This window comes from Pseudooceanicola sp., assembly GCF_029213205.1.
GTDB lineage: Bacteria > Pseudomonadota > Alphaproteobacteria > Rhodobacterales > Rhodobacteraceae > Pseudooceanicola.
The window spans coordinates 160,505-216,700 of the sequence record NZ_JARGNH010000002.1 but is presented as its reverse complement, the minus strand read 5'-3'; the positions used below and the strand labels follow the sequence as shown (position 1 = coordinate 216,700).

55 protein-coding genes (1 of these 55 running past the window's edge) are annotated in these 56,196 nt (G+C 63.0%); 25 read left to right on the top strand and 30 right to left on the bottom strand.

The window, feature by feature from the left end; all coding sequences use genetic code 11:
* On the bottom strand, positions 1–679 hold the start of the coding sequence (locus tag P1U48_RS03500) for an AMP-binding protein (protein WP_301067253.1). Its footprint begins 953 nt before the window's first position; 679 of the gene's 1,632 nt are visible here — the first part of the coding sequence; the start codon lies at positions 677–679; its stop codon lies beyond the left edge, outside the window.
* Between the two features lie 104 nt (positions 680–783).
* Here P1U48_RS03500 and P1U48_RS03495 point away from each other — a divergent pair, with 104 nt between their 5' ends.
* Together P1U48_RS03495 and P1U48_RS03490 are read left to right on the top strand one after the other, a co-directional pair.
* Positions 784–1,428 carry a sulfotransferase family 2 domain-containing protein gene (locus P1U48_RS03495; RefSeq protein ID WP_301067251.1) on the top strand — a complete coding sequence of 215 codons (645 nt, stop codon included), beginning with the start codon at positions 784–786 and terminating at the stop codon, positions 1,426–1,428.
* 179 nt (positions 1,429–1,607) lie between these two features.
* Positions 1,608–2,309 carry a Hint domain-containing protein gene (locus P1U48_RS03490; RefSeq protein ID WP_301067249.1) on the top strand — a complete coding sequence of 234 codons (702 nt, stop codon included), beginning with the start codon at positions 1,608–1,610 and terminating at the stop codon, positions 2,307–2,309.
* Positions 2,310–2,470: 161 nt separating this feature from the next.
* On the opposite strand, the gene P1U48_RS03485 is transcribed toward P1U48_RS03490, so the two are convergent.
* From P1U48_RS03485 to P1U48_RS03450, 8 genes are all read right to left on the bottom strand, one after another.
* On the bottom strand, positions 2,471–2,758 hold the full coding sequence (locus P1U48_RS03485) for a hypothetical protein (protein WP_301067246.1): 288 nt from the start codon (positions 2,756–2,758) through the stop codon (positions 2,471–2,473).
* A gap of 282 nt (positions 2,759–3,040) precedes the next feature.
* Positions 3,041–5,224, bottom strand: coding sequence for a 3-hydroxyacyl-CoA dehydrogenase NAD-binding domain-containing protein (locus P1U48_RS03480; RefSeq protein WP_301067244.1), 2,184 nt, complete (start codon positions 5,222–5,224; stop codon positions 3,041–3,043).
* 96 nt (positions 5,225–5,320) lie between these two features.
* Positions 5,321–6,532, bottom strand: a complete 1,212-nt coding sequence (locus tag P1U48_RS03475) for an acetyl-CoA C-acetyltransferase (RefSeq protein WP_301067241.1) — start codon at positions 6,530–6,532, stop codon at positions 5,321–5,323.
* 14 nt (positions 6,533–6,546) lie between these two features.
* Positions 6,547–7,185 (bottom strand): glutathione S-transferase, encoded by a 639-nt coding sequence (locus tag P1U48_RS03470; protein WP_301067239.1) that lies wholly within the window; start codon positions 7,183–7,185, stop codon positions 6,547–6,549.
* A 315-nt stretch (positions 7,186–7,500) separates the two neighbouring features.
* Positions 7,501–7,713: a hypothetical protein gene (locus P1U48_RS03465; protein WP_301067237.1), complete on the bottom strand. Its 213-nt coding sequence runs from the start codon at positions 7,711–7,713 to the stop codon at positions 7,501–7,503.
* Between the two features lie 119 nt (positions 7,714–7,832).
* On the bottom strand, positions 7,833–9,611 hold the full coding sequence (locus tag P1U48_RS03460; protein ID WP_301067235.1) for an acyl-CoA dehydrogenase C-terminal domain-containing protein: 1,779 nt from the start codon (positions 9,609–9,611) through the stop codon (positions 7,833–7,835).
* A 54-nt stretch (positions 9,612–9,665) separates the two neighbouring features.
* Positions 9,666–10,070 (bottom strand): MerR family DNA-binding transcriptional regulator, encoded by a 405-nt coding sequence (locus P1U48_RS03455; protein WP_301067232.1) that lies wholly within the window; start codon positions 10,068–10,070, stop codon positions 9,666–9,668.
* 236 nt (positions 10,071–10,306) lie between these two features.
* Entirely contained in the window at positions 10,307–10,687 is a 381-nt protein-coding gene (locus P1U48_RS03450) for a MerR family DNA-binding transcriptional regulator (protein ID WP_301067230.1), read from the bottom strand.
* A gap of 142 nt (positions 10,688–10,829) precedes the next feature.
* Here P1U48_RS03450 and P1U48_RS03445 point away from each other — a divergent pair, with 142 nt between their 5' ends.
* From P1U48_RS03445 to P1U48_RS03405, 9 genes are all read left to right on the top strand, one after another.
* A complete protein-coding gene (locus tag P1U48_RS03445; protein ID WP_301067228.1) occupies positions 10,830–11,261 on the top strand; it encodes a PaaI family thioesterase in 432 nt (143 codons plus the stop codon).
* Positions 11,258–11,788, top strand: a complete 531-nt coding sequence (locus P1U48_RS03440; protein ID WP_301067225.1) for a PaaI family thioesterase — start codon at positions 11,258–11,260, stop codon at positions 11,786–11,788. Before P1U48_RS03445 ends, P1U48_RS03440 begins: the two co-directional genes overlap by 4 nt.
* Positions 11,785–13,140 carry an MATE family efflux transporter gene (locus P1U48_RS03435; RefSeq protein ID WP_301067223.1) on the top strand — a complete coding sequence of 452 codons (1,356 nt, stop codon included), beginning with the start codon at positions 11,785–11,787 and terminating at the stop codon, positions 13,138–13,140. The genes P1U48_RS03440 and P1U48_RS03435 overlap by 4 nt, the downstream gene beginning before the upstream one ends.
* Before the next feature lie 858 nt (positions 13,141–13,998).
* Entirely contained in the window at positions 13,999–15,069 is a 1,071-nt protein-coding gene (locus P1U48_RS03430; RefSeq protein ID WP_301067221.1) for a Hint domain-containing protein, read from the top strand.
* 202 nt (positions 15,070–15,271) lie between these two features.
* Positions 15,272–15,892 carry a 30S ribosomal protein S4 gene (gene rpsD / locus P1U48_RS03425; RefSeq protein WP_301067219.1) on the top strand — a complete coding sequence of 207 codons (621 nt, stop codon included), beginning with the start codon at positions 15,272–15,274 and terminating at the stop codon, positions 15,890–15,892.
* Between the two features lie 106 nt (positions 15,893–15,998).
* Positions 15,999–17,417, top strand: coding sequence for a saccharopine dehydrogenase NADP-binding domain-containing protein (locus tag P1U48_RS03420; RefSeq protein ID WP_301067217.1), 1,419 nt, complete (start codon positions 15,999–16,001; stop codon positions 17,415–17,417).
* 244 nt (positions 17,418–17,661) lie between these two features.
* Positions 17,662–18,747 (top strand): histidinol-phosphate transaminase, encoded by a 1,086-nt coding sequence (gene hisC / locus P1U48_RS03415; RefSeq protein ID WP_301067214.1) that lies wholly within the window; start codon positions 17,662–17,664, stop codon positions 18,745–18,747.
* Positions 18,747–19,667, top strand: coding sequence for a prephenate/arogenate dehydrogenase family protein (locus tag P1U48_RS03410; RefSeq protein WP_301067212.1), 921 nt, complete (start codon positions 18,747–18,749; stop codon positions 19,665–19,667). The genes hisC and P1U48_RS03410 overlap by 1 nt, the downstream gene beginning before the upstream one ends.
* Positions 19,664–20,590, top strand: coding sequence for an extensin family protein (locus P1U48_RS03405; protein WP_301067209.1), 927 nt, complete (start codon positions 19,664–19,666; stop codon positions 20,588–20,590). Before P1U48_RS03410 ends, P1U48_RS03405 begins: the two co-directional genes overlap by 4 nt.
* A 12-nt stretch (positions 20,591–20,602) precedes the next feature.
* On the opposite strand, the gene P1U48_RS03400 is transcribed toward P1U48_RS03405, so the two are convergent.
* The gene (locus P1U48_RS03400) at positions 20,603–21,598 is read right to left on the bottom strand and encodes a DUF2125 domain-containing protein (RefSeq protein WP_301067207.1); all 996 of its coding nucleotides are present in this window, start codon (positions 21,596–21,598) and stop codon (positions 20,603–20,605) included.
* 124 nt (positions 21,599–21,722) lie between these two features.
* Between P1U48_RS03400 and P1U48_RS03395 the strand changes: the two genes are divergently transcribed.
* Genes P1U48_RS03395 through P1U48_RS03385 form a run of 3 tightly spaced genes read left to right on the top strand, consistent with a single transcriptional unit; the run spans position 21,723 to position 26,464 of the window.
* Entirely contained in the window at positions 21,723–22,265 is a 543-nt protein-coding gene (locus tag P1U48_RS03395) for a gamma-glutamylcyclotransferase (protein ID WP_301067205.1), read from the top strand.
* 53 nt (positions 22,266–22,318) lie between these two features.
* Entirely contained in the window at positions 22,319–23,563 is a 1,245-nt protein-coding gene (locus P1U48_RS03390) for a biopolymer transporter ExbB (protein WP_301067203.1), read from the top strand.
* A gap of 3 nt (positions 23,564–23,566) precedes the next feature.
* Positions 23,567–26,464, top strand: a complete 2,898-nt coding sequence (locus P1U48_RS03385) for a peptidoglycan -binding protein (protein WP_301067200.1) — start codon at positions 23,567–23,569, stop codon at positions 26,462–26,464.
* An 18-nt stretch (positions 26,465–26,482) separates the two neighbouring features.
* Here P1U48_RS03385 and P1U48_RS03380 read toward each other — a convergent pair whose 3' ends face one another.
* The 3 genes from P1U48_RS03380 to gloB all read right to left on the bottom strand — a co-directional run bounded on the left by P1U48_RS03380 (position 26,483) and on the right by gloB (position 30,711).
* Positions 26,483–27,385 (bottom strand): M23 family metallopeptidase, encoded by a 903-nt coding sequence (locus tag P1U48_RS03380; RefSeq protein WP_366142860.1) that lies wholly within the window; start codon positions 27,383–27,385, stop codon positions 26,483–26,485.
* 68 nt (positions 27,386–27,453) lie between these two features.
* Positions 27,454–29,784 carry an ATP-dependent Clp protease ATP-binding subunit ClpA gene (gene clpA, locus P1U48_RS03375; protein WP_301067196.1) on the bottom strand — a complete coding sequence of 777 codons (2,331 nt, stop codon included), beginning with the start codon at positions 29,782–29,784 and terminating at the stop codon, positions 27,454–27,456.
* A 165-nt stretch (positions 29,785–29,949) separates the two neighbouring features.
* Positions 29,950–30,711: a hydroxyacylglutathione hydrolase gene (gloB, locus tag P1U48_RS03370; protein WP_301067194.1), complete on the bottom strand. Its 762-nt coding sequence runs from the start codon at positions 30,709–30,711 to the stop codon at positions 29,950–29,952.
* Positions 30,712–30,770: 59 nt separating this feature from the next.
* Here gloB and P1U48_RS03365 point away from each other — a divergent pair, with 59 nt between their 5' ends.
* A complete protein-coding gene (locus tag P1U48_RS03365; RefSeq protein WP_301067193.1) occupies positions 30,771–31,529 on the top strand; it encodes a methyltransferase domain-containing protein in 759 nt (252 codons plus the stop codon).
* Positions 31,530–31,575: 46 nt separating this feature from the next.
* Here the strand turns inward: P1U48_RS03365 and P1U48_RS03360 are convergent, their stop codons facing one another.
* Positions 31,576–31,731: a hypothetical protein gene (locus P1U48_RS03360; RefSeq protein WP_301067191.1), complete on the bottom strand. Its 156-nt coding sequence runs from the start codon at positions 31,729–31,731 to the stop codon at positions 31,576–31,578.
* Between the two features lie 417 nt (positions 31,732–32,148).
* Here P1U48_RS03360 and P1U48_RS03355 point away from each other — a divergent pair, with 417 nt between their 5' ends.
* From P1U48_RS03355 to P1U48_RS03335, 5 genes are read left to right on the top strand one after another with little or no spacing between them, the layout of a single operon-like run.
* Complete coding sequence (locus P1U48_RS03355) at positions 32,149–32,709, top strand: F0F1 ATP synthase subunit delta (RefSeq protein ID WP_301067303.1); 561 nt, start codon at positions 32,149–32,151, stop codon at positions 32,707–32,709.
* The gene (atpA, locus tag P1U48_RS03350) at positions 32,709–34,247 is read left to right on the top strand and encodes a F0F1 ATP synthase subunit alpha (RefSeq protein ID WP_301067189.1); all 1,539 of its coding nucleotides are present in this window, start codon (positions 32,709–32,711) and stop codon (positions 34,245–34,247) included. The genes P1U48_RS03355 and atpA overlap by 1 nt, the downstream gene beginning before the upstream one ends.
* 12 nt (positions 34,248–34,259) lie before the next feature.
* Positions 34,260–35,135: a F0F1 ATP synthase subunit gamma gene (locus tag P1U48_RS03345; protein ID WP_301067187.1), complete on the top strand. Its 876-nt coding sequence runs from the start codon at positions 34,260–34,262 to the stop codon at positions 35,133–35,135.
* Between the two features lie 19 nt (positions 35,136–35,154).
* Positions 35,155–36,579: a F0F1 ATP synthase subunit beta gene (gene atpD / locus P1U48_RS03340; RefSeq protein ID WP_301067184.1), complete on the top strand. Its 1,425-nt coding sequence runs from the start codon at positions 35,155–35,157 to the stop codon at positions 36,577–36,579.
* 11 nt (positions 36,580–36,590) lie between these two features.
* A complete protein-coding gene (locus P1U48_RS03335; protein ID WP_301067182.1) occupies positions 36,591–37,010 on the top strand; it encodes a F0F1 ATP synthase subunit epsilon in 420 nt (139 codons plus the stop codon).
* 455 nt (positions 37,011–37,465) lie between these two features.
* On the opposite strand, the gene P1U48_RS03330 is transcribed toward P1U48_RS03335, so the two are convergent.
* The 6 genes from P1U48_RS03330 to P1U48_RS03305 all read right to left on the bottom strand — a co-directional run bounded on the left by P1U48_RS03330 (position 37,466) and on the right by P1U48_RS03305 (position 44,161).
* Positions 37,466–38,776, bottom strand: a complete 1,311-nt coding sequence (locus tag P1U48_RS03330) for a TRAP transporter large permease (RefSeq protein ID WP_301067180.1) — start codon at positions 38,774–38,776, stop codon at positions 37,466–37,468.
* A 63-nt stretch (positions 38,777–38,839) separates the two neighbouring features.
* Entirely contained in the window at positions 38,840–39,460 is a 621-nt protein-coding gene (locus P1U48_RS03325; protein ID WP_301067178.1) for a TRAP transporter small permease subunit, read from the bottom strand.
* A 72-nt stretch (positions 39,461–39,532) separates the two neighbouring features.
* Positions 39,533–40,627, bottom strand: a complete 1,095-nt coding sequence (locus tag P1U48_RS03320) for a C4-dicarboxylate TRAP transporter substrate-binding protein (RefSeq protein ID WP_301067175.1) — start codon at positions 40,625–40,627, stop codon at positions 39,533–39,535.
* Positions 40,628–41,101: 474 nt separating this feature from the next.
* A complete protein-coding gene (locus P1U48_RS03315; protein WP_301067173.1) occupies positions 41,102–41,263 on the bottom strand; it encodes a hypothetical protein in 162 nt (53 codons plus the stop codon).
* A 242-nt stretch (positions 41,264–41,505) separates the two neighbouring features.
* Positions 41,506–42,723, bottom strand: a complete 1,218-nt coding sequence (locus tag P1U48_RS03310; RefSeq protein ID WP_301067172.1) for a C4-dicarboxylate TRAP transporter substrate-binding protein — start codon at positions 42,721–42,723, stop codon at positions 41,506–41,508.
* Positions 42,724–43,117: 394 nt separating this feature from the next.
* Entirely contained in the window at positions 43,118–44,161 is a 1,044-nt protein-coding gene (locus tag P1U48_RS03305; protein ID WP_301067169.1) for a C4-dicarboxylate TRAP transporter substrate-binding protein, read from the bottom strand.
* Positions 44,162–44,481: 320 nt separating this feature from the next.
* On the opposite strand from P1U48_RS03305, the gene P1U48_RS03300 reads away from it, so the two are divergent.
* A complete protein-coding gene (locus P1U48_RS03300; protein WP_301067167.1) occupies positions 44,482–44,832 on the top strand; it encodes an H-type lectin domain-containing protein in 351 nt (116 codons plus the stop codon).
* Here the strand turns inward: P1U48_RS03300 and P1U48_RS03295 are convergent.
* A complete protein-coding gene (locus tag P1U48_RS03295) occupies positions 44,826–45,026 on the bottom strand; it encodes a hypothetical protein (protein ID WP_301067165.1) in 201 nt (66 codons plus the stop codon). The genes P1U48_RS03300 and P1U48_RS03295 overlap by 7 nt on opposite strands.
* 44 nt (positions 45,027–45,070) lie before the next feature.
* Complete coding sequence (locus tag P1U48_RS03290) at positions 45,071–46,087, bottom strand: ribose-phosphate pyrophosphokinase (RefSeq protein ID WP_301067162.1); 1,017 nt, start codon at positions 46,085–46,087, stop codon at positions 45,071–45,073.
* A 96-nt stretch (positions 46,088–46,183) separates the two neighbouring features.
* On the opposite strand from P1U48_RS03290, the gene P1U48_RS03285 reads away from it, so the two are divergent.
* Both P1U48_RS03285 and P1U48_RS03280 read left to right on the top strand, forming a co-directional pair.
* Positions 46,184–46,783, top strand: a complete 600-nt coding sequence (locus P1U48_RS03285) for a 2-hydroxychromene-2-carboxylate isomerase (RefSeq protein ID WP_301067160.1) — start codon at positions 46,184–46,186, stop codon at positions 46,781–46,783.
* Positions 46,783–47,622 (top strand): alpha/beta hydrolase, encoded by an 840-nt coding sequence (locus tag P1U48_RS03280; protein WP_301067159.1) that lies wholly within the window; start codon positions 46,783–46,785, stop codon positions 47,620–47,622. The genes P1U48_RS03285 and P1U48_RS03280 overlap by 1 nt, the downstream gene beginning before the upstream one ends.
* Positions 47,623–47,752: 130 nt before the next feature.
* On the opposite strand, the gene P1U48_RS03275 is transcribed toward P1U48_RS03280, so the two are convergent.
* The 7 genes from P1U48_RS03275 to P1U48_RS03245 form a co-directional block, all read right to left on the bottom strand.
* Complete coding sequence (locus P1U48_RS03275; protein ID WP_301067157.1) at positions 47,753–48,802, bottom strand: beta-eliminating lyase-related protein; 1,050 nt, start codon at positions 48,800–48,802, stop codon at positions 47,753–47,755.
* On the bottom strand, positions 48,802–49,278 hold the full coding sequence (locus P1U48_RS03270; RefSeq protein WP_301067154.1) for a YcgN family cysteine cluster protein: 477 nt from the start codon (positions 49,276–49,278) through the stop codon (positions 48,802–48,804). Before P1U48_RS03270 ends, P1U48_RS03275 begins: the two co-directional genes overlap by 1 nt.
* Complete coding sequence (locus P1U48_RS03265) at positions 49,275–50,213, bottom strand: bifunctional riboflavin kinase/FAD synthetase (RefSeq protein ID WP_301067152.1); 939 nt, start codon at positions 50,211–50,213, stop codon at positions 49,275–49,277. Before P1U48_RS03265 ends, P1U48_RS03270 begins: the two co-directional genes overlap by 4 nt.
* Before the next feature lie 98 nt (positions 50,214–50,311).
* Positions 50,312–50,755 (bottom strand): MaoC family dehydratase, encoded by a 444-nt coding sequence (locus tag P1U48_RS03260; protein WP_301067150.1) that lies wholly within the window; start codon positions 50,753–50,755, stop codon positions 50,312–50,314.
* A gap of 106 nt (positions 50,756–50,861) precedes the next feature.
* Positions 50,862–51,734: a TIGR01459 family HAD-type hydrolase gene (locus P1U48_RS03255; RefSeq protein ID WP_301067148.1), complete on the bottom strand. Its 873-nt coding sequence runs from the start codon at positions 51,732–51,734 to the stop codon at positions 50,862–50,864.
* A gap of 30 nt (positions 51,735–51,764) precedes the next feature.
* Positions 51,765–52,142 (bottom strand): VOC family protein, encoded by a 378-nt coding sequence (locus tag P1U48_RS03250; protein ID WP_301067146.1) that lies wholly within the window; start codon positions 52,140–52,142, stop codon positions 51,765–51,767.
* A 31-nt stretch (positions 52,143–52,173) separates the two neighbouring features.
* Positions 52,174–53,370 (bottom strand): MFS transporter, encoded by a 1,197-nt coding sequence (locus P1U48_RS03245; RefSeq protein ID WP_301067143.1) that lies wholly within the window; start codon positions 53,368–53,370, stop codon positions 52,174–52,176.
* Positions 53,371–53,494: 124 nt separating this feature from the next.
* Here P1U48_RS03245 and P1U48_RS03240 point away from each other — a divergent pair, with 124 nt between their 5' ends.
* Positions 53,495–54,295, top strand: coding sequence for an SDR family oxidoreductase (locus tag P1U48_RS03240; protein WP_301067141.1), 801 nt, complete (start codon positions 53,495–53,497; stop codon positions 54,293–54,295).
* 103 nt (positions 54,296–54,398) lie between these two features.
* On the opposite strand, the gene P1U48_RS03235 is transcribed toward P1U48_RS03240, so the two are convergent.
* Positions 54,399–55,319 (bottom strand): manganese-dependent inorganic pyrophosphatase, encoded by a 921-nt coding sequence (locus P1U48_RS03235; protein WP_301067138.1) that lies wholly within the window; start codon positions 55,317–55,319, stop codon positions 54,399–54,401.
* Positions 55,320–55,457: 138 nt separating this feature from the next.
* Here P1U48_RS03235 and P1U48_RS03230 point away from each other — a divergent pair, with 138 nt between their 5' ends.
* A complete protein-coding gene (locus P1U48_RS03230; protein WP_301067137.1) occupies positions 55,458–56,153 on the top strand; it encodes a DUF2161 family putative PD-(D/E)XK-type phosphodiesterase in 696 nt (231 codons plus the stop codon).
* Positions 56,154–56,196: the final 43 nt, after the last annotated feature.

Here is a 56,196-nt window from a genome sequence, read left to right as displayed (position 1 = left end):
GGGGATAGAGCACCATTCGCCAGCTCAGGATCTGGCCCATCGCGTTCAGATGTGCGCCGCGGTGGTGATAGACCACCCCCTTGGGACGCCCGGTGGTGCCCGAGGTGTAGTTCAGCGCGATGCTTTCCCATTCATCCTGCGGCATGATCCAGTCAAACGCCGGATTGCCGCGCGCCAAAAGGTCCTCATACGTCATGTAATGGCCGCTGGCATGGACACCGCCATGATCGTCGGGCACTTCGATAACCACCGGTGCCGGGCCCTGCATCCGATCGATCGCTTCGGCCAGGGTCGGCAGGAATTGCGGATCGACCAGCACCACCTTGGCGCCGCCGTGATCCAGGATATAGGCGACGGTATCCGCATCCAGCCGCACGTTGATCGCGTTCAGCACCGCGCCGCAGGCGGGCACGCCGAAATGCGCCTCGACCTGGGCGGGCAGGTTCGGGATCATCGTGGCGACGACTTCGCCCGGCTCAACCCCGAGTCCGGAGAGGGCCGAGGCCAGCCGCGTTACCCGCTCCTTATACTCGCCGTAGGTCTTGCGATGCGGGCCATAGACCACCGCCAGCCGCTCTGGCCAGATCCGCGCGGCGCGGGTCAGGTTGGACAGCGGCGTCAGCGGCACATGGTTGGCGGGCGTCTTTTCCAGCCCGGTCTCGTCACTCAGCCAGCCCATACTGGTCCTCCCCTACATAATACAGGTGTCCTTTTTGCCGTCCCCCGCAGTTTGGCGCAAGCTGATGCATTGCCGGGGCCGGGCGGGCAGGTAATCATGTGCGGATGATCCTGTCACGCGGTCGCCGCTATATATTCATCCATATCCCGAAAACCGGCGGCACCGCGATGGCGCTGGCGCTGGAAGCCCGGGCGATGAAAGACGACCTGATGTTGGGCGACACCCCCAAGGCGCAGAACCGGCGCAAGCGGTTGGCCGGGGTGCAGAGCAGAGGGCGGCTGTGGAAACATTCGACCCTGGGCGATCTGGACGGGCTGCTCAGCCGGGACGAGATGCAGGCGCTGTTTGTCTTTACCCTGGTGCGCAATCCCTGGGACCGGGCGGTCAGCTATTATCACTGGCTGCGCGGCCAGGGATTTGAACACCCGGCGGTGCATCTGGCCCGCGAGCTGAGCTTCGCCGCCTTCCTCGCCCATCCACAGACCCGTGCCGCATTTCGCGCCAATCCGGCGCAAAGCTATGTCAGCGCGCCGGACGGGGCCGAGATGTGTGACCTCTATATAAGGCTGGAACATGTCGAAACCGATGCCGAGCCGCTGTGGGATCACCTGGGGTTCCGCCTGGCCCTGCCGCTGGCCAATGCCTCGGATCGGGGCAGGAACTACCGGGATTACTATGATTCGCGCTCTCAGGCCCTGATCGCGGCTGATTGCGCCGTCGATATCGCGAGATTCGGCTACAGCTACTAAACCTCTCCGAAAAACTGCCCAAAATTAGCTTCAATTTGCCTCTTTTCGCCCAATTGTTCGCGATGGCAGAACGATGCCCCAATTTTGTCCTTTTGGCGGCAAACGGCGGACCCGAAGTCGGTGCTTATTGGTGTCATCAAAACAAACGGCACAAAGCCGAAGGACACGGGAACAAAACTATGCTGGACTTCATCACCAACGACTTTCAGAGCCACCACGAAGACGAGGCCCTCCAATCCGCCCTTGGCGGCGCCAATTCCGGCGTCATGTCCGGGATCGTTGCCGGCACCAAGGTCGCCACCATTCACGGCTGGCAGCGCGTCGAAGACATCAAAGTCGGCGATGCCGTGCTGACCTTTGACAATGGCCTGCGCCCGGTGCGCGCCATCCGCCGTCAGCCGCTGTGGAACGGCATCGGCAAATGCCCGGGCCAATTCCGTCCGTTGCATGTCCCGGCCGGGGTGCTCGGCAACCGCGAAGCGATGATCGTTCTGCCGCACCAGGGTCTGGTTGTGGAAAGCGACGCCGCCGAGGCCGCCCTGGGCGATCCCTTTGCCATGGTCCGCGCCGAAGAGCTGGAAGGTGTCTGCGGTATCGAACGGGTGTCGCACCTGGCCTCGGTCGAGGTCTTTGTGATCCAGTTCGACGAAAACGAGATCGTGTTCACCGCCCATGGCGCGCTCTGCGTCTGCGCTGCGGCGGGTGACCTGATCAGCCAGCTGTTCGAAACCAATGGCGGCCAGGATTACCGGCTGCTGTCCTCGGATTTCGACGCCGGTGTGATCGCCGACATCCGTTGCGAGATCATCGAAGCCTGGCTTGACGGCGAGGACCGCTGCGAAGATGCGGAAATCGTCTACGACATGCCCCGCGTCGCCTGATCGCCGACCTGTCCTGTTGATTTGCGCCGTTTCCCGGCGGCCAGATCTGAGTAAATCAAACCGCGTTCCTGCCAGACGGGGACGCGGTTTTTCTTTGCGCCGCGTGTCTGACGGCGGGTCGCGGCTACTGCCAGATCAATCGCTTGGATCAATCCCCTGGCTCAATCCGTTGCCGTGCTCGTCGCGGTTCCGCTGTCCTCGCGCTTGACCTCGGTATCGGTCGAAAACGTCTCGGTCCCGTCTTTCTTGATGCCGCCGGTTGGATCGTCCGACGCATTGCATTGGCCGATCGCCGACCAGTAATCCGCCACGGTGCATTGTTCGAGCCAGCCACCGGCGGCGCAGATGACGCTGCCGACCGGGTAATAGCCGCCCATATAGGCGCAATCGGCGGCGGCGGGGCCGCTGATCAACATTGTGGCGGCAAAAGTCATGGAAAGTCGTTTCATGATATCCTCCAAAAAAATTTGGTGGCACCGGGGCCGTGCGAGGGGCGGCGCCAAATAGGGATTTGGCTGCGACCTGGCGGCAATTGACAATGCGCCACCGTCAGTCGGGTGAAACGTCGCGCAATGGATATACCACCGTCCGGGCGCGGCACCGAATGAAATTAATTGTCATGTAATGTTCGGGCGGGACTCAGCGAAGGCGCGGGTCCGGCCGTTGCCGCCAAAAGAAAAGGACCGCGTGCCGGAATAGCGCGCGGTCCTCTCGATCAACTGGTGGCGCTATCAGGCAGCCTTGGCACCGGCGCCGAAGCGGCCATAGAAGGTCTCTCCCTTGTCGGCCATTTCACGCAGCAGCTTGGGCGCGGTGAACCGCACGCCATGCGCCTTGGTCAGCCGGTCACAGCGTTTCACCGCCTCGGCTGCGCCGATGATATCGAGCCAGGAGAACGGCCCGCCGGACCAGGGCGCAAAGCCCCAGCCGAGGATCGCGCCGACATCGCCCTCGCGGATATCCTCGAGCACGCCTTCCTCAAGCGCGCGCACCGCCTCCAGCACCTGCGCGAACATCAGCCGGTCCTGCACCTCGTCAACCTCGGGGCGGTCGCTGTTCGAGGTGTATTTCTCGGTCAGCCCGTCCCAGATGCCCAGGCGCTTGCCCTTGTCATCATAGCTGTAGAACCCGGCGTTGGATTTGCGTCCCAACCGCCCCTGGTCATACAGCCAGAACATCAGCCCATCGACACCCTCGGCATCCGCGGGATAGTCCGCGCCCATCGCCTCTTTCGTCGCCTTGGCGATCTTCACCGCCAGATCGATCGAGGTTTCGTCGATCAATTGCAGCGGCCCGACCGGCATCCCCAGCATCCGTGCGGCATTGTCGACCAGCACCGGCGTCACGCCTTCGCTGACCATCCGCGCACCTTCGTTGAGATAGGGGATGATGCAGCGGTTGGCGAAAAAGAACCGCGCGTCATTGACCACGATCGGGGTCTTGCGGATCTGGCGGACATAATCCAGCGCCTTGGCCACCGCGCGATCCCCGGTCTTCTTGCCCTTGATGATCTCGACCAGCGCCATCTTTTCGACCGGCGAAAAGAAGTGGATGCCGATGAACTGATCCGGGCGGGTTGAGGCCTTGGCCAGCCCGGTGATCGGCAGGGTCGAGGTGTTGGAGGCATAGATGCAGGTCGCGGGGATCACCGCCTCGACGTTCTTGGTCACCTCGGCCTTGACGCCGACATCCTCAAACACCGCTTCGATGATCAGATCGGCGTCCGCCAGGGCATTGTAATCGGTGGTGGCATTGATCCGCCCCAGCACCTCGGCCTTTTTCGCTTCGGTGGATTTGCCGCGCTTGATGCCCTTGTCGAAATAGGCCTCGGCATAGGCTTTGCCCTTGTCCGCCGCTTCCTGTTTCTGGTCGATCAGCACCACCTCGATCCCGGCCTGGGCCGAGACCAGCGCGATCCCGGCGCCCATCATGCCGGCACCCATGACACCCATTTTCTTGACCCGTTGATCGGGGGCCTCGGGCCGGTTGGCACCTTTTTCCAGCGCTTCCTTGTTCAGGAACAGCGAGCGGATCATCGCAGAGGATGATGGGTTCATGATGACGCTGGTGAACCAGCGCGCCTCGATCCTGAGGGCGGTGTCAAAGGGCACCATCGCGCCCTCATAGACCGCCGAGAGCAGCGCCTTGGGGGCCGGGTAGGCGCCCCAGGTCTGGCCGTTGATCATCGCGTTGGCGCCGACAAAGGTCTGGAAGCCCGCCGGATGATAGGGCGCGCCACCGGGCATCTTGTAGCCCTTGGCATCCCAGGGTTTGACGATCTCCGGGTTGGAGAGCACCCAGGCCCGGGCGGCGGCGACCGGATCGGCCACCACCTCATCCGCGATCCCGGCTTTCACCGCGCCCTGCGGATCGCTCATCTTGGCCTGCAGCAGGAACGGGGCCGCCATCATCACGCCAAGCTTGCGCACGAGGCGGGTGGTGCCACCGGCGCCGGGGAAAATCCCGACCTGGATTTCCGGCAAGCCGAGTTTCGCCTTGGGATTGTCGGCGACAAAGAACCGGTGGCAGGCCAGCGGCAATTCCAGCCCGATGCCCATCGCGGTGCCGGGCACGGCGGCGGCAATCGGCTTGCCGCCCTTGTTGGTTTTCGGATCCATCCCGGCGCGCTCGATCTTGCGCAGCAGGCCATGCAGCGACATGATCCCGTCAAAGACGCCCTGGGCGCCTTCGGTTTTCATATCGGCCAGCACGTTCAGATCCATGCCCCCGGCCATCGTCTCTTTGCCGGAGGTGATGACGATGCCCTTGACCGCACCGTCGGCCAGTGCCGCGTCAACCGCCGCTTCCAGCTCGGCGGCGCCGGCCATGGTCAACACATTCATGCTTTTCCCCGGCAGGTCCCAGGTGATCAGCGCGACGCCGTCGGCGCCTATTTCCATCGTGAAATCAGTCATTTCTCTTCCCTTTCCTCAGGGTGATAATCCGCGCCGCCCCCTCACCCCGCCCCTCTCCCCCGCGGGGGAGAGGGAGGGCGCGGGCGGCCAGCGGGGTCACAGGCGTTCGATGATCGTCGCCGCGCCCATGCCGGAGGCGACGCAGAGGGTGGCAAGGCCGACCTCCTTGTCCGAGCGCTCCAACTCGTCCAGCAGGGTGCCGATGATGATCGCGCCCGAGGCGCCGAGCGGGTGGCCCATGGCGATGGCGCCGCCGTTCACATTGACCTTGTCGATATCGACATCGAAGGCCTGCATGAAGCGCAGCACCACGGCGGAAAACGCCTCGTTCACCTCGAACAGGTCGATGTCGCCGATGCTCATGCCGTGATCGCGCAGGATCTTTTCGGTCACCGGCACCGGGCCGGTCAGCATGATCGTCGGATCGGTGCCGATCTTGGCGGTGGCGCGGATGCGGGCACGGGGTTTCAGCCCCTGCGCCTCGCCAAAGGCCTTGGACCCGACCAGGATCGCGGCCGAGCCATCGACGATGCCGCTGGAATTGCCCGCGTGGTGGATGTGGTTGATCCGTTCGAGATGCGGGTATTTCAGCCGTGCCACATTGTCGAAGCCCGGCATCACCTCGCCCATATCCTTGAACGCCGCCTTCAGGGCGCCAAGTGTCTGCATATCGGTGCCTTGGCGGATATATTCGTCGTGATCGAGGATGGTCAGCCCGTTGACATCGCGCACCGGCACGATGGATTTGGCAAACCGGCCCTCTTGCCAGGATTGCGCCGCCAGTTTCTGGCTGCGTACCGCCAGGGCGTCAGCATCATCGCGGCTGATGCCATATTCGGTGGCGATGATGTCGGCGCTGATCCCCTGCGGCACGAAATAATCGTCGAGCGCCACGGTCGGGTCGACGGCAACCGCCGCGCCGTCACTGCCCATCGGCACCCGGGACATCATCTCAACCCCGCCAGCGATATAGGCATCGCCCGCGCCGCCTCGGATCTGGTTGGCGGCAAGGTTCACCGCTTCCATGCCGCTGGCACAGAAGCGGTTGATGGAAAGGCCCGGGATCGACTGATCAAGGTTAGAGGCCAGCACCGTGGTCCGCGCCAGACAGCCGCCCTGGTCCATCACTTGGGTGGCATTGCCCCAGATCACATCCTCGACCGCGTGGCCGGAGAGGCCGTTGCGTTCGGCAATCGCGTTCAGCATCTGCTTGCCCAGGGCGACGGCAGTCACCTCATGCAGGCTGCCATCGGCGCGGCCCTTGCCACGCGGGCTGCGCACGGCGTCGTAAATATAAGCGTCAGTCATGTCTGCTCCTTGCTTCAGAGGCCGCGGTCGGAAGGTCGGCCGGGCATCAGGTCATAGGGGTGTTTCCAGCCGGGCAGGGATTCGATATTGCCCAGCCAGCGGTCGATATTGGGCCAATCCTTGCGCTCAAAGCCGAACGGCTCGGGATAAAAAAGATAGCCGCAATTGGCGAAATCCGCCTGGGTCGGGCCGTTTCCGACCAGCCAGTCGCGGCCCTGCAGTCCGGCATCGAGCACCTTGAACGCGGCTTTCAGGCGGCCACCGAAAAAGCCGATCACCTCAAGCGGGCGCTTGTCTTCGGGCAGGAAGTTCATCAGGAACCGCTGGGTGCCGCATTGCGATGACATCTTGTGATTGTCAAAGAACATCCAGCGCAACACCTCGCGGTGCTCTTCGGGGGTGGCGCCGCCGAACTTGCCGGATTTTTCGCTGATATAGAGCTGGATGACCCCGGATTGCGACAGCACCACATCGCCGTCTTCCAGCACCGGCGCCTCGCCCATCAGGTTCTTGCCGAGGTAATCGGGAGTCTTGGTGCCGCCATTGAAGAAATCGATCGCGACCGGTTCCCAGTCGAGGCCGGAGAGTTCCAGCGGCAGCGCCGCCTTATAGGAATTGCCGCTTTCGCCAAAGCAGTGGAGCTTGATCGTCATTTTGGTCCTCCCGGTGGGTGATGGCGGACCGGGGGTTTCACACCCCCGGACCCCCGTGGAATATTTTTGGCAAGATGAAGGGGCGACGTAACACTTGGTTAACCGCGCCCGTGGTTCGATGCCGCTGCGTTACAGGCTGGAAAGCCGATGGACGTGCAAGGTGAAGCCCCGCCCGGATCAATCCGGTCGCCAATCCGGCAAGGCCGGGCGGGGTGGACCCCGTTTCCGCTTCATCTTGCCAAAAATATTCCCGCCGGAGGCGTTGGAACGGCGCCAGCGGCGCGGCATTGGGGCTTGTGGGCGTTGACAGTGCCATCAGCGTTTGCGCTCTCCCAGTTCCGCTTTGAACAACCGCAGCCGGTGCGGCAGGTTGTTGTCATGGGTCACACTGTCGAAGTTTTCGAAGAGAAACGAAAGCGCCTCGCCTTCGTCAAGCTCGGCTTCCTGGGCAAAGCGCTTCAGCCGCCGGTAGGCGTCTTCAGTCATGGCCACCGGCAACCGGCGGGTCAGGCGGAACCGTTTTGGCAAACCTTAGTCCTCCTCGGCGCTGCGACCGCCCGGACTCCAGTCCCGGAGCCGGGCGACCGCTTCCCGTGAGTGGGGCCGAAGGCCCCCCTGTCATTCAGGGCGCGGGGTTGATCCCCGGCTCAGAAATTGGCCACATCCAGCGCCATCACCGTATCTGCGCCGGAGCTGATCCGGACCAGGTGCATCGCTGTCGCAGGCAGACGTCGGGCCATGTAATAGCGACCCGTCGCGATCTTGGTTTCGTAAAACGCCGCATCGTCGGCGCCTTCGGCCAGCTTGGCCTTGGCCGCGATCGCCATCTTGGCCCACATCAGGCCGAGGCAGACATGGCCGAAGAGATGCATGAAATCATAGGATCCGGCCAACGCATGGTTGGGGTTCTTCATGCCGTTCTGCATGAAGTACATCGCCGCTTCCTGCAGGTGTTTGGAGGCGGTTTTCAGCGGCTCGACAAAGTCGCGGGCGATCTCGTCGTCATCGGCATTGTCCTTGCAGAAGCCCTTGACCAGATCAAAGAAGGCCATCGCGGGTTTGCCACCGTCCGAGGCCAGCTTGCGCCCGACCAGGTCCAGCGCCTGCACCCCGTTGGCGCCCTCATAGATCATCGCGATCCGCGCGTCGCGGGCGAATTGCGACATGCCCTGTTCTTCGATATAGCCGTGACCGCCATAGATCTGCTGGGCCAGAACCGCCATTTCAAAGCCCTGATCGGTCAGGAAGCCCTTGAGCACCGGGGTCAGCAACGACACCAGAGATTCCGCCGCGGCGTCATCCTTGCGCATGGAGCTGTCGATCATCTGGGCGCCCCAGAGGGCAAAGGCGCGGCCCGCTTCGACAAAGCTTTTTTGATCCATCAGCCCGCGGCGAATGTCGGGATGCACAATCAGCGGATCGGCGGGGCCATCGGGGTTTTCCGCCCCGGTGACGGCCCGGCCTTGCAGACGGTCCTTGGCGTAGATCAGCGCATTCTGATAGGCGGCTTCAGCCACCGCCAGCCCCTGCATGCCGACGCCGAGACGCGCCTCGTTCATCATCGTGAACATGGCGCGCATGCCCTTGTGTTCCTCGCCCAGCAGATAGCCGGTGGCGCCGTCGTAATTCATCACGCAGGTGGCATTGCCGTGAATGCCCATCTTCTCTTCGAGATTGCCGACCGACAGGCTGTTGCGGGCGCCGATCTGGCCGTCGTCATCGACCAGGAATTTCGGCACGATGAACAGCGACACGCCCTTGATCCCCTCGGGGCCGCCGGGAATCTTGGCCAGCACCAGATGGATGACATTCTCTGACAGGTCGTGATCGCCCGCCGAGATAAAGATTTTCTGCCCGCTCACCAGATAGCTGCCGTCGCTCTGCGGCTCGGCCTTTGTGCGCATCAGCCCCAGATCGGTGCCACATTGCGGCTCGGTCAGGTTCATCGTGCCGGTCCAGTCGCAGCTGACCATCTTCGGCAGCCATTTCGCCTTTTGGGCCTCGGAGCCATGCGCATGGATCGCCGAATAGGCGCCATGGGTCAGGCCCTGGTACATGGTAAAGGCCATATTGGCGCCGGTGAACATTTCGTTGGCTGCAAGCGCCATGATATGCGGCATGCCCTGGCCGCCGTAGTCAGGATTGCAATCGAGACCGGTCCAGCCGCCCGCGCGCATCTGATCGAAGGCCGCCTTGAACCCGGTGGGGGTATGGACCATGCCGTTTTCCAGCCGACAGCCCTCGCGGTCGCCGACCAGGTTCAGCGGCGCCAGGACCTCTGAGGCGATCTTGCCGGCCTCGTCCAGGATTGCGGCGGTGAAATCGCGGTCGAGCTCGTCATATCCGCGAACGTCGCTTTGCGAGACATTCAGAACATCATGCAGGATGAACTGCATATCCTTAACCGGGGCGGTGTAGCTTGGCATTGATTTCTCCTGACGGGTCTTGACGTGTCTTGAAATGGGCCGGGGAGCAGAAGCCTACCCGGTGGCCCGTTGCTTTTCGTTGAACGAGGCCAGCATCCGGGCGCCCCAGCTCATCTGTTCTTCCAGCTCGGCGATGGAACCGTCCAGCGTCGCGCGTTGGGCTTTCATGTCGGCCAATCGTTCGCTTGCGATCGCATAGGTGGATTCGATCTGCGTCTTTTGCTGATCGCCAATGTAGTAGAGATCGAGCAATTGGCGAATCTCCTCCAGGCTGAACCCAAAGCGTTTGCCGCGCAGGATCAGTTTCAGACGGGCGCGGTCGCGCCGGGTGAACAAACGCTTTTGTCCGATCCGGATCGGAAACAAAAGCTCTTTGGCTTCGTAGAACCGCAGGGTGCGCGGGGTCACTTCAAAGGTGTCACACATCTCGCGGATCGTCATGGTCGCTTCGGGTATCATACGGCCTCCAGTTTCTGACTGTTTGGTCAAATATTGATCTGCAGCCGGGAAATGCGGCAGTCCGGATTCCGTTTCAACGCTTATTCAAGTTTACCTAACCACTACGCTACGTCACTTTGACGCGCGTGCAAGATCAATAAATCTGACCTCGCGTCACCGGCAATTTCCTTACCCTGCGGCAACGACGGCACGGCGCCTCTGGCGCTTGTTTTATTGATATTCGGCGGGTGTCGACGTCAGACGAGCGGCAGTCCGAGGGATTGCGCGGTGTCGTTGCGAATGCCGCGCAGCTCTTCGATGGCCTCGTCGACCTGGCGCTTCTGCTCGTGAAGCTCGGCCAGTTGCCGGTCGGCATGGTCGATCCATTCGTGCAGCTGCACGTCACCGCCTTGGTTGTCGTAGATATCGAGCCACTGGCGAATGTCCTCCAGCGGAAAGCCGAATTTTCGGCCGCGCAGAATCAGCTTCATCCGGGCGATTTCACGCTTGCCATAGAACCGCGCCCGACCTTCTCGGTCGGGTTGCAGCAATTCTATATATTCATAATAGCGCAGGGTTCGCGGAGTCACATCGAACCGCGCACACATATCTTTGAAATTCAAGCGCTCGTCAGGCATCGAACGGTTCCGGGATCAGAGTCTGATGCAGATTAGGCATTTCACGCCTGCGGAGCAACCTTTGCGCCATGCCGATGGCGCACCTTGCCCTTGGCGGGAATAGCGGGTGGTATGTCGGCAACCGCAGAACCACAGGCCGGACATGGACGACGATAGAAAACGCCGAATCGCGCAGCAATTCATGGAAGGGTTGCCGCACGCCCGAGCCCTGTCGATCCAGCTGGAGTCGACTGGCGCGGGCGAAGTGACGATGACCTTGCCCTATGACGCCCGCCTGGTTGGCGATCCGAGCACCGGAGTGTTGCATGGCGGTGCGGTCTCGACCCTGATGGACACCTGTTGCGGTGCGGCGGTGATGACGCATCCGGATGCGCCCGGGGTAACCGCCACCATTGACCTGCGCATCGAATACATGCGCCCGGCGCTGGCCGGGCGGGCGATCACCGCGTGTGCCACCTGTCATCACATCACCCGCTCAGTCGCCTTTGTGCGCGCAATTGCCAGTGATGGCGACGACGACCGCCCGGTGGCCACCGCCAGCGGTGCCTTTTCCGTGGGCGGGGGCGGCGTATGAACCGCCCGCCGAAAGACAGCTTGCAGCAGATCAAGCAGCGCCGTGACGCCGCCCTGGAGGCGCTGGCGGTCGGGGTGCCCTATATCCAGTTTCTCGGCATCAGCTTTGAGCGGCGAGGGGACGAGCTGACGGCGCTGCTGCCGTTTCGCGATATGCTGATCGGCAATCCGGTGCTGCCGGCGCTGCATGGCGGGGTGACGGCGGCATTTCTGGAGGTGACGGCGATTGTCGGCCTCGGCTGGGCCTCGCTTTGGGATGAAATTGAAAGCGGCGCAGTTGATGCGGCGGCCCTTGCCACCGGCAAAGCGGCGGGCGCGACCTTGCCCCGGCTGCCCCGCACCATTGATTTCACAGTCGATTACCTGCGCTCGGGCCTGCCACGCGACGCTTATGCACGGGCCGAGGTCACCCGCTCTGGCCGCCGCTATGCCAGCGTGCTGGTCGAGGCCTGGCAGGACAACCGCGCCCGGCCCTTTGCCCATGGCCTGGGCCATTTCGTGATGCCGCAGCGGGGCGAGGCGGGATGAGCACCGATTCCAGTGCCGCCGCGCGCCCGATCCTGTCCAATCGACGGGTGTTGCGGATCGCCTTTCCGATTGTGCTGTCGAATGCCACGGTGCCGATCCTGGGCGCGGTCGACACCGGGGTTGTCGGCCAGTTGGGCGAGGCCGGACCAATCGGTGCGGTCGGCATCGGCGCGGTGACCATCACCTCGATCTACTGGGCCTTCGGGTTCCTCAGGATGGGCACCACCGGGCTGGTCAGCCAGGCGCATGGAGAGGGTGACAGGTCCGAGGTGGCGGCGCTGCTGACCCGGGGGCTGATGCTGGCCTGGGCTGGCGGGCTGCTGCTGATACTGTTGCAGTTGCCGATTTTCGCCGCCGCGTTTTCGCTGTCCCCGGCCTCGGCCGAGGTTGAATCGCTGGCGGCGGGGTATCTGCGGATTCGGATCTATTCAGCGCCTTTCGCGATTTCGGTCTATGTTCTGACCGGCTGGCTGATTGCCCAAGAGCGCACCGCCGGGATGCTGGCGATTCAGGTGGTGATGAACGGGGTGAATATCCTGCTCGATCTGTGGTTCGTGCTGGGGCTCGGCTGGGGGGTCAGCGGGGTTGCGGTGGCCACCTTGATATCTGAGGCCTCGGGCGCGGCGCTGGGGCTCTGGTTGTGCCGGGCGGCGTTTCGCGATCCGGCCTGGCGCGATTGGCCGCGGGTGTTCGACCGGGTGCGGCTGAAACATATGGCGGTGGTCAACACCGACATCATGATCCGTTCGATGCTGCTGCTGTCGATCTTTACCTCGTTCATGTTCTTTGGCGCCCAATTCGGCGATGTGCAGCTGGCGGCGAACCAGGTGCTGCTGCAATTCCTGCATATCACCGCCTATGCGCTGGACGGGTTCGCCTATGCCGCCGAGACGCTGGTCGGGCAGGCGCTGGGCGCGCGGGCGCGTCCGGCGCTGCGCCGGGCGGCGCTGCTGACCTCGGGCTGGGGGGGGCTGTCCTGCCTGGCGATGGCGCTGACCTTTGCGATGGCCGGCGGGCCGATGATCGACCTGATGACCACCGCGCCCGAAGTCCGCATTGCCGCGCGCGAGTTTCTGCCCTGGATGGTGATCGCGCCGCTCACCGGCTGCATGGCCTGGATGCTGGACGGGATATTCGTCGGCGCCACGCGGTCGCGCGACATGCGCAACATGATGCTGATCTCGGCGTCGGCCTATTTCGCCGCCGCATTTCTGTTGATCCCGATCTGGGGCAACCACGGGCTGTGGATCGCCTTTCACGTCTCGTTCCTGCTGCGCGGGCTGACGCTGTTGGCGCGCTACCCGGCGCTTGAAGCCGCCGCCGATGCCCCACGCCGCGCCGATGCGGGCTGATTTCGGGCGTGGGGCGGGGTCAGGATCACACAGGTTCGCGAATGTCGTGATCAGCCTAGGGTTGCGCTGTGGAAACGCGCGCGCCGACAACGATCACGCCGGATCCGAACGATACCGCGCCGCCGCCGCGCCGCGATCGTCGGGCACCTGAACCTGCGCGCGCCGGCCTTTAGGTGAGGCAAGTGACCCTTGGCGGCCAAATTCCGATCCGAAATCGCGGTATTTTGGCAACAGGCCCGGGGGGCAGAAGTGCCCCGGGTCCGGCCGGGACTGTACCCTTGGCTAAACAAGCCTCTGGCTGGGGGGCCTCAAAACCGGAACTGTTCAGGCGTCGTATACTCGCCGCCGCCGCCGAGGCGGCGGATCAGACCCCAGGCTTGTCGTTTCTGCGGGGCCGGATCATCACCAACGGCGCCTTGGGCGAACGCCAGGATCGTTGGCGGATCGGAACGGTCGCCGTCAGCTATGTCTGCGGGTGAGGCGGGCGCGATGAATTTCCCACCGGTATCAGGCGCTGGGCCCCAGGTGATCGGTGCCGATTACGCCCTGGTGCGCGGCAGTCTCTCTCTGCCGCAACCGGCGTTTGACCCGTTGAACCGGGCCCGTTTGCGCCGCCGGGCTGGATTGGCAGGGGAAACGTGGCCGGGCGTATTACGGCATCACCTGGCCCGGTAAAGAATTCGCCGGGCAGCCCGAAGGCCAATGTATCGGAGCGTTGCGACGCGATTACGAATTCTGAATGCACAGAAACAAAATCTTCCCAAGATTCCGACGTTCTGCTAAATATATGAGCAATAACAAGGCCAGAAAATAGGCCGAAAAAGAATTTGTGTTTTGAGCAGTCAAGGGGCAGCAGGCATGGGAACGGGCTATTTTGGCACGTTCGTCATATCCTGGGCGCAATCAGAGGTTGACGGCTTACCGGCCGCTCCGGTGCGCGCGCTCGCTGTGGGGGCTTCATGGGCCTGGCACGGTGATGCGGTAAGGGTAGACGGACCGACTGAAGTATTACAGCTTCAGATGGCAGGCGAACAGATTGATATTCGGCGACGCGCGGCGCGAAGCGTGCGCCGTCTGGTTGGCGCGGCGGTGACCGACACCAACCGACTGGAAGACGTCGAGGTGGACGAACCTTTGTCCGACACCGGCTTTGTCGTCACCAATGGCGCACGCAGCTACACCGTGACGATGATCGAGACCGGCCCGTCGACGCCGCCGCTGTTGATGTTCGTCGGTGAGATGCCGCCGCGGGGGGCCGATCTCTGGGTCGTGCATGTGATGCCCGGCGATCGGCGCGAAACTGCGGCGGGTGTGGTGGACGAGAAAAGCGGCTTTATCTGCTTTACCCCCGGCACCCGGATCCGCACCCCGAACGGTCTGGCCTTTGTTGAGGATCTGCGCGAGGGCGACCTGGTGCAGACCAAGGACAATGGCGCGCAGCCGGTGCTCTGGACCGGTGCCCGGCGGATGACCGGCGCAAGGCTCTATACCATGCCCTGGCTGCGTCCGATCCGAATTCGCGCCGGTGTCTTCGGCATTGCCCAGCCGGATGCGGAATTCCTGGTCTCGCCAGAGCATCGGATGCTGATCCGTGGCCCGGTGGCGCGAGCGCTGTTCAACACCAGCGAGGTTCTGGTTGCGGCGCGGGATCTGGTGCATGGCAGTTCGATCGTGCAGGATACCAAGGTGCGCGATATCACCTATGTGCATATGCTGCTGCCTGAGCATCAGATCGTCTGGGCCAATGGTGTGGAAACCGAAAGCTTCCATCCCGCCAATGCCTCGCTTGACGCCCTGACCGAGGGCGACCGCCAGCGGCTGCTTGAGGGGATGCCGGAAATCCGTGCCGATGCCTTTGCCTATGGCGGCTTTGCCCGGCGCAATCTGACCTCACCCGAGGCGGCGATCCTGTTGCATGAGGCGGCCTGAGGCGCGCGGCTGGAAATCGACCAGGCAAAGCAACTGATGACGCGGGCGTGGAGGTGTTGACTTCCACGCCCGCGCCCGTATAAGCGCGCCTTCTATTGGTGTTGGTGGCCCCCGCAAGGGGAAGCCTGTCGGGGTTTCGGCCCAAAGGACAACGCCCTTCATCCGCGGCCCCGGCCGCACCACATTTGAAGGAGATCAGACGGTGACCAAACGCACCTCTGCCAAATACAAACTCGACCGCCGGATGGGCGAAAACATCTGGGGCCGTCCGAAATCCCCGGTCAATCGTCGCGAATATGGCCCCGGCCAGCACGGTCAGCGCCGCAAGCAGAAGATTTCCGACTTCGGCCTGCAGCTGCGCGCCAAGCAAAAGCTTAAAGGCTATTACGGCGACCTGACCGAAAAACAATTCCGCCGCATCTTTGGCGAGGCCGAGCGGGTCAAGGGCGATACCGGTGAAAACCTGATCGGTCTGCTGGAACGCCGCCTGGACGCGGTTGTCTACCGCGCCAAATTCGTCGCCACGGTGTTTGCCGCGCGTCAGTTCGTGAACCACGGCCATGTCACGGTCAACGGTCAGCGCGTCAACATCCCCTCCTACCGGGTGAAAGAAGGCGACGTGATCGAGGTCCGCGAAAAGACCAAGCAGAACGCCACCGTGCTTGAGGCCGTTGCCTTGGCCGAACGCGATGTGCCCGATTACATTGACGCCGATCATTCCAAGATGACCGCGACCTTCGTGCGCACCCCGGCGCTGGGCGATGTGCCTTACCCGGTGATGATGGAACCGAACCTCGTGATCGAATATTACGCGCAGAACTAACCGTTCCGCAGCTTGATTGTCCAAGGGCCGCGCCGCAGGGCGCGGCCCTTTCGTTTGCCCCGATGCCAGGGCGCAGGATTTGCCCGGCGGCCAGAGGAGAAACCCCATGCAACATCCGGTTTACGCGCGCATCGACGGCCCGGTGATCCTGATCGGCTTTGGCTCGATCGGGCGCGGCACCCTGCCGCTGATCGAACGGCATTTCGAATTTGATCGCGACAGGCTGGTGGTGATCGAACCGAACCCGGCGCTGCATGATGAGCTGCGCGCAAAGGTGCCCAATCTGGTGACCGAGGCGCTGACCGAGGCGAATTACCGCGACATCCTCGGTCGCCTGATCGAGCCGGGCAAAGGCTTTGTCGTCAATCTCAGCGTCGACACCTCCTCGCTCGACCTGATGCGGTTCTGCCGTGAAAACGGGGTGCTTTACATCGACACGGTGGTCGAACCCTGGGCGGGCTATTATTTTGGCACCGAGGACAATGCCGAACGGACCAATTACGCGCTGCGCCAGACCATGCGCGACGAAAAGGCGGCCAATCCCGGCGGCAGCACGGCGGTCAGCTGTTGCGGCGCCAATCCGGGCATGGTGTCCTGGCTGGTGAAAGAGGGCTTGCTGACTCTGGCTGCCGATCTTGGCGATGACGTTCCCGCGCCCGCCGACCGCGCGGGATGGGCCAGCTTGATGCAAAGCCTTGGCGTCAAGGGCGTGCATATCGCCGAACGCGACACCCAGGTGCGGCTGGCCCCGCGCGCGCCGGGACATTTCGTCAACACCTGGTCGGTCGAGGGCTTTATCGCCGAGGGGTTTCAACCGGCGGAACTGGGCTGGGGCACCGCCGAGACCTGGATGCCGGAGAATGCGCAGTCTTTCGACAGCGGCTGTCGGGCGGCGATCTGGCTGGAACAACCCGGCGCCAGTACCCGCGTCAAGACCTGGTGCCCGACGCCGGGCCCGCAATTCGGATTCCTGGTGACTCATAACGAGGCGGTCTCGATCGCCGATTACTATACGGTGGGGCGCCCCGAAGCACCGGACTTCCGGCCCACCTGCCATTATGCCTATCATCCCTGCGATGACGCGGTGCTGTCGCTGCATGAGATGTTTGGCTCCAACCAGATCCAGGAGGTGCATCACATCCTTGAGGCCGACGAGATCGTCGATGGCATTGACGAGCTCGGGGTGCTGCTGTTCGGGCACGCGAAAAACGCGCTCTGGTATGGCTCGCGCCTGTCCAATGCCGAGGCCAAGACGTTGGCGCCGGATCAGAACGCCACCGGGTTGCAGGTGACCAGCGCGGTGCTGGCCGGGATGGTCTGGGCGCTGGAAAATCCACAGTCCGGGATCGTCGAAGCGGATGAGATGGACCATGCCCGCTGCCTGGCGGTGCAACGCCCCTATCTCGGCCCGGTCGAGGCGCATTACACCGACTGGACACCGCTGACCGACCGGCAGACGCAATTCCCCGAGGATCTGGACGAGGACAATCCCTGGGCCTTTCGCAACGTGCTGGAGCGTCTCTGACCGCCTGGCGCCAGCGCCACCTCGGTCAGCGGTCGGTTCTGTTCGAGGATCGGGAAATCGATGATTGCGATAGGCATGTTGGGGTCCCTTGCCGATCGGCGCAGGATGACACAGGCCGTCCGGCGGACGCCTGCGCCGCTCTGACGAAAACCGGCCCTTACCGGACAGGCGGCAGAGGGCCGGGGCCTATGGCTTTGGCCCCGGCGCTTCGCTATGAGGGGCTAGATTTAACGAGGTGTTCATCATGTCGGACCAGATTCAGCCGCAACCGGGCATCATGGATATCGCGCTCTACGTCAGTGGCGAGAGCACGATTGAAGGCCGGGCCGAGGTGCTCAAACTGTCGTCGAACGAGAACCATTATGGCTGCTCGGACAAGGCACGCGAGGCATTCCTGCGTGCCGCCCAGGCGCTGAACCGCTATCCGAACACCGATCATGGTCCGCTGCGCCGCGCCATCGGCGAGGTGCATGGGCTGGATCCTGACCGGATCATCTGTGGTGTCGGCTCTGACGAGGTGCTGCAATTCATCACCCAGGCCTATGCCGGGCCGGGGGATGAGGTGATCACCACCGAACACGGCTTTTCGCTCTATCCGATCCTGGCGCATGCGGTCGGCGCCACCCCGATCACCGTGGCCGAGGTCGATCGCTGTATCGATGTCGATGCCATCCTCGCGGCGGTGACTGACAAGACCCGGATCGTGTTTCTGGCCAATCCGGCCAATCCCACCGGCACCATGGTCGCCGCAGATGAGATCGCCCGGCTGGCCAAGGGCCTGGCCGGACGGGCGCTGCTGGTCCATGACGGCGCCTATGCGGAATTTGTTGAGGGCTTTGACGGCGGCGCCAGCCAGGTCGATGACCATGCCAATGTGGTGATGACCCGGACGTTTTCGAAGATCCACGGCCTCGGCGGGCTGCGCATTGGCTGGGGCTATGCGGCGCGCCCGGTGATCGATGTGCTGAACCGGATCCGCCAGCCCTTTAACCTCTCCGAGGCGCAGATGGCTGCGGCCGAGGCGGCGATGCGCGACACCGAATTCGCCCGCCGCTGCCGCGAAGACAATATCCGCTGGCGCGACTGGTTGCGCAATGCGCTGGTGCAGATGGGGATTGCCTGCGACCCCAGCCACGCCAATTTCATCCTCGCCCGCTTCGCCGATGCCGATGAGGCCGAGGCGGCGGACAAGGCGCTGAAGGACAGCGGCATTCTGGTGCGCCGGGTGACCGGCTATGGCTTTCCCGAGGGGTTGCGGATCACCGTCGGGGATGAGGCCGCTTGTCGGCGCGTCATCCATGCCCTCGGTCAGTTCAAGGGGGTGCGCTGATGGCACAGGTCTATGATCGGGTCGCTCTGATCGGGCTGGGGCTGATCGCCTCGTCGATGTTCTGGGCGGTCAAACGCGCCGGGCTGGCGGGCGAGGTCACCGGCTATGCCCGCAGCCAGGCCACCCGCGACAGCGCGCGGCGCATCGGGCTGTGTGACCGGGTCTGCGACAGTGCCGCCGAGGCGGTGAAGGATGCCGATCTGGTGGTGCTCTGCGTGCCGGTCGGGGCGATGGGCGCGGTTGCCGCCGAAATCGCGCCGCAACTGAAACCGGGGGCCACATTGTCGGATGTCGGTTCGGTGAAGCAGGCGGTCATCGAGGCGGTCGCGCCGCATCTGCCCGCAGGCGTGCATTTCATTCCCGCCCACCCGCTGGCGGGGACCGAACATTCCGGGCCCGAAAGCGGCTTTGCCGAGTTGTTCGACAACCGCTGGTGCCTGCTGGTGCCGGTGCCCGACACCGCAGCGGAACCGTTGGCCCGGCTGCGCACCTTCTGGGAAGGCTTGGGCGCCAATGTCGATGAGATGGATCCCGCCCATCACGACCTTGTGTTGGCGGTCACCTCTCACACACCGCACCTGATCGCGTATACAATGGTTGGTGTGGCCGATGACCTGCGTCGGGTGACCGACAGCGAAGTGATCAAATATTCGGCCGCCGGGTTTCGAGACTTCACCCGGATTGCCGCGTCGGATCCGACCATGTGGCGCGATGTGTTCCTGACCAACAAGGACGCGACATTGGAAATTCTTGGCCGCTTCACCGAAGAGCTTTTTGCCCTGCAACGGGCGATCCGCATCGGGGATGGAGAGAAATTGTTCGATTATTTCACCCGCACCCGGGCGATCCGGCGCAGCATCATCGAGGCCGGGCAGGACACCGATGCGCCGGATTTCGGCCGGATCGGCCCCAAAAAATGAGGCCGGTCGCTCAGGTCTGCAACCGGGTCTGCCGGTGTGTCAGCCTGAGTGTTGGCCTGCTCGCCCTGGGCAATCTGGCGCTGGCGGATGCCCCATCGCGATCCCTGCGTCCGGTGGCGCGGGGGCAGGTGGTGGCCGGGCAGGTGATCCCCTCAGAGGTCTTCGTCGATGCGATCGCCGAACAGGGCGAGGCGGCGGCGCGGGCGCGGGTGCAATCTCAGCCACGCCCGCAGCCAAGGACACAGGCCATGGTCGGCCCGGCAGATCCGCCGGCCAGCGTCCGCGCACCGGCTGCGGCGCCGAAAAAGGAACGGCGCGGGCTGCTGTCGCTGTTCCGCCCCAAGCAGCGCAGCCCGGCGGTCGAGGATCGGGCCCGCCGCAGTGGCGCAGCGCGGCGCCAGAACATGATCTGCGGCGATCCCGATATCCAGGGGGTGGAGGTTGGCCGAGTCTCAGGCACCCTCAAGGGCTGTTTGGTAATCGATGCGGTGCGGGTGCAATCGGTTGCGGGTGTTGATCTTTCGACCCATGCGGTGATGGATTGCCAGACCGCCAAGGCCCTGAAGAATTGGGTGGATCGCGGATTGCGCCCAGCCGTGGGGCAGCGTGGCGGCGGTATCGCCGGGCTGCGCGTGGTGGCGCATTATTCCTGCCGCACCCGCAACAGTCAGAAGGGCGCGAAGCTTTCCGAACATGCCAAGGGCAAGGCCATCGACATCGCCGGGATCAAACTCAGGGACGGCAGCGAGATCACTGTTCTGACCGGCTGGAACGAACGCAAGACCCGCAAGGTTCTGCACAAGGCGCATGCCGCGGCCTGTGGGCCCTTCGGCACCGTCCTCGGCCCCGATGCCAACCGGTTCCATCGCGATCATTTCCATTTCGATACCGCCAGCTATCGCGGCGGGCCCTATTGCGAATGAGATGCCTGGCGGTCAGCGCAGCCGCAGGACCGGCGCCGGGCCCAGAGGCACCGGCCCCAGGTGGATGCGCCCGCCGCTGAACCCGAGGGTGACATTCAACGTGTCCGGGCGCCCCGACAGGTTCGCCGCCAGTTCCAGCGCGGTCTCGACGCTGCTGGCCAGGCTTTCGGGCAGCGCCCCGGCCGCCACCGCCACCCGCAGCATGTCGCGCCAATTCTCGGCCTTGATGGCGATTTCACCGGTCGGGGTGCCAGCACCGTCCACCGTGAGTTCACCTGTCGCTGCCAGTTTCAGACTGCCCCATTCGGCCTTGAGCAGCCGCAGCTTCAACCGCTCGACCTGCGGGCGGGCGTGTTCCAACGCGTCCAGATCCCAGGGTCGATCGAAATCGCCGTCAAAGTCGAGCTGCAGCGTGGCGATCTGGTCGGGCAGGGCGATGCCACGCGCCAGCCGGGCGACCAGCGGTGTCGGCAGGCGCACCCCATGCGCCAGCGCGCCGTAACGATAGCCGTGGTCGGTGCCGGGCAGGCGTTCGGTGGCCAGAGTCAGGCTGTCCAGCTCGGTGACCTCGGTGCCGGTGATCCGGATCTGGGTTCCGATCAATGTCGCCCGGTTCAGCGGCAACCTCGGCGCTGGATCCAGCGCCAGGCTGGCGCGCATATCGGCGCTGGCCAGGGTGAATCGGTCGAGCGGCGTCGACAATTGGCTTTGCGGCGGGAACACCGCGATCACCTGGGTTGGCTTGTAGGACAGCGCCAACAGTTGAAAGAACGGGGCCCGCCAGGCCCAGCCGGTGGTGGGATCGGCCAGCGCCAGATCGGTGAAGGTGGTATCGAACCGGTTGGGAAACCCCGCGACCCTCAGATTGCTGTAATCGGCCTGCCAGCCCTCGGTGCGACGGGCCTCGAACCAGGTGGCAAAGCCGGCCTCGGCGCCGCGCGACCCGATCAGCCAATAGCCGGACCAGAACAGCGCCGCGGCGAGGATAACAAACAGCAGGCGTTTCAACGGCAGACCTTTCTTGACGGGGCGACTTGGTGGTAACCAGGCGGAGGCGGTTCGCCAAGGGCCAGATACAAGGGCACGCCGATGGGAGCCAGCGAAATGACTGACGGCGCCGGGAAGGGCAATGATGAGCATTTGGGTCTTTGGCTATGGGTCGCTGATCTGGAACCCGGAATTCGATCCGGCGGAAACAGCAATCGCCACCCTGCCGAATTACGCCCGCAGCTTCTGCATGCGTTCGATCCACCATCGCGGCAGTGAGGCGGCGCCGGGGCTGGTGCTGGCGCTGGACCACGCGCCGGGGGCACAGTGCCTGGGGCTGGCGATGCGGCTGCCGTCCGCAGGGCGCGACACGATCCTGACGACGCTGCGCGAGCGCGAACTGGTGTCCTCGGCCTATGTCGAGATGCATCTCCCGATCTGGCTGAAGGATGGCCGCGAGGTGACGGCGCTGGCCTATGTCGTCGATCCCGATCACGGCCAATATTGCGGTGACCTGCCGCTGGCCGAACAGGCGCGGATCATTGCCCGGGCCACTGGCCGACGCGGGCCGAACCGCGATTACCTCTTTGCCACCCAGACGCATCTGGCACAGCTGGGTATCGCTGATGGCGAGTTGGGCGATCTCAGCGATATGGTGCGGCGTCTGGTCGATAAATCCTTGGCTTAGCGGGGCCAAACCCGTAAACTCCCGGCAAGATAACAGTGTCAGGAAACGTCCTTATGGACCAGCCGGACCGCGAGGCTCAAACGCAGTTTTCGCAACCCGTTCGTCAGATCATGTTGATGCTCATGGCATTGACTCTGACCGGAGTCGGCGCCGTCTTTGCCGCGCCCAGCGTGCTGCCGGTGTTCGAAGCCAACCCCTATCTGAACGGCTTTATCGCTTTTGTGTTCGGGATCGGGGTTATCGCCTGTTTCTGGCAGGTGGTGCAGCTGATCTCTTCGGTGCGCTGGATCGAGGCCTTTGCCGCCGACCGGATTGAATCCGAAGGGGTGCGCGCGCCGCGCCTGTTGGCGCCGTTGGCCACCCTGCTGCGGTCGCGGTCGCGGCGGATGCAGATTTCTTCGACCTCGGCGACATCGATCCTCGATTCCGTCGCCACCCGGATAGATGAAGCCCGGGAAATCACGCGTTACATCGTCAACCTGCTGATTTTCCTAGGACTTCTTGGCACTTTTTACGGGCTGGCCACCACCGTGCCGGCGCTGGTCGACACCATCCGCAACCTGGCCCCGAAAGACGGCGAAGGCGGGGTCGAGGTGTTTGGTCGGCTGATGGAGGGTCTGGACAGTCAGTTGGGCGGCATGGGCGTCGCCTTTGCCTCGTCGCTGCTGGGTCTGTCGGGATCGCTGGTCACCGGTTTGCTCGAACTCTTTGCCAGCCATGGCCAGAACCGGTTTTACCGCGAGCTTGAGGAATGGCTTTCGACCATCACCCGGGTCAGCTTTGCCTCCGGCGACGCGGAAAGCGGAGACTCCAGCGGCATGGCCGGGGCGTTCGACCAGATGGCCGAACAGATGGCCGAGCAGATGGAAAGCCTGCAAACCATGTTCACCCAATCCGATATCAACCGCTCGATGCTGGATGAGCGGATCGGTGGGCTGACCGATGCGGTGACGGCCTTGGCCGGTGAGATTGGCGCACAGCTGGAACAAAACCCTGTGATGGAGTCACTTCAGAGGGTGGCAGAGGGCCAGGAAAGGCTATTGGATCATCTGACCCGGCAAGGCACCGGCGAAGGTCTGGACGCGGAAAGCCGGATGCGGCTGCGCTCGATCGACGTGCAGATGCTGCGCATTCTGGAAGAGATTTCCGCGGGTCGACAGGAAACCATGACCGAGCTGCGCACCGACCTCGCGGCTTTGGCCAAGGCGGTTCAGGCCTCGTCCCGGCGTCCCGGGCTGGCCACCGCCGCTATGCGCCCCGCGCCGGTCAAGCAGGCGGGCGGGGGCCAGGAGGGCTAGGCGATGTCGCTGTCGCGCCGATCTGGCAACCGGTTCCAGGCGTCGATATGGCCGGGCTTTGTGGATGCGATGACCGGCCTGTTGATGGTCCTGGTCTTTGTGCTGACCATCCTGATGGTGGTGCAATTCGTGCTGCGCGAAACCATCACCGGTCAGGAAAGCGAACTGGATCAGCTCAGCTCTGAAGTGGCGGCATTGGCACAGGCATTGGGGTTGGAACGCGACAAGAGCCGGGCGCTTGAGGGCGAACTGGGCACGCTGAACGCGACGCTGGATAAATCCGAGGCGGAAAACACCGCGCAGGCGGCCTTGCTGGCGTCGCTGACGTTGGAACGCGATAGCACCCGTGCCGATCTGCGCAGCGCCGAGGCGCGGATCACCGATTTCGAGGCGCAAGTCGCCTCGCTCCTCTCTGAACGCAATGACGCCCGCAACCAGGTCGCCGATCTGCAAACCGCCCGCGACAGGCTGATCTCGGACCGCGAGGCGCTGCAACTGGCGCTGGCGCAGGCGCGCGGCGAAATCGACGCGGGCGCCGAGGCGGCGCGGCTGGCGGCGGCGAAGCGGGACGCGCTGGAGGCGATGATCGCTGATCTGAATGCCAAGAACGCCGAGGCGCGCTCTGCCAATATCGATCTGACGGCGCGGGTCAGCGACCTGCAAGCCACGCTGAGCGAAGAGGAAAAGGCCCGCATCGTCGAGGCCGCCGCCGCCGAGGCGCTGCGCGAAAAGCTGAAACAGGCGGACAGCGAATTGACCGCGATGACCCTGGCGCTGGAGGCGCAGCGCAAAAAGGCCGAGGACACGCTGACCTTGCTGGCCGCGGCTGAAAACGCAGGCGACGATCTGACCGCGCAGCTGGCGGCGGCGCTGCTGGCGCGGGATCAGAGCCGGATGGAACTGACCGGGCTGGGCGCCGATCTGACCACCACGATCAGCGCGCTCGAGACCAGCCGCGCGGCGCTTGAAGCCCGTGAGGCGGCGCTGGGCGAGACCCGCGCGGCGCTGGCCGCAGCCCGTGACGATCTGGCCGGGCGCGACGCGGCCCTCAGCGCCTCGGGCGAGCGGATTGCGGCGCTTGAAGGCGAATTGGAGCGCACCAGGGTGCAGCTGACCCGTGCCGAAAGCGGTCGCGGCGCGACCCTGAGCCAGCTCAGCTCGACCGAGGCTTTGCTGGCCCGGGCGCTGGCCGATATTGACGATCGCGATGCCAAACTGGCCGAGCTTGAGGCGCGGCTGGGGGTGATCGAACAGGCGATGGCCAATGCCGCCCGCGCCCGTGAGGCGGAAGAGGCGCGGCTGAACGCCGAGGTGGTGGCGCTGCGCGATGCCCGCGATTCCGCCCGTCAGAAAACCGCCCGGGCGCTGGCCGCCGCCGAGGATGCCCGCAACCAGGCCGAGGCCGATGTCGCGGCGCTGCAATCGCGCCTGACCAGCCTGCAGGCCGAGGCCAGCCAGGCCCGTGACGGTGCTGCCGCGGAACGTGGCGCGCTGGAGCGCGACCTGTCCGATGCCCGCGCAGCGGCGGCGGCGGCGGAGTCGCGGCTGGCCAATGAACGCGACGCCGCAGCCGAGCGTCTGGCCCAGGCCCAGGCCGCCACCACCAGGGCCGAGGCGCGGATCACCGCGCTGCAGGCCGAGGTGCAAAACGCGCGGGCCGAGACCGAGACCCGGCTCTCGGAACTTGATGCCGTGGCCGCAAGGATCGCCGCGATGGAGGCCGCCCTGGCCCGTGCCGCCGAGGCTCGAACCGGGCTTGAGGACCGGCTGGAGGCCGCGATGGCGGCGGGTTCGACCGCCGAGGCGTTGCAACAGGACAAGGCGGCGCTGGAATCCGAACTGGCCACAGCCGAGGCGACGGCGGCGCAGAATGGCCGCAAGATCGCTGAGATGGAGCAAAAACTGATCGCGTTGGAGGCGGCGCTGACTCGCGCCCGTGATGCGGCTGAGGCGGCCGAATCCGGGCGCGCAGCGGCGTTGAACAGTCTGGAACGGCAATTGGCGGCGGCGCTGGCGGCCAAGGCAACGGCCGAGGCGGCGGCGTTGGATCGCAACGCGGTGCAACAGCAATTGGCGGCGGCATTGGCGGCGAAACTGAAGGCCGAACAATCCGCCGAGGATCGCCTCAGCGAGGCCGAGCAGCGCGAGGTGCTGCTGCGCCAGGCCCAGGACTCGCTGGCCGATCAAGAGGCGCGCTCGGCGGAAAGCCAGCGCCGGGCGGCGCTGCTCAATCAGCAGGTCGCAGCATTGCGCTCGCAACTCGGCTCGCTTCAGGCGCTGCTGGATGACAGCAAGAGCCGCGACAAGGCCGCCAAGGTCGAACTGGCGGCGCTGGGCAAGGATCTGAACGCCGCTCTGGCCCGCGCCGCAGCGGAGCAAAAGAAACGTGCGGAGCTGGAAGCGGCCGAGCGCAAGCGGCTGGAGGCGGAAAAGCAGGATCTTGAGAAATACCGGTCGGAATTCTTTGGCCGCATTCGTGAGGTGCTGAGCAATCGCGAGGGCGTGCAGATCGTCGGCGACCGCTTTGTGTTCTCCTCCGAGGTGCTGTTCGCCCCGGGCAAGGCGGATCTGTCCGCCGAGGGGCAAGGCGAGATTGCCAAGGTTGCCGAGCTGATCCGCGACATCGCCGCCGAGATCCCCGAGGGCATCGACTGGATCCTGCGGGTCGACGGGCACACCGATGACGTGCCGGTGGTTGGCAACGCCGACTTCACCGACAACTGGGATCTGAGCCAGGCCCGTGCCCTGTCGGTCGTGCGGTTCATGACCGAGAATCTGGGGCTGCCGCCGAACCGGCTGTCGGCCAATGGATTCGGGCAATTTCAACCGATTGCGGCGGGCACCTCACCCGAGGCGCGGGCGCAGAACCGGCGGATCGAGCTGAAGCTGACCGAGCGCTGAGGCGGGGCTTGCCCGGGGTCAGCGCAGCTGAACCGTGACGCTCATTGTGTCGATATCCTTGCCGTTGCGGCGCAGCACCACCTGACCCTGATAGAGCCCGGGGCGCAGCGCCTTGCGGATGCGGCGGCCGGAGGCGCGGAAATACTGCGCCTGTTTCGCCTCGATCGGCACCTCGGCCTGGTGATAGCCGCGCCCGTTCGGAGCGGTGATGCTCAGCCGCAGCACATCGCCCGCCTGCGCGCCATAGGCATAGGCCCAGAGCACCAGCGCCGGGGCATCGGCGGGCAGGGTCAGATGCCCGGCGGTGCCGGCCTTGATGGTGTCGTAGTCGGGCAGGGCGTCGGCAAACCCGACGCTCAGCAATCCGCCGGGCTGATAGGCGGGGGCGTCGCGCCAAAGGCTTGCGCCATCGCGCAGGCCGCATTGCCCGGGCTCTGCATTCGGCGCAAACGGGTCGATGACCTGGCCATTGTGGCGCAGCGACAGATGCAGATGTGGAAACTGGGTGCGACCGGACAACCCGACCCGTCCCAGGGGGGTGCCGGTGTCGACCAGCGCCCCCTGGCTGACACGGATCGAGCCCTGGGCCATATGGCAATACTGGGTTTCCCAGCCATCGCCATGCGCGATCACCACGCCATTGCCGCATTCCTTGCCGTCGATCCGCGCCGCGTCCTCAGCGGTGAACAGCCGGTCAGGCTCGCCGTCGCGGGTGGCACGCACCTGTCCGGGCGCGGCGGCCAGAACCCGGACCCCGGCGCGCATCGCCGCGAGCGAAGGCAGAGCGAAATCGGTGCCCTTGTGGCCGTCATAGCTGAGACCGCCACAGGTGAAATCCGTGACGCCCGCGCCTGGATCGGCATCGGCGTAGTTCTGGATATAGCAGGTTTCGCCGAGGCGGCAGTCGATGGGCAGCGCCAAAGACGGCTCCGCCGCCGCAGCGGGCGCGGCGGCGGCGGCAAGGAGCAGGGGGAGTATCCCCCTGAGGGTCATTCCGCGGTCAGCAGCGGCGGCTTGTTCTTGGACAGCCGAGGGCTGTCCGGTCCGGACGGCTGCAAGTTGATCTTGCCGTCCTTGACCGTCACCTTGACCACACCGCCCTTGGTCAGCTTGCCGAACAGCAATTCCTCGGCCAGCGGCTTCTTGATGTATTCCTGGATCACCCGTGCCAGTGGCCGGGCGCCCATCTTGTCGTCATAGCCCTTGTTGGCCAGCCATTCGGCGGCGGGGCGGGACAATTCGATGGTCACGCCACGGTCCATCAGCTGCGCTTCGAGTTGCAGCACGAACTTTTCAACCACCTGCAGGATCGTCTCTTTCGGCAATTGCGCGAAGGAGATCACCGCATCCAGACGGTTGCGGAATTCCGGGGTGAAGGTGCGCTCGATGGCGGCGGTGTCCTCACCCTCGCGGCGGTCGCGGCCAAAGCCGATGGCGGATTTGGCCTGTTCGGTTGCCCCGGCGTTCGAGGTCATGATCAGGATCACATTGCGGAAATTCACCGTCCGGCCATTGTGGTCGGTCAGCTGGCCATGGTCCATCACCTGCAACAGGATGTTGTAGACATCCGGATGCGCCTTTTCGATTTCATCGAGCAACAGCACGCAATGCGGATGCTGGTCGACACCATCGGTGAGCAAGCCACCCTGATCAAAGCCGACATAGCCCGGCGGTGCGCCGATCAGCCGCGAAACCGCGTGTTTCTCCATGTATTCCGACATGTCAAAGCGCAGCAATTCGACCCCGAGCGTATCGGCCAGCTGTTTGGCCACCTCGGTCTTGCCGACCCCGGTGGGGCCCGCGAACAGGTAATTGCCAATCGGTTTTTCCGGCTCGCGCAGCCCGGCGCGGGACAGTTTGATCGCGCTCGACAGGGCGTCGATGGCGGCGTCCTGACCAAAGACCACCCGTTTCAGCGAGGCTTCGAGGTCTTTCAGAACCTCGGCATCGTCCTTGGATACGGATTTCGGCGGGATCCGGGCGATTTTCGCCACGACATCCTCGATCTCCTTGGCGCCGATGGTCTTGCGACGTTTGCTTTCGGCAACCAGATGCTGTGCCGCTCCGGCCTCGTCGATCACGTCGATCGCCTTGTCCGGCAATTTCCGGTCATTGATGTAGCGCGCCGAAAGCTCGACCGCAGTGCGGATCGCGTCAGCGGTGTAGCGGACGCTGTGATGTTCCTCGAAATAGGGTTTCAGCCCCTTGAGGATTTTCACCGTGTCCTCGACCGTCGGTTCATTGACGTCGATTTTCTGGAACCGGCGCGACAGGGCGCGGTCCTTTTCGAAATGCTGGCGGAATTCCTTGTAGGTGGTCGATCCCATGCAACGCAGCTTGCCGCCCTGCAGGGCCGGTTTCAGCAGGTTGGAGGCGTCCATCGCGCCGCCGGAGGTGGCCCCGGCACCGATCACCGTGTGGATTTCGTCGATGAACAACACCGCGTCGGGATGATCCTCAAGCTCGGTCATCACCGCTTTCAGCCGTTCCTCGAAATCGCCGCGATAGCGGGTGCCGGCCAGCAGCGCCCCCATGTCGAGCGAATAGATGGTGGTTTCCGAGAGCACCTCAGGCGTTTGGCCATTGACGATCTTGCGGGCTAGACCTTCGGCAATGGCGGTCTTGCCGACACCGGGGTCACCGACCAGCAGCGGGTTGTTCTTGCGGCGTCGGCACAGAACCTGAATGCAGCGCTCGACCTCGGACTCGCGTCCGATCAGCGGATCGACATCCCCATGGCGGGCCTTTTCATTCAGATCGACGCAATATTTGTCGAGCGCGCTTTCCTTGGCGTCGGGCGCGTCGACGGGGGTCGAGCTGGCGGATTCATCTTCGATTTCAGAGGCGCCGGACAGCGGCCGCGCCTCGCCAAAGGCGGGGTTCTTGGCAACGCCATGGGCGATGAAATTCACCGCGTCATAGCGAGTCATTTCCTGCTCTTGCAGGAAATAGGCGGCATTTGATTCACGTTCGGCAAAGATCGCGACCAGCACATTGGCGCCAGTCACCTCGGTGCGGCCCGAGCTTTGGACATGGATCGCGGCACGCTGGATGACGCGCTGAAACGCGGCGGTGGGCACCGCTTCGGACCCGTCGACATCGGTGACCAGGTTGGACAGGTCATCCTCGATGAATTCGACCAGGGTCTTGCGCAGATCCTCAGTGTCCACCGAACAGGCTTTCATCACCTTGGCGGCATCGGGTTCGTCGATCAGCGCCAGAAGCAGATGTTCAAGCGTTGCAAATTCATGCCGACGTGCATTGGCAAGTGCCAGCGCGGCATGAATTGCCTGTTCCAGCGTTGTGGAAAAAGATGGCAATTGGCTGCTCCTTGGTATCTGGGCCGGAGCGGGGTCGAGTGCCCCGGTGCGACCTTGGCCTCATAATCTTAAAGTTTGGTCGATTGCGGCGGGGCTTCAAGGTTTATTTGCGTGCAGGTGTTCACATTTCCCCAAACCGATGCACAGGCGCGTTACTTTGCGGCATCAAAAGCTGTCTTTGCGCCGGCGCACCTCGGCGAAAACCTCGGCGGCGGTGACATTTGGCATATTGACCGCCTTGCGCACCTCGGGCGTATCGACCCTGAGGAACGGGTTGGTGGCCAGTTCAAGCGAAAGCGGCACCGGCACTGTCGGGCGCCCTTCGGCGCGTGCCGCTTCGACCGCTTTCATACGAGAGATATAGTCAGGATGGTCCGGTTCAATGCTCAGCGCAAATTTTCCGTTGGAAAGAGTATATTCATGGCCGGAATAAATCAGCGTCTCGGGCGGCAGCGCCGCCAGTTTGCTGAGCGTGGCGTGCTGCATCTCCATGGTGCCCTCGAACACCCGGCCACAGCCCCAGCTCATCAGGCTGTCGGCGGTGAACACCACCCCGGCATTGGGGAAATAATACGCCATATGGCCCAAGGTATGGCCGGGCACATCCAGCGGAACGGTATAGCTTTCGCCGGTGCCGCTGTTCATTCCCTCGCTCAACGCCACGTCGAGCGGCGGCAGCTTGTCCGCTTCGGCCTTGGGGCCCATCACCTTGAGCCCGTATTTCGCCCGCAATTCTTCGGTACCAACTGTGTGGTCGCCATGATGATGGGTGATCAACAACGCGCCGGGGGTCCAGCCGCGCGCCTCGGCCGCGGCGATGATTGGCGCGGCGTCCGGGGCGTCGATGATGCAAACCCCGTCCGGGCCTTTGACAAGATAGGCGTAATTGTCAGACCGGCAGGGGACCGTCACGATGTCCAGGGGCATGGCTTTTCACCTCGTCGTTGCTATGTTCCCTATCGAACCGCATGTGCGGCGGAGGTGCAATGCATCAAGACGTGACCGATCTGCGGAATTTCTACTATCGTTCGACCCTCGGTCGAGCGGCCCAGCAGCACATTCGCAACAATCTGATCCGCATGTGGCCCGAGGCCAAGGGCCAGACCGTGGTCGGGTTCGGCTTTGCCGCGCCTTTGCTGCGCCCTTACCTGGCGCAGGCGCGGCGGGTGATCGCGCTGATGCCCGCGCCACAGGGGGTGATGCCCTGGCCCGCCGGGCAGCCCAATGTCAGCGTGCTGAGCGAGGAAACCGAATGGCCGATCGAGACCGGTCATGTCGACAAGCTGGTGGTGATGCACGGGCTTGAGGTCAGCGAACAGCCCTCGGAGCTGCTTGAGGAATGCTTTCGGGTGCTGGGGCCGGGCGGGCGGGTGATCTTTGTGGTGCCGAACCGATCCGGCCTCTGGGCGCGCAGCGACCGCACCCCCTTTGGCCATGGCCGACCCTATAGCCAAGGTCAGTTGGAGGCGCAGCTGAAACGCCATGCCTTCCTGCCCGAAGCCCATGTGAACACCCTGTTCCAACCGCCCTCGACCCGACGCTTCTGGCTGAAGACCGGAACCAGCTGGGAAAAGCTGGGGCGGCGGTTCTCGATGGTGATGGCGGGCGGGGTGCTGATGGTCGAGGCGACGAAACGGGTGCAGATGCCCGCCGGTCCCGGTGTCCATGCCAAGGCACCAAGCCGGTTGAAAGTGCTGGAAGGGCTGGGCGCGGCGAAACCGGAAACCGCGCGGCTGGGCGACTGACACAGGCGCGCTGAATGCGGCGGTTGCCGCAGGTTTTGCGGCCCGGTCAGAGCCGGGCGCGACCCGATAGGGCGGCGAGGAGATCGTCGCGCGCTTTAGCATCGGCGTCCTTGGCGGCCATGGCTTCGGCCTCATCATCGCCCATGTCGATAAAAAAGCCCGCAGAAAAGGCCGCGGCCAGCACCAGGATCAGTTCCAACATCTATTTGCCCCCAATTAACGCCAGGCGCCGGGCATTGCGGCCCGGGTGGCGTTGCCTGTTGTTAGGCGATTTCGCGACAAGGTGGGTGAAAACCTGTGAAACTCAGTGTTTCCAAGCGGTTTTGGCGCGGGAGTCGAGCCGGGCGCGGCCGCCAGATTCGTCCCCCGGCGCCAGGCGCCCGAAAGCGCGAGCGCTAACGGTCTGGGGCAAAGCGCAACAGATTTCTGCGATCTGCCGCTAACCCCGCAAAACAAGGGCCCAACCTCCCGACAAAAGCGGGTTTCACAGGTTGCCCGCGCCAAAGCGCTCTGCTACACCCACGCCGATTTTGATGCTTTGAGACCTATCAAGGCTCCCACTGCTCCGGGGCCGCGTTCGCTTGCGCGGAGGCCGGAGCCAGAACGCGGAAGGGTGGACGTGTCCGAACCAGCTTCGATCTCATCCGGCATCGCGGCGCGCTATGCGACAGCCGTGTTTGACATAGCCAAAGATGACAAAGGGCTTGCCGCCCTGGAAACTGACATTGACACGCTGGATGCGGCGATGGGCGAGAGCGCGGACTTCCGCGATCTGCTGTCTTCGCCGATCTATACGCGTGACGAGCAGGCGCAGGCGGTTGCCGCGCTGGCCGATGCGATGGGCCTGTCGGCCACTGTCAAGAACACCCTGGGCCTGATGGCGACCAAACGGCGCCTGTTCGTGCTGCCGCAGCTGGTCGCTGCCCTGCGCGCCGCCATTGCCGAGCATAAGGGCGAGGTCATGGCCGAGGTTGTCAGCGCCAAGTCGCTGACCAAGGCCCAGGCGGAAAAACTGTCGAAAACCCTTGCGGCCACGGTTGGCAAGGATGTGAAGATCAAAGCGACCGTCGATGAGAGCCTCATCGGCGGTCTTGTTGTCAAAGTGGGCTCCCGGATGATCGATACGTCGATCCGGGCGAAGCTCGCAGCCCTCCAGAATGTAATGAAAGAGGTCGGATAATGGGTATCCAAGCAGCTGAAATTTCTGCGATCCTCAAGGCGCAGATAGAAAGCTTTGGCCAGGAGGCCGAGGTGGCCGAAGTTGGCCGGGTGCTCAGCGTCGGTGACGGTATCGCGCGGGTCCACGGGTTGGACAATGTGCAGGCCGGCGAGATGGTCGAGTTTCCGGGCGGCATCCAGGGGATGGCGCTGAACCTCGAAAGCGACAACGTCGGCGTCGTGATCTTCGGCACCGACCGCGACATCAAGGAAGGCGATGTGGTCAAGCGGACCAACGCCATCGTCGACGTGCCGGTTGGCGACGAAATGCTGGGCCGGGTCGTTGATGGCCTCGGCAACCCGCTGGACGGCAAGGGCCCGATCAAGACCTCCAAACGTGGTCTGGCCGACGTCAAGGCGCCGGGCATCATCCCGCGTAAATCGGTGCACGAACCGATGGCGACCGGCCTCAAATCCATCGACGCAATGATCCCGATTGGCCGTGGTCAGCGCGAATTGATCATCGGCGACCGGCAAACCGGCAAGACCGCCGTGGCGCTGGACTCGATCCTGAACCAGCAAAGCTATAACAAAGCGGCGGGCGACGATGAGAGCAAAAAGCTCTATTGCGTCTATGTCGCGATCGGCCAGAAACGCTCGACCGTGGCGCAGCTGGTGAAAAAGCTCGAAGAAACCGGGGCCATGGCCTATTCGATCGTGGTTGCTGCAACCGCGTCGGAACCGGCACCGATGCAATACCTGGCGCCCTATACCGCGACCGCAATGGCGGAGCATTTCCGCGACAATGGCCGCCACGCGCTGATCATTTATGATGATTTGTCCAAACAGGCCGTCGCCTATCGCCAGATGTCGCTGCTGCTGCGTCGCCCGCCGGGGCGTGAAGCCTATCCCGGCGACGTGTTCTATCTGCACTCCCGCCTGCTGGAACGCTCGGCCAAGCTGAACGAAGATTTCGGCTCGGGCTCGCTGACCGCGCTGCCGATCATCGAAACCCAAGGTGGCGACGTGTCGGCGTTTATCCCGACCAACGTGATCTCGATCACCGATGGCCAGATCTTCCTTGAGACGGAACTGTTCTACCAGGGTATCCGCCCGGCGGTGAACACCGGTCTGTCGGTGAGCCGGGTTGGCTCTTCGGCCCAGACCTCCGCGATGTCCTCGGTCGCCGGTCCGGTGAAACTGTCGTTGGCGCAATACCGTGAGATGGCGGCCTTTGCCCAGTTCGGTTCCGACCTCGACGCCTCGACCCAGCGCCTGCTGAACCGTGGCGCGCGGCTGACCGAGCTGATGAAACAGGCGCAATATTCGCCGCTGTCGAATGCTGAAATCGTCTGCGTGATCTTTGCAGGCACCAATGGCTATCTCGACAAGTTGCCGCTGGCCGATGTCTCTCGGTTCGAACGCGACCTGCTGAACTTCTTGCGCAACCAGAAGTCCGACGTGCTTGACTGGATCACCAACGATGATCCGAAGATCAAGGGCGACGCGGCTGACAAGCTGAAGGCAGTGATCGACGAATTCGCCGCCGACTTCGCATAAGAGGGGCGGGACATGGCCAACCTCAAGGACCTGAAGAACCGGATCGCGTCGGTCAAATCGACCCGCAAGATCACCAAGGCCATGCAGATGGTGGCCGCCGCGAAACTGCGGCGGGCACAGGAAGCGGCTGAAAACGCCCGGCCCTATGCCGAGCGGTTCAATGCCGTGCTTGGGCAATTGGCCGCCTCGGTCGCGGGCAGCGGATCCGCGCCGCGGCTGCTGGCCGGAACCGGCGAGGACAAGGTGCATCTGCTGGTGGTGATGACCGCAGAGCGTGGGCTTTGCGGCGGTTTCAACGCCAATATCGCCAAGCTGGCCAAGACCCATGCGCAAAGCCTGAAGGCGGCGGGCAAGACGGTCAAGATCATCACCGTCGGCAAGAAAGGCCGTGACAACCTGCGCCGTGATTTTGGCGATCTGTTTGTCAGCCATGTCGATCTGAGCGCGGTCAAATCACTGGGCTATGCCAATGCGCAGGACATCGCCAAGGATGTGCTGACACGGTTTGACGCTGACGAATTCGATGTTGCCACGATCTTTTATTCGAAGTTCGTCAACGTGGTCACCCAGATCCCGACCGCACAGCAGATCATCCCGGCCGCCTATGAGACGGAAGCGGATGCCGACAGCGGTGCGGTCTATGATTACGAACCCAGCGAAGAAGAGATCCTGGCCGACCTGCTGCCGCGCGGTGTCGCAACCCAGATCTTCACCGCCCTGCTGGAAAACAACGCCTCGTTCAACGGCTCGCAGATGAGCGCGATGGACAACGCCACCCGCAACGCGGGCGACATGATCGACAAGCTGACGATCCAGTACAACCGTTCGCGGCAGGCTGTGATCACCAACGAGCTGATCGAAATTATTTCGGGCGCGGAAGCGCTCTGATCGAACCGGAGAGACAAAGATGGCAAACGCAAAAGGTAAGATCACTCAGGTGATTGGCGCCGTGGTCGACGTGCAATTCGGCGAACACCTGCCGCAGATTCTGAACGCGCTGACCACCGACAACCACGGCAAGACGCTGGTTCTGGAAGTGTCGCAGCACCTGGGCGAAAGCACCGTGCGCTGCATCGCTATGGACGCGACCGAAGGTCTGGTCCGCGGCCAGGAAGTGACCGACACCGATGGCCCGATCACGGTCCCGGTTGGCAATGCCACGCTGGGCCGCATCCTGAACGTGGTCGGCGAGCCGGTTGACGAAAAAGGCCCGGTCGAGTCGACCGAACGCCGCGCCATCCACGGCGAGGCCCCGGCCTTTGACCAGCAATCGACCGAAACCGAAATCCTGACCACCGGCATCAAGGTCATCGACCTGCTGGCCCCCTATACCAAGGGCGGCAAGATCGGCCTGTTCGGCGGTGCCGGCGTGGGCAAGACGGTTCTGATCATGGAACTGATCAACAACATCGCCAAGGTGCACTCGGGCGTGTCGGTGTTTGCCGGCGTGGGCGAACGGACTCGTGAGGGCAACGACCTTTACCACGAGATGATCGAATCCGGGGTTATCACCCCCGACAATCTGAGCGATTCAAAGATCTCTCTGGTCTATGGCCAAATGAATGAGCCGCCGGGGGCACGTATGCGCGTTGCCCTGTCCGGTCTGACGCTGGCGGAACAGTTCCGCGACGACACCGGTTCGGACGTGCTGTTCTTTGTCGACAACATCTTCCGCTTTACCCAGGCGGGTTCGGAAGTGTCGGCACTGCTGGGTCGGATCCCCTCGGCTGTGGGCTATCAGCCGACGCTGGCCACTGACATGGGTGCGATGCAGGAACGGATTTCCTCGACCAAATCCGGTTCGATCACCTCGGTTCAGGCCGTCTATGTGCCTGCGGATGACTTGACCGACCCGGCGCCCGCAACCTCGTTTGCGCACCTTGACGCGACCACGGTTCTGGATCGTGCGATCTCGGAAAAGGGCATCTATCCGGCGGTTGACCCGCTTGGTTCGACCTCGCGCCTGCTCGATCCGCTGATCATCGGCGAAGAGCATTACAAGGTTGCAACCGACGTTCAGCAAATCCTCCAGCGCTACAAGTCGCTGCAAGATATCATCGCCATTCTTGGCATGGATGAGCTTTCGGAAGAGGACAAACTGGCCGTGGCCCGGGCTCGTAAGATCGAGCGTTTCCTGAGCCAACCTTTCGACGTGGCCAAAGTGTTCACCGGCTCCGACGGGGTTCAGGTGCCACTGGAAGACACGATTTCCTCGTTCAAGGCGGTTGTGGCCGGCGAATACGATCACCTGCCCGAGGCGGCCTTCTACATGGTTGGCGGCATCGAGGAAGTGAAAGCCAAAGCCGAGAAACTGGCAGCCGAAGCTGCGTAAGGGGCTGAGATATGGCCGATAACATGAAGTTCGATCTGGTTTCGCCTGAGCGTAGCCTGGTCTCTGGCGAGGTTTCCTCGGTGCAGATTCCCGGCGCCGATGGCGATCTGACGGCGATGCAGGGGCATGCGGCGCTGATCACCACGCTGCGCCCCGGCCTGCTGTCGATTTCCGGGCCCGCTGGTGACGATTCCTATGTCGTCTCGGGCGGCTTTGCCGAAATCAACGCCGATGGGGTGACGGTGTTGGCCGAACGCGCGCTGCACCAAAAGGAAATGACCCAGGATTTGTATAATGACTGGGTCGCCGAAGCGAAGGCGGCACATGCCAATGCGGCGGGCGACGCGGTGGATGGCGCGGCAAAGCTGCTGGCGGATATGGTGGCCATGGGTGGCCATATCGGTTTGGACCCGAACCAAGCCAACCTTTGATCGACACCTGCATTCAGAAGAAAGGCCCCGGCATTGTCCGGGGTCTTTTGCATTTCGGGAACAGACAGGCAGCATGCGGGTTGCCAGGAACCGTGTGGAAATGAAGGGCGGGCCCCGTCGTTCGGCACATTGTCGGGCCACAGCGCATGAAAATTGACGGGCGCCGGACGCCATTTCGGGGCAAGCGTCACCAATTGACTGTCGCGCAGGTCACCCGCCACCGAAATCCCGCAGCGCCGTCATCAGCTCCATTCCCATGTGTGGCGTTACTACGCTGTCGCGATGACGACGTTCATCGTGTGATCTCTGCGGATCAGACCAGAAGACCAAGGTTCCGGTCTGGTTGAGTAAAGGCAGGGTAGGGCGATACAGCCACCGCTTTGGCCATACTTCCCCAAACGAAAAAAGCCCCGGAGCACGGCTCCGGGGCTTTCGTTACTTTGCTTGGTGGTGGATCAATCCATCATCAGGTTCGGCAGCCAGAGCGACAGCTGGGGATTCCAGATCAGCGCCCACATGATGAAGAATTCACAGAGCAGGAACCAGCCAACACCCTTAAAGATCGTGGCCAACGGCACGGCATCGCCGACGACATTCTTCACGATATAGACGTTGAGCCCAACTGGTGGTGTTAACAGACCGATCTCGATCATCTTGACCACAATCACACCGATCCAGATCAGGTTGACGTTCAGCGCATCAAAGGCCGGCAGGAACACCGGCAGGGTCAGCAGCATCACGCCCAGCGGATCGAGGAACATCCCGAGGATCAGATAGATGATGGCCAGCGCGATCACCAATTCGATTTCGCTCAGTTGCATATCCGACACCAGATTGGCGATGAAGGTCGGCACCCCGGCCAGAGCCAGGAACCGGGTCAGCAGCACCGCGCCGATGGCGAGGAAGAACAGCGACGAGGTGGTGCGCAGGGCATCCATCACCGCATCCTTCAGCACTTCGAAACTGGCACGTCCCTGCACCAGCCCGATCAGGATCGCGAAGGTGGCACCAAGAGCACCGGCTTCGGTCGGGGTCGCGACACCGGCGTAGATCGACCCGATCACACCAAGCACCAGCAGCGGCAGCGGCCAGACGTCGCGCAGGCTGCGCCAACGTTCGCCCCAAGTCACATTAATGGCCGCTCTGGGCGCCAGTTTCGGCCAGATGGTGCAGCGACCAACGATCATGATCGTATAGGCGCCAGCGGTCATCAGACCGGGGACCAGACCAGCCATCAACAGGCGACCCACCGATTGCTCGGTGAAGAAGCCGTAGACCACAAAGGCAATCGACGGCGGGATCAACGCGCCGAGGGTACCCGAAGCAGCAACGGTCCCGGTCGCCAGTGACTTGTCATAGCCGTATTTCAGCATCTCGGGGATGGCCAAGCGGCCAACCGCGGCCGAGGTGGCCACCGAGGATCCCGAAGCGGCGGCAAAGCCGGCAGCGGTGAAGTTTGTCGCCACCGCCAGGCCGCCCGGCAGGCTGTTCAGCCAGACCCGTGCCGCCCCATAGAGGCTGGAGGTCAGGCCAGTCTTGTAGGCCACCGCACCCATCAGCAGGAACATCGGAATGGCCGACAATTCCCAACTCGAGGCGAATTCATGCGGCAGGCTCCCGATCATCGCGAAGGCTGCTTTGGTGTTGCGCACGATCATGATCCCGACCATCGACACCGAGCCGAGCGCGAACGCGATCGGCACGCGTGCGGCAAGAAGCACGAGGATCGCGCCAACGCCAATAAAACCGATAGTAAGTGATTCCATTATTCTGTTCCCTGTTCCCGGAAAACGGGCGCGTAACCTTGCGCCGCGTTGCGGGTATGTCCGTTAGTCCGCTGCGGCACCGTCGTGGCCAACGCCAAGGTTGCCATCGTCGCCTGCAAGTTTATTGGCCTCTTCAACCGCCGCTTCGACCGCTGACTTGATGCTCCGGTCCGGAAGCACATGTTCACCACGTGTCATGAAGGCAAAGTTGTTGATCGCGTAGAGGATCAGATAAACCAAGGTGAGAAAGATACCGGCCGGAAAGAACCAACGGGCCCCATAGACTGGAATGTCGAAGGTCGCGGTTTCCCAAACCTCGCCGATTTTAGTCTGGTGAATCGCGTGTTCCAGGCCTTCGATGAACAGAAAGCCGCAATAGATCGCGCCGATCACGCAGCCCAGCATCTTGAAGAACGCAACCTTACGAAGCGACAGATGCTGGGTGAACAGCTCAACTTCGAGGTGCTCATGGTCTCGGGTGACCACACCAAGCGGCAGAAACACCAAGGCGACCATGTAGTAGGCCGAGACGATTTCAAGGGTTGATGGGATCGGTGTGTGAAAGATGTATTTCGCTGCCACATCCAGGGAAACCTGGACCATCATCAGGGCAAGGATGATGCCGCCGATCATGGCCACAAGGCCGGAAATGCGGGAGGCGACTTGTTCGATCGCGCGTAGCATGTGTGTGTCCGTTGTTCAGGGGATCAGGCCAATGCTCGGCAGAGCACGACCCGATCCCGGTGAAGTGGCAAATCAGATCTTGGAGAAGACCTCGGCTTGGAGGGCATCACGATAGGCGTCTTTGTCGTCGCCGATGACTTCCATTTTCGCGGTCCATTTGGCGACCAGCTCTCGGTAGGTCTCAAGCAGTTCCGCCGCGTTCTCGATGCCGTCTTTCTCGGCATTGGCCAAGGCGGTGGCATAGGCGTTGTCTTCTTGGACCTTCCAAGCATCCTTGAAGGCCTGGTCGGATTCTTCGACAGTCCCGCCATTCGCGGCCAGCCATTCCAGCGCCTTTTCGTTGTCACTGACATAGGCCCACATGATGTCGGCCGTGCTTTGTGCCAACCCGTCTTTGAATGCTTGCTGCTGGTCAGCGGTCAGGTCATTCCAGGTGTCGAGGTTGATCGCCCAGTTCATGCTGCCGAAGTAAGAGCCAACCGGATTCGACCAGGCACCTTTGGTGACATCCTTGAGGTTGTAAGTGTTCAGCCAGGCGGCGGAACCGACAGCGCAATCGATCTGACCACGCTGCATGGCCTCGTACATTTCGGAGGTGGTGATCGAAACCGGTGATGCGCCGATTGCCTTCATAGCGATACCGATTCCCGACGTCGCCCTGATCTTTTTACCTTGCAGATCGGCAAGGGTCTTGATCGGCTCCTTGCACAACACATGATAGGCTGCAGTTGACGACCAGGACAGGCCGATCACGTTGTTGCGGGCGCGCTCTTCAACACACTGCGGGCAATGCAGAAGCTGGAACTCGTTCATCGCGGCAGCCATCACCTTGGGGTTGTGGCCGATGGCCATCATCGAGGACACCATCACGGCAGTCGGCAGCGAGGATTTCACGTAGATGTCGACCACCGAAGCCGCGTCCAGAATGCCACTGCCAGCATTGCCGAGCAGGTCTTTCGGACCGCCCATCGAGCCACCGGTGAAGTTCTCAAAGGTGATTTCGCCATTGGTGGCGGCGGTGATCCGTTCCTGCGCGGGGCCGACGCCATAGACGATCGCCGTATGGGTCGGCGAGGTGTAGGTGCCGTAGGTCAGTTCTTTCGCCCAGCCGGTACCGGCCACCATGGCCAGTGCTGCAGCAGCTAGAGTTGTATTTTTAATGTTCATTTTTTTCTCCCAAGGAACCCGTATCGTAGTCCGGGGTCGGCTCCATCCTCCCGGTAGGCGTCGTTTTAGGTGACGCTTCGGCAAAGAGTCTATTAATTGACCGGCAAGTAAGCAAGTTATTCTGTCGAGGCTGTAACAACCTTCATGCATATAAACTTTGGTGTTCGGTCACTGGTTACTTGACCGGCGAATCCGGACGGCGAATCTGTCACCCGGATATCGGCTAATATTCAGATTTTAATTAAAAATTCTCGATCAATCGCGTCTTTCCTGGCCTCCTTGTCGCCGTCGGCTTCGGCAACGATCTTGATCCATTTTTCGATCGAATCGGTGAAGGCTTTGACCATCTCCTCGGCATGTTCGATATAGTTTTTTTATCGGTGGCGATCGCCAGCTCGACTTCGTGAGTCCAAGTCCCTTCGAATGCCTGCTTGAAGGCCGCATCGACATCGAGCATTTGACCGCCCATGTCCTTCACGCCTTGACGTAGATATCCCCAACGCTCGAGGCGTCCAGAATGCCATTGCCCGCGTTGGACGGGCAGATCCTTGGCGCCGCCGGTAAAGGCTTCTCAAGTGATTTCGCCGTTTGTCTGTTCGATGATGCGATGACCTGCGAAAGCTTGGACAGTGTCATGGTTTCTTCCCATGTTTTCAGCCTGACGATGGTGAGCACAGGTTTGGTTGGCCTGGCTGGCGGCGGGTTCCGCGCGCTTCATTTTCCGTGTTCAAGGTTGGGCCGGACTCTAATCGACGGTGGAAGAAAAAAACCGTGGCAGGTCACATGTATACCAATAATTCAGGTAAGTGCGCTGGAACCGAGAACGGTCGACGATGCTGTGACATCGCCGGCCGTCGCTGTTTGGGGTCGTGAAGTGATCAGATCTTGTCGTAGACCTCGGTCTGAAGGCGCTGAATATAGGCCTCTTTGTCGTTGCCGATTTCTTTCACGATGCCGGTCCATTTGTCGACCAGCTTCTCAAATGTGGTCACCAGTTCCTCGGCGTTTTCGATGCCGTTCTTTTTGCCGAATGCGATCGTGTACGCATATTCGTCGGCGCGCGCCTTGGCCAATCTGGCCTGCATCTCGTCGTCAAACGTATAGGCCTTGCCGCCTTTAGCTTCGAAGTTCTTGATCGCTTCGGCACCTTCGGGCGCATAGGCAAACACGACGTCTGCGGACACGCGTGCCATGTTGGCCTTGATGATCTTTTGGTTGGCTTCCGAAAGATCGTCCCAGACGTCCTTGTTGATCACAAAGTTCATGCTTCCGAAATAGGAACCAAGGCTGTCGGTGACGATGGATTTCGAGAAATCCTGCAGGTTGTAGGTGTCAAGCCAAGCGGCGGATCCGGTGGCACAATCTATCTGACCGCGCTGCATGGCTTCATACATCTCGGGGAGGGTGATCGACACCGGCGTGCCGCCCAGTGCCTGGATCGCCCGGCCCACGCTGGCCACGGCGCGGACTTTCTTGCCGCGCAGCTGTTCCGCGGTGTGGATTTCGTCCTTGCAGATCAGGTGATAGGTCCCGGTCGCGGTAAAGCCCATGGCCTTGACGTTGTTCTTTTCGTGGTCTTTCAGGCAACCCGGGCAATGCAGCAACTGGAATTCATTCATCGCGCCGGCCATCGCCAGCGGGTTTTCGCCAACGACCATCATCCCCGAAATCAACGAGGCATGCGGCAGCGACGCTTTGACATAGATGTCCACAACCAAGGAGGCGTCAAGGATACCGGACCCTGCGTTGCCGAGCAGCTCTTTCGCGCCGCCCATGGCGCCACCGGTGAAGGTTTCCCATTTCATTTCGCCGTTGGATTGATCTTCGAGCCGCTTCAGCAATGGCGCAATTCCTGTGCGCATCGTGGTCGAGGTCGGCGACGTATAGCTGCCGTAGGTCATGTCGCGGGCCGATGCAGGCATTGCGGTCAGGCCAAATGCGAACGCAGCAGCCGCCGCGCACGCGAAAGTAGTGCTCTTCATTTCTTTCTCCCATTTCACAGGCGCCACAGATCTCTCCCGATCTGTGTGACACCCGACAGCGTGCCTTCTATTGGCACCCTGTCGGGCAAACCTATGACACTGGCTGACCGGCAAGCAAATGACTCCTGTGAGAATTTCACAAGGACAGGTCAGGGATTGAACCTGATGCGACAATTGCGACGCCGGATTTTCCTTGACTGGTCCAGAATCTGGCCGGATTCGCGGTTTAGGTCGGGGTTCTGAAACAGGACACAGATCTATGAAACGGCTACCCCTACCGGACAGGTTATGTTGATTCTGAAAAGCAAGTAATACCTTTCCAAAACCAGTATTCCATTTTTACTGCCTGAAATCCGAAATAAATATGGATTCAAGAGTCACATCTCGTGACTATCTCACATACTATGTAACCGATAATTCAGGTAAGTACTCTGGAAACGAGAACGGCCAACGATGCTGTGACATCGTCGGCCGTGGTCGGCCGTGGTCGTTTGGGGTCGTGAAGTGATCAGATCTTGTCGTAGACTTCTTCCTGAAGGCGCTGAATATAGGCCTCTTTGTCGGTGCCGACTTCTTTCATGATGCCGTTCCATTTGTCGACCAGCTTCTCAAATGTGGTCACCAGTTCCTCGGCGTTTTCGATGCCGTTCTTTTTGCCGAATGCGATCGTGTACGCATATTCGTCGGCGCGCGCCTTGGCCAATCTGGCCTGCATCTCGTCGTCAAACGTATAGGCCTTGCCGCCTTTAGCTTCGAAGTTCTTGATCGCTTCGGCACCTTCGGGCGCATAGGCAAACACGACGTCTGCGGACACGCGTGCCATGTTGGCCTTGATGATCTTTTGGTTGGCTTCCGAAAGATCGTCCCAGACGTCCTTGTTGATCACAAAGCTCATGATCCCGAAATAGGAGCCAAGGCTGTCGATGACGATGGATTTCGAGAAATCCCGCAGGTTGTAGGTGTCAAGCCAAGCGGCGGACGCGGTGGCACAATCCATCTGGCCGCGCTGCATGGCTTCATACATCTCGGCGGTGGTGATCGACACCGGCGTGCCGCCCAGCGATTGGATCGCCCGGCCCATGCCGCCCACGGCGCGGACTTTCTTGCCACGCAGCTGTTCCGCGGTGTGGACTTCGTCCTTGCAGATCAGGTGATAGGTCCCGGTCGCTGAAAAGCCCATGGCCTTGACGTTGTTCTTCTCGTGGTCTTTCAGGCAATCCGGGCAATGCAGCAGCTGGAATTCATTCATCGCGCCGGCCATCGCCGCCGGGTCTTCGCCAACGATCAACATCCCCGAAACCAGCGTGGAATGCGGCAGCGATGCTTTGACGTAAATATCGACAACGCCGGAGGCGTCAAGAATGCCGGCCCCTGCGTTGCCGAGCAGCTCTTTCGGGCCGCCCATGGCGCCACCGGTGAAGGTTTCCCATTTCATTTCGCCGTTGGATTGCTCTTCGAGGCGCCGAAGCATCGGCTCAGAGCCCGCGCGGAAGGTGGTTGAGGTCGGCGACACATAGGTGCCGAAGGTCATGTCGAGGGCCGATGCAGGCATTGCAGTCAGGCCAAGCGCGAACGCAGCAGCCGCCGCGCACGCGAAAGTGGTGCTTTTCATTTTCTCTCTCCCATTTCATAGGCGACGCAGAGGTCTCCCGTCCTGCGTGACGCCTGACAGGGCGCCTTTTACTGCCACCCCGTCGGACGAGACTAGGGCTTTGGCAGACCAGCAAGCAAGCGAATCCTTTGGGAATTTCACAAGGACAGACCAGGGATTGGACCTTGCGCGGCAATCGTGGCACCGGATTTTCCTTGATTGGTCCACAATCTGGCCGGATTTGCGGTTTAGGTCGGGGTTCTGAAACAGGACACAGATCTATGAAGCGGCTAAGAAATCACTGGATTGGCATCGACCAGGGCGAGAACATCCTGTTCTCGGACTATGAGGACGGCGGCGCCATGTGGACCGGAAACGGGGCCCGCGAAATCCGCAATAAAGTGAAATTCTCGGAAAGTTTCCGCAAGTCTCCGGCGGTGCATTGCTCCCTGTCGATGTGGGATCTGGACAGTTCCACCAATATCCGCGGCGAAATCTCGGCCGAGTCGATTACCGCCGAAGATTTTACCCTGGTGTTTCGCACCTGGAGCGACACCCGCATTGCCCGCGCCCGGGTCCGCTGGATGGCGATCGGTGAATTGCGCCACCAGGACGAATGGGATCTCTATTGATCACCGCCATGGGTCATCGCGCCGCAGAGCCGATCAATCAGACGCAATTCGATCAAATGCGGGTGGTTTGAGACGTCGAGGATCAGGCCGCCATCGGCTTCTGGATTCAAGCGTGCGATGAGATCCCGCCCCAAGAGCCGATGACAAATGCCGGTCACGCGCCAGCTTCGCAATCGCGTCAGTTCGACGCGCACGACATGCCGATCTGCGGAAATTCTGCTAATGCTACATTACCTATTCAGCTTTTGAAAAAGCCTTCATAGATCGGTTCCAGCGTGTCATGCTCAAACAATGAACTGACCGATGTACCATTCCAGATGTTCAGGATTGCCTGGCCAAACATCGGCGCGGTCGGCAGCACCCGGATATTCGGCGCCTTGTCCACTGCGGCGGGGGCTGCGATGCTATCGGTGATCACCAGCGATTTCATCACCGAATTCGCCACCCGCTCGACCGCCGGGCCAGAGAGCACCCCGTGGGTGATATAGGCATGCACCTCGGTGGCGCCGCTGTTGGAGAGCAATTCCGCCGCTTTGCACAGGGTGCCTGCGGTGTCGACCATATCGTCGACGATAATGCAGGTCTTGCCGGTGACATCGCCGATCACCGTCATCTCGGCGATCTCACCGGCCTTTTCGCGACGCTTGTCGACGATTGCCAGCGGCGCGTCGATGCGTTTGGCCAATTCCCGCGCCCGGGCCACGCCGCCGACATCGGGCGACACGATCATCAGATCGTCCATCCGGTCGCGGAACTGATGCATGATATCCAGGGCAAAGATCGGGCTGGCATAGAGGTTGTCGACCGGAATATCGAAAAAGCCCTGAATCTGTGCGGCGTGCAGATCCATCGTCAACACCCGGGCGATGCCGGCTTCGACCAGCATATTCGCCACCAGCTTGGCGGTGATCGGGGTGCGCGCCTTGGTGCGCCGATCCTGCCTTGCATAGCCGAAATAGGGGATCACCGCCGTCACCCGCTGCGCCGAAGAGCGGCGCAGCGCGTCGGCGATGATCAGCAGTTCCATCAGGTTGTCATTGGCCGGGTTCGAGGTGCTTTGAATGACATACATGTCCTCGCCACGGACATTCTCGAACACTTCGACAAAGATTTCGCCGTCGTTGAAACGCTCGACCCGGGTGTTGACCAACCCGACCGTCATTCCTCGGTGGATCGACATCCGCCGCGCAATCGAGGTGGCCAGGGGCAGGTTGGAATTCCCAGCGATCAGTTTCGGTTCGACAATATTGGCCATATGTGTGGTTTCCCGGGGGTGACGGAATCGTGACGTTGACACCGCTTATCACCCAGATACCGTGTTGCAAACATTGCCGGGCCGGGAAGGGACCAGATGGCGCACATTGACTATTACTTCTTCACTTTATCACCCTGGGCCTATCTCGCGGGCAACCGGCTTGAGGAGATGGCAGCGACGCATGGTTACAGCATCGCCTACAAGCCGGTGGAGTCGACGCGGGTCTTTGCCGCCGGAGGCGGCAAGCCGCTGAACGAACGTCCGGCAGCGCGGCAGGCCTATCGCTGGCAAGAGCTGGAGCGCGCCCAGATCAAGACCGGGCTGCCGCTGACCCTCAAACCGGCGTTCTTCCCCACCAACCCGGCGCCTTCGGCCTATGCAATCATTGCCGCCCAGGCGGCGGGCGGCGGCGATATCGGCGCGCTGGTGCAGAATGTGCTGAGCGCCTGCTGGGCCGAAGAGAAGAACATCGCCGATGAGGCGGTGATCCGCGATTGCCTGAAAGCGGCGGGGTTTGACCCCGATCTGGCCGATTCCGGCCTGCTCACTGGCGCCATGGCCTATGAATCCAACACTGAGGCGGCGATCGAGGCTGGCGTCTTTGGTTCGCCCTTCTACATTACAGACAGCGGTCAGCGGTTCTGGGGTCAGGACCGGCTCGACGATCTCGCGGCGCATCTGGCCGGGAGGCTTTGATGCCGCAAGCGAAACTGGACGGCATCGACACGTTTTGGCGGGTGATCGGGCAGGGGCCTCTGCCGGGGCTGGCGGTGCATTGCTCGCTGGCCCATTCCGGCGCTTTCGAGGGGCTCGGGGCGGAATTGTCGGATCTTCTGACTCTCACCGCCTACGATCTGCCTGGGCATGGCGGCTCGGCGGATTGGGATCAGTCCCGCCCCTATCAGGAAAGCGCCTGTGCCCAGGGCCGGGCGCTGCTGCCCGAGGCGCCAGTGCATCTGATCGGCCACAGCTTTGGCGCCACCGTCGCTCTGCGGCTGGCGGTCGAGCAGCCTGAGCGCATCGCTTCGCTGACCTTGATCGAATGCGTGTTCTTCGGGGTGGTGCGCCGGGATCATCCCGACCATCCCAGCGTCACCGAACGCTTGAACGGGCCTTTCGTCCAGTTGATGGCGCGCGGCGATTACACCGAAGCGGCGCGCAGCTTTCACGGCACCTGGGGCGACGGGCGCGATTGGAACGCGATGAGCGATCGCCAGCGCGACGGGCTGATCCGCCGGATGCCGCTGATCGCGGCGGTCAATGAAACCAACAACGGCGATCCGCTCAACATGCTGGCCGAAGCCAGGCTTGAGCGGCTCAAGGTGCCGACCCTGCTGATCGAAGGCGCGAAAAGCCCGCCGAATATCGACATGATCCATGCCGGGCTGGCCCGGCGTCTGCCGCAGGTGACCCGGGTCAGCATCCCCGGCGCCGCCCATATGGCACCGATCACCCATCCGGCCCCGGTCGCCAAGGCAATCCGTGACTTCCTCATCACAAACGCCAGCGTCCCCGCCTCGCTTCCTCTGGTCTGAAATATCCTCGGGGGAGTCGCGGCGCAGCCGCGGCGGGGGCAGACCGCCCCCCAATCACATCGCCCAGCCGAGCCGCCGGTTCCGGCTCGGCGCAGACGACCCGATTGCGCTGCCCGATTGCGCCGTCCGTTTACGCTGCCGCCAGCGCCACAAACCGGTCGATCTCTGCCACCGGCAGCGACCAATCGCACACCATCCGGGCCAGGACCGGACCACCTTCGCGGGCCAGATCCGCCTCTTCCGCATCCCAGAGGTAATAGTGGCCACCCGCCGCCCGCAGCCGCCGGTGCATCGCCCGGGGCATCCGCACGAACAGCGCATTCGCATCGGGCTCATGCAGGAACGTCACCCCTGGCACCGGGCGCAGCCCCTCGGCCAGCCGGGCGCAATTGGCATTGGCGGCGGCGGCGCTGCGCAGCCAGAGCCCGTCACTGAGATAGGCCTGCATCTGTGCCGCCAGGAACCGGTTCTTGGAAAACAGATGCCCACCGCGTTTGCGGCGCAGTTCGAATTCCCAGGCCCGGGCGGGGTTAAAAAACACCACCGCTTCGACCCCGAGGCAGCCGTTCTTGGTGCCGCCAAGGCTCAGCGCGTCAACCCCGGCGCGATGGGTCAGGTCGGCGGGGCTACAGCCCAGCGCCGCAATCGCATTGGCCAGCCGCGCGCCATCCATATAGAGCGGCTGGCCGAAGTCATGCGCCACATCGGCAATCGCGGCAACCTCGGCCTGGGTGTAGCAGCGCCCCAGCTCGGTGGTCTGGGTGAGGCTGACCGGGCCACGCTGGGCGCCATGCACGCCGCGGGCCTCAAAGGGGGCGATCACCGCCCGAAGGGTCTCGGCGTCCATCTTGTCACCGGCGCCGACCAGGGTCAGCTTGGCACCACCGCTGTAGAATTCCGGCGCGTTGCATTCGTCGGTGGCGATATGCGCCTCGGGGGTGCAGAACAGGCTCTGCCAGGGGCGGGCCAGCGTCGCCAGTGCCAGTGCATTCGCGGCGGTGCCGGTGGCAACCAGATAGACCGCCGCTTCCGGCGCCTCGAAAATCTCGCGGATCTGGGCGCGCACCTGCTGCATCGGGGCGTCATCGCCGTAAGACACGTCATAGCCCTGATTGGCGTCCATCACCGCCTGCATCACCTCGGGATGGGCGGGGCCGTAATTGTCGGATCTGAACTGCATCAGAGCGGCTCCTCGATGATGTGATCTTCCCAATCGTCTTCGTCGATTTCATATTCCGGGACGGTGCGGCTGAGCATCGACACCCCGGCGTCATGCACGCTGTCGGCATTGCCCGATATCAGCGGATGCCAGTCATAGAGCGGGCGGCCCTCGTGGCGCAGCCGATAGGCGCAGGTCTGCGGCAGCCAGTAGAGATGGCGATCAATTTCCTGCGGGCGCAGGGTGATGCATTCGGGCACGAATTGCTGGCGGATCGGGTATTGGGCGCATTTGCAGGTGGTGTCATCAAACAGGCGGCAGGCGACCCGGGTCAGCGCCACCTCGCCGGTTTCTTCGTCCTCCAGTTTGTTCAGGCAGCATTTGCCGCAGCCGTCACAGAGCGCTTCCCATTCCCGCTGGGTCATCCGGTCGAGCGGTGTGGTTTCCCAATAACGATCCCTGAGTCCGCTGCGGTCGATCGGATCATCCCGGCTCATTCGGCGGCCAGGATCGCCCGGGCCCGGGCGCAATCGCTGTCCATCTGGGCAATCAGCCCGTCCAGAGAGTCGAATTTCAGTTCCGGGCGCAGAAACTCGACCAGCGCCACCGAGATCGGCGTGCCATAGAGGTCGCCCTTGAAGTCAAAGATATAGGTTTCCAGATTGGGCGCCGCGCCATCGAATTGCGGCCGCAGCCCCAGAGAGGCGGCGCCGCGATAGCTGCCCCGATGGGGCCCGTCGAGCACGTCGACGAACACCGCATAGACGCCGAATTTTGGCTGGTGCAGCCCGTCGATCGACATGTTCGCGGTCGGAAAACCGAGGTCGCGACCGCGTTGGTCGCCGCGCACCACCGGGCCTTCGACCCGGTGCCAATGACCCAGCATCGCGGCGGCGTCGCGTGGCCGCCCGTCGCTGAGAGCGGTGCGGATCGCGGTCGAGGACACCCGGATCCCGTTCCCTTCCAGCAACTTGGCCACAGTGACCCCAAAACCCATTTCGGCACCGAAGGCTTGCAGCGCATCGGCATCGCCAGCCCGTGCCTTGCCGAAATGGAAATCGGCGCCGACCACCACATGCCGCAGGCCAAGCCCGTCGACGATCACCTTGCGGGCAAAATCCTGCGGCGAGAAACCCGCCAGGGTGCGGTTGAAATTCAACTCATAGAGCAGATCGACGCCCAGCTTTTCCAGCCGATGCGCCCGTGCGGCGGCACCGGTCAGCCGGAAGGGCGGCGCATCCGGGGCAAAGACCTGCCGGGGATGCGGCTCAAACGTCATCACCGCCAGCGGCGCGCCGATCTCGTCCCCGGCCTTGCGGGCCAGGTCGATCACCGCCTGATGGCCGAGGTGAACACCATCGAAATTGCCAATGGCGGCGCTGGCGCCGCGATCAGCTGATGAGACAAAGGTATAGTCGCGCACGATCCGCATGGGGCGAAGGGGTAGCCGCAGCCGCAGGGCGGCGCAAGCCGGTATCGGGGGCGAATCAGGGGTTATAAACCGAAACCGTCGCAGTCATCTGCGCCGACTCAGTCGAATTTGCGCGACGGCGCCAGCACCGTGGCTTCGCCGATCAGGACCTTCTTGCCATTCACCAGGCAGCGGGTGTTCAGCTGCACCCGGCGTTTGGCGTGATCGATGCCCACCACCTCGACCTCGGCCAGAACTGTATCGCCGGGGCGCACCGGGCCGAGGAATTTCAGGGTCTGGCCCATATAGACAGTGCCATGACCAGGAAGTTGTTCGCCGATCACCGCCGAAATCAGCCCGGCGGTCAGCATGCCATGGGCAATGCGACCCTCGAAAATCGTATCCTGGGCGTAAGCGTCGTCCAGATGCACCGGGTTATGGTCGGTCGAGACTTCGGCAAACATTTCGATATCGCGGTCGGTCACGGCTTTGCGCAGATGGCGGGTCATCCCCATCTCGATATCTTCGATGCAGATCGTGCCGCGGGGCAAGTTGTCCAACATTCGGGCCCTCCAGGGTTGCGCGTCCGGGTAATTATCGGACGCCTGCGCGACCGTTAGAGCAACTTAATTACTTTGCAGACGCAGAAAATCAACCCCTAATCTGATCTCAGCGGAGTTTGCCAATTGCATAGGTTGGGCTCACTTCTTCTTTTTTCATAAAGGCTTGCAGGGAATCCGAGGTGGGATGAGCCTCGGTGCCGGTCTCTTCGGCGGCGAGGCCGCCGGTGATGAACAGCGAATCGTAATCCTCACCCAGGGCGCCACGGATGTCGGTGCCGATGCCATCGCCGATGCAAAGCACCGAGTCGGGCGGCACGTCGCGGCCCAATCCGGCCAGTCGCAGCCGCGCCAGATCATAGATCGGCGGATGCGGCTTGCCGAAATACAGGCTCTCGCCGCCCATCTCGGTATAAAGCTGGGCAATCGCCCCTGCACACCACTCGCGGCGGCTGCCCCGGTCCACCACAATATCGGGATTGGCGCAGAGCAGTTTCAGCCCCTTCTGCTTGGCATAGAGCAGATCGGGACGCGCGGCGGCCGGATCGGCCATCGGATCGAACGGACCAAGGCAAACGATGCCCGTGGCCTGCTCCAGCGGCACCTTGGCGATCGGCGCCGGGTCGGTGAGGATCTTCAGCGGCTCAAAGAACCCGGCATCGTCCTTATCGCCCATGTAATAGACCTGGGTGCCGACCACCCCGCGAAACATTGCGGCACGGGCGCTGTCGCCGCTGGTGGCCATCACGTCCCAGGCGTCGCGGGCGACGCCGAACTGGTCCAGTTGTTGTTCGACCGAGGCGCGCGGGCGCGGTGAATTGGTGACCAGCACCACTGCCCCGCCAGTGCGGCGATAGGCCTGCAACGCGGCGACCGCTTCGGGCAGGGCCTTTATCCCGTCATGCACACAGCCCCAGAGATCGACAAACAGGGCCTCGTAGCGGTCGGAAACTTCATCGAGGGCAGAGATGATACGGGTCATGCTGATCCTTCAAGGGCGGGTAAGGGCGGGTTATCGGCGGGGCAGTGGCTGCGAAACTTCAATCAGATTGCCATCGGGATCGGAGAAATAGACCGACAACAGCGGGCCCATTGCGCCGTCACGCGCGACCGGGCCGATATCGATGTGTACATCTTCGGCGCGCAGATGCGCGACCACCTCATCCATCGGCCAGTCGCTGATCAGGCAGAGGTTGCAGGCACCGACGGCGGCGTGATCGTGCAGCACCTCGTCGGGGGTGCGCAGGGCGATTCGTTGTTGGCCAAAGTCGAGGGCGCGCTGGCCGCTGGCCAGGGTTTGCGGCGCCATCTTCAACACCCGGGCGTAAAAGGCGACGATGCCCTCGATATCCGGGGTGACCAGAATGATATGGTCGATATGCGTGATCATCGGATTGGCTCTCCTTGGGGGCGCCGCGATCCTAACCCTCTGCCGTATCGGGGGCAACGCGGCGCGCGGCGGCCAACACCAGATGCACCGCGCCGCCGGCGGCGAAACAGAGCATGGCAAATCCGGTCAGCCCGGCCAGACCAAAGGCGCTGGTTGCGGCCAGCAGGATTGGGGTGCCCAGCGAGTTGCCCAGATTGCCCATCTGCGCCATGGCGCCATTCGCTTCGGCCTGCGCCTCGGCGCCCCGGTTCAACTGCGGCACTGCGGCAAAGCTGGCGCCCTGCACCAGCCCGAGGCAGGCGATCAGGGCGATGGCCAACATCGGGTTGACCCCGCTGAACCCCAGCGCCAGGGCCACCGGTACCGCCAGAAAAAACCCGCTCAGAACCACCGGCACCGGGCCAAAGCGATTGACCAGCACCACGCCGAGGGTCATCGACACCACCATTCCGGCCAGCGGCATCGCGCCGGTGACCAGGCTGCGCTGATCTGGCGCGACGAAATCCGGCAGCACCGTGACCAATGCCACATAGCCCAGCGTGTAGAACAGCCAGCCCAGCGCCGGTGCCGCAATCCGGGGCGAGCGATAGATGCGCAGATGCTGGCGCATCAGGGCGGCGGGGGTCAGGCGCGGACCGGCGGGCAGGTGGCGCTGGCGCGGCAGGCCGATCGCCAGGATCACCGCCATCGCCAGCAGGTAACCGGCATGGGCCAAGAACAGCGCGCCGGGGCCATGGCGCAGGGCAAAAGGTTGTCCGACCCAGGCCAGTACCGCGAAAGACACCCCGAAAAACGTGCTCCACAGGGTCAGGGTCATCGCCCGGTGGCGCGGCGCCGAGACCTGCGCGATCAGGGTTGGTGCGGCGACCACGATGACCAGATGCGACAGGCCTTCGGCAATCCGGGCGGCGATCATCAGTGGCAGCGGCGGCAGGCCGGATTGCAGCGCCGACATCGCCGCACCGAACACAAGGGCCCCCAGCAGCAACCGTCGAAACCCCAGCCGCGCCACCACCAGCCCGGCGGTCAGGCCAAAGACGATGCCCAGCATGCCGATGCCCGACACCACCAGCCCCAGCCCGGCACCGGCCTGCGGATAGGCGTCGCGCAGCAGCGGGAACAGCACGCTGGCCTTGCCATATTGCGCCGCCGCGCCCAGCCCGGCGCCGTAGAGCGCCAGCACCAGGACAAAATTGCTGCGCTCTGCAATGGGGGATGTGGTCGTCATGGCGTCATAGACCTTGCGCGCCGGACCAAGGTCAAGGGGCGCAGCAGGCGCCGGCTGTGCCGCGCGGGGTTGCGCTTTGCCCGGCGCACGTCATCCTTGCCGGGTAACGTGAGGGAGACAGGCTATGGAACTGCAGTTGAAGGGCAAACGCGCGCTGATCACCGGCGGCAGCCGTGGCATCGGGCTTGCCGTTGCGCGAACGCTGGCGGCTGAGGGCGTGGCGGTCGCACTGGTCGGGCGCGATGTCGCGGCGGCCAAGGCGGCGGCTGCAGCGGTCACGGCGGAATTTGGCACGCAGGCCATCGCCGCGCCCTGCGACACCGGCTCGGATACCGCAGTGCCAGTGATGGCGGCGGCGGTGATCGCCGATCTGGGCGGCATCGACATTCTGGTCAATTCCGCCGCAGCCCCCGCCGGGCAGAAACGCCCGCCCCGCTCGGGCGAGGTCACCCAGGCCCATCTCGAGGCGCATATGAACGTCAAGGTGATGGGCTATCTGCGCGCCGCCCAGGCGGTCATGCCGGGGATGGTGGCGCAGGGCTGGGGGCGGATCATCTCGATCTCCGGCACCGGCATGTATCGCCCCGGCGACATGGTCGGCGCGATCCGCAACGCCGGGGTGGTGGCGATGTCGAAAAACCTCGCCGCCGATCTGGCCGGGACCGGGGTGACAACCTCGGTGCTGCATCCGGGGATGACGCGCACGGAAAATGTCGACGCGATGCTGGCGGCGCGCGCGCAGGAGCAGGGCCGCAGCTTTGACGCGGTGCTGGCGGATATGGCGGCGAACACCCTCAACGGCACGGTGCCCTCGGCCGAGGATATGGCGAATATCGTCGCTTTCCTCGCCTCGCCGCTGTCCTCGGCGATCAACGGCGAGGTGATCACCGCGACCGGCGGGCGACCGGGGATGATTTCGTATTGAGTTGAAATCACCGGCGGGGCGGGCCTTGCGAAGTCGCCAGGTCGCGGATGAAGAAAAGGCGCCCGATTGGGCGCCTTTTCTTCATCGCAAGCCGGTAAGGCAATCAGAGCTTCAGCGACGGGATGATCTGTTTCTTGCGGCTCATCACCCCGGGCAGGATCACGCTGTCACCGGTGACCGGCACGCCAAAGCTGTTCTCGGCCAGGGATTTCACCAGAGCGTTGGGCACCAGCAGCGTCGCCTGTTCTTGCAGGATATCGATCACGAACAGCAGCACCTGATCGACGCCGTCCTCGGCGGCAACCTTGGCCATGCTCTCGATCAGCGACGCCTTGCGGTCGAGCACGATCTTGGGCGCGGTGGTTTCCAGCACCGACACCCGGAACTTGGTGCCATCGACCACGTATTCCTTGCTGTCCATGCGCAGCAATTCGGCATCCGAAAACGCTGAAATGTCGGATTTCGCTTCAAACATCTCGGTCGCGTAGGCGGCGATGTCGATGCCCAGGTCATCGGCCAGCCTTGTGGCCAGCGCCCGGTCCTGATCGGTGGTGGTGGGCGAGCGGAATTCCAGCGTGTCCGACAGGATGCAGGACAGCATCAGCCCCTTAATGCTGTCGGGCATCTTGGCGGCATTGGCCCCCATCAGTTCGTGCATCACGGTGGCGGTACAGGCCAGCGGCTTGATGGTGATGTCGATCGGGCCCTTGGTTTCCAGCCCGCCTGCCAGCTTGTGATGGTCGATGACCTGGATCACATCGGCGGTATTGATCCCGGCGGGCAATTCGGCGGGGTTGTTGGTGTCGACGATCACGCAGGTGTCGCCCGCGCCGACATCGGCGATGATTTCGGGCTGCGGATAGCCCCATTTCTTCAGCACGAAGGCGGCTTCGGTGTTGGGTTCGCCCAGCAGCTTGGCCTCGGCCTTGGTGCCGCGTATCTCGCTCAGATACCAGGCCCAGATCAGCGGCGAGCCGATGGAATCAGTGTCGGGGGATTTGTGGCCGAAAACCTTGATCGTCATGTTGCGGGATCCATTCAATTGCGCGATTGCGCGCGGTATAGCGGCGGTATTGCGTCTTGTCACCCGCCCGAATGCTGCGGTTGCATGGTGGATTCTGAACGCCGCCTCGGTTAGGCCGGGGCAAGGGCAGGGTGGGTGATGGCCAAGCACAGGATCACGCAGAAAGAAACCGATCTCTACGCGCCGGTGAAAGCCTGGCTTGAGGCGCGCGGCTATGTCGTCAAGGGCGAGGTCGGCGCCGCAGACGTGATGGCGCTGGCCCCCGATACGCCGGATGAACCGTTGCTGATCGAGTTGAAGACCGGGTTCACCCTGTCGCTGCTGCATCAGGGCGTGGCGCGGCAATCAATCAGCGATCTGGTCTATCTGGCGGTACCAAAGCCAAAGAAGGGGCGCAAGGCGCTGGCCGCCGAGGTGGCGCTCTGCCGACGCCTGGGGCTGGGGCTGATCCATGTCCGCCCCGGCGATGGTCAGGTTGAGGTGCTCTGCGATCCCGGCCCCTACAGCCCGCGCAAATCCAAGCCGCGCAAGCAGCGTCTGTTGCGCGAATGGGCGCGCCGGGCCGGGGATCCCAATGACGGTGGCGCCACCCGGCATGGAATCGTCACCAGCTATCGCCAGGATGCGCTGCGCTGCGCCCAGTATCTGGCGGTTGCCGGGGCCGAGCGGGGCAGCATCGTTGCAAAATCCGCCGGGGTGCCGACCGCGACGCGGATTATGGCGGATGATCACTATGGCTGGTTCGAACGCGTGGAGCGTGGGGTTTACCGGCTGACAATCGCCGGGCGTCAGGGCCTGAAGGACTGGGGCGACGCGTTGCCGGACAAAGAATAGGGCGCAAATGAAAAAGCGCGCGGCCGGAGCCCCGCGCGTTTGC

Coding starts and splice junctions, on each gene's coding strand:
- P1U48_RS03495 (WP_301067251.1), top strand. CDS start 784: ATGATCCTGTCACGCGGTCGCCGCTATATATTCATCCATATCCCGAAA.
- P1U48_RS03490 (WP_301067249.1), top strand. CDS start 1,608: ATGCTGGACTTCATCACCAACGACTTTCAGAGCCACCACGAAGACGAG.
- P1U48_RS03485 (WP_301067246.1), bottom strand. CDS start 2,758: ATGAAACGACTTTCCATGACTTTTGCCGCCACAATGTTGATCAGCGGC.
- P1U48_RS03480 (WP_301067244.1), bottom strand. CDS start 5,224: ATGACTGATTTCACGATGGAAATAGGCGCCGACGGCGTCGCGCTGATC.
- P1U48_RS03475 (WP_301067241.1), bottom strand. CDS start 6,532: ATGACTGACGCTTATATTTACGACGCCGTGCGCAGCCCGCGTGGCAAG.
- P1U48_RS03470 (WP_301067239.1), bottom strand. CDS start 7,185: ATGACGATCAAGCTCCACTGCTTTGGCGAAAGCGGCAATTCCTATAAG.
- P1U48_RS03460 (WP_301067235.1), bottom strand. CDS start 9,611: ATGCCAAGCTACACCGCCCCGGTTAAGGATATGCAGTTCATCCTGCAT.
- P1U48_RS03455 (WP_301067232.1), bottom strand. CDS start 10,070: ATGATACCCGAAGCGACCATGACGATCCGCGAGATGTGTGACACCTTT.
- P1U48_RS03450 (WP_301067230.1), bottom strand. CDS start 10,687: ATGCCTGACGAGCGCTTGAATTTCAAAGATATGTGTGCGCGGTTCGAT.
- P1U48_RS03445 (WP_301067228.1), top strand. CDS start 10,830: ATGGACGACGATAGAAAACGCCGAATCGCGCAGCAATTCATGGAAGGG.
- P1U48_RS03440 (WP_301067225.1), top strand. CDS start 11,258: ATGAACCGCCCGCCGAAAGACAGCTTGCAGCAGATCAAGCAGCGCCGT.
- P1U48_RS03435 (WP_301067223.1), top strand. CDS start 11,785: ATGAGCACCGATTCCAGTGCCGCCGCGCGCCCGATCCTGTCCAATCGA.
- P1U48_RS03430 (WP_301067221.1), top strand. CDS start 13,999: ATGGGAACGGGCTATTTTGGCACGTTCGTCATATCCTGGGCGCAATCA.
- P1U48_RS03420 (WP_301067217.1), top strand. CDS start 15,999: ATGCAACATCCGGTTTACGCGCGCATCGACGGCCCGGTGATCCTGATC.
- hisC (WP_301067214.1), top strand. CDS start 17,662: ATGTCGGACCAGATTCAGCCGCAACCGGGCATCATGGATATCGCGCTC.
- P1U48_RS03410 (WP_301067212.1), top strand. CDS start 18,747: ATGGCACAGGTCTATGATCGGGTCGCTCTGATCGGGCTGGGGCTGATC.
- P1U48_RS03405 (WP_301067209.1), top strand. CDS start 19,664: ATGAGGCCGGTCGCTCAGGTCTGCAACCGGGTCTGCCGGTGTGTCAGC.
- P1U48_RS03395 (WP_301067205.1), top strand. CDS start 21,723: ATGAGCATTTGGGTCTTTGGCTATGGGTCGCTGATCTGGAACCCGGAA.
- P1U48_RS03390 (WP_301067203.1), top strand. CDS start 22,319: ATGGACCAGCCGGACCGCGAGGCTCAAACGCAGTTTTCGCAACCCGTT.
- P1U48_RS03385 (WP_301067200.1), top strand. CDS start 23,567: ATGTCGCTGTCGCGCCGATCTGGCAACCGGTTCCAGGCGTCGATATGG.
- gloB (WP_301067194.1), bottom strand. CDS start 30,711: ATGCCCCTGGACATCGTGACGGTCCCCTGCCGGTCTGACAATTACGCC.
- P1U48_RS03365 (WP_301067193.1), top strand. CDS start 30,771: ATGCATCAAGACGTGACCGATCTGCGGAATTTCTACTATCGTTCGACC.
- P1U48_RS03360 (WP_301067191.1), bottom strand. CDS start 31,731: ATGTTGGAACTGATCCTGGTGCTGGCCGCGGCCTTTTCTGCGGGCTTT.
- atpA (WP_301067189.1), top strand. CDS start 32,709: ATGGGTATCCAAGCAGCTGAAATTTCTGCGATCCTCAAGGCGCAGATA.
- P1U48_RS03345 (WP_301067187.1), top strand. CDS start 34,260: ATGGCCAACCTCAAGGACCTGAAGAACCGGATCGCGTCGGTCAAATCG.
- atpD (WP_301067184.1), top strand. CDS start 35,155: ATGGCAAACGCAAAAGGTAAGATCACTCAGGTGATTGGCGCCGTGGTC.
- P1U48_RS03335 (WP_301067182.1), top strand. CDS start 36,591: ATGGCCGATAACATGAAGTTCGATCTGGTTTCGCCTGAGCGTAGCCTG.
- P1U48_RS03330 (WP_301067180.1), bottom strand. CDS start 38,776: ATGGAATCACTTACTATCGGTTTTATTGGCGTTGGCGCGATCCTCGTG.
- P1U48_RS03325 (WP_301067178.1), bottom strand. CDS start 39,460: ATGCTACGCGCGATCGAACAAGTCGCCTCCCGCATTTCCGGCCTTGTG.
- P1U48_RS03320 (WP_301067175.1), bottom strand. CDS start 40,627: ATGAACATTAAAAATACAACTCTAGCTGCTGCAGCACTGGCCATGGTG.
- P1U48_RS03315 (WP_301067173.1), bottom strand. CDS start 41,263: ATGACACTGTCCAAGCTTTCGCAGGTCATCGCATCATCGAACAGACAA.
- P1U48_RS03305 (WP_301067169.1), bottom strand. CDS start 44,161: ATGCCTGCATCGGCCCTCGACATGACCTTCGGCACCTATGTGTCGCCG.
- P1U48_RS03300 (WP_301067167.1), top strand. CDS start 44,482: ATGAAGCGGCTAAGAAATCACTGGATTGGCATCGACCAGGGCGAGAAC.
- P1U48_RS03290 (WP_301067162.1), bottom strand. CDS start 46,087: ATGGCCAATATTGTCGAACCGAAACTGATCGCTGGGAATTCCAACCTG.
- P1U48_RS03285 (WP_301067160.1), top strand. CDS start 46,184: ATGGCGCACATTGACTATTACTTCTTCACTTTATCACCCTGGGCCTAT.
- P1U48_RS03280 (WP_301067159.1), top strand. CDS start 46,783: ATGCCGCAAGCGAAACTGGACGGCATCGACACGTTTTGGCGGGTGATC.
- P1U48_RS03275 (WP_301067157.1), bottom strand. CDS start 48,802: ATGCAGTTCAGATCCGACAATTACGGCCCCGCCCATCCCGAGGTGATG.
- P1U48_RS03270 (WP_301067154.1), bottom strand. CDS start 49,278: ATGAGCCGGGATGATCCGATCGACCGCAGCGGACTCAGGGATCGTTAT.
- P1U48_RS03265 (WP_301067152.1), bottom strand. CDS start 50,213: ATGCGGATCGTGCGCGACTATACCTTTGTCTCATCAGCTGATCGCGGC.
- P1U48_RS03260 (WP_301067150.1), bottom strand. CDS start 50,755: ATGTTGGACAACTTGCCCCGCGGCACGATCTGCATCGAAGATATCGAG.
- P1U48_RS03255 (WP_301067148.1), bottom strand. CDS start 51,734: ATGACCCGTATCATCTCTGCCCTCGATGAAGTTTCCGACCGCTACGAG.
- P1U48_RS03250 (WP_301067146.1), bottom strand. CDS start 52,142: ATGATCACGCATATCGACCATATCATTCTGGTCACCCCGGATATCGAG.
- P1U48_RS03245 (WP_301067143.1), bottom strand. CDS start 53,370: ATGACGACCACATCCCCCATTGCAGAGCGCAGCAATTTTGTCCTGGTG.
- P1U48_RS03240 (WP_301067141.1), top strand. CDS start 53,495: ATGGAACTGCAGTTGAAGGGCAAACGCGCGCTGATCACCGGCGGCAGC.
- P1U48_RS03235 (WP_301067138.1), bottom strand. CDS start 55,319: ATGACGATCAAGGTTTTCGGCCACAAATCCCCCGACACTGATTCCATC.
- P1U48_RS03230 (WP_301067137.1), top strand. CDS start 55,458: ATGGCCAAGCACAGGATCACGCAGAAAGAAACCGATCTCTACGCGCCG.